Origin of the sequence: Streptosporangium sp. NPDC000509 (genome assembly GCF_042898365.1) — a bacterium.
Taxonomy (GTDB): Bacteria; Actinomycetota; Actinomycetes; order Streptosporangiales; family Streptosporangiaceae; genus Streptosporangium.
This window is the reverse complement of the sequence record NZ_JBIAYX010000027.1, coordinates 57,672-114,850: the sequence shown is the minus strand read 5'-3', so window position 1 is coordinate 114,850 and position 57,179 is coordinate 57,672. Positions and strand designations below refer to the sequence as shown.

Here is a 57,179-nt window from a genome sequence, read left to right as displayed (position 1 = left end):
GCGCCTGGACTTCCTGAACCGGGCGGTCGCGATAGGCGCCGACCTGGGAGCCGAGGCGGTGTCGTTCTGGGCGGGTGTGCGCCCGGAGACGGTCGACGAGGCCACGGCCTGGGCCAGGCTCGTCGACGGCTGCGCCCGGCTCGCCGAGACGGCCTCCGCCGCCGGGGTGCCGCTGGGCTTCGAGCCCGAGCCCGGCATGCTCGTCGAGACGATCGCCGGATGGCGCAAGCTGCACGCCGAACTCGGCGAACCGCCGGGGTTCGGCATCACGCTGGACATCGGCCACTGCCGCTGCCTCGAACCGGATCCGGTCCCCGACTGTGTCACGGCCGTCGCCGCCCACCTGGTCAACGTGCAGATCGACGACATGCGCCGAGGGGTGCACGAGCACCTGGAGTTCGGCGAGGGGGAGATCGACTTCCCGCCCGTGCTGCGCGCCCTCGCCGGCTGCGGCTACCGGGGCCTGGTCGCGGTCGAGCTGCCCCGCCACTCGCACGCCGCCCCCCAGGTGGCCGCCCGATCCCTGAGCTTCCTGCGCACCGCCGCCGAAGGGACGAACGCATGACCTCCGAACCCAGTAACCAGACGGACAGCCTGCTGGCGGCGCTCGGCCAGGACTGGCTCGCCGACGCGCGCGCGAGCGTCGCCGCCAAACCGGGAAGTGTCACCCGGCACTTCGCCGCCGCGGGCCGTCGCGCCGGACGGGCACCGTTGCCGGACGCGCCCGGCTGGAGTGCCGACGAGGCGGCGAGGGCCGTCCTGCTCGCCGCGCTCCCAGCGGAGGAGGTGGCCGGGCAGGCCGCCGACCTCTACCGGTACGGCGACGCCGACGAGAAGCGCGCCGTCCTCAAGGCCCTGCCGATGCTGCCCGTCGGCGCGGAGGCGGTACCACTGCTGCTCGACGCGATCCGCACCAACGACACCCGCCTCGTGGCCGCCGCACTCGGCCCGTACGCCCGCCACCTCGACCAGACCATGTGGCGGCAGGCGGTACTCAAGTGCGTGTTCATGGGTGTGCCGCTCGCCGCCGTGGACCGGCTGGAGGAGCGGGCCGACGCCGAGCTGGCCGGGATGCTGGCCGCGTTCGCCGAGGAACGCACCGCCGCCGGACGCGACGTCCCCGCGGACGCGACCGCACTGCTCGACCGTCTGACCAGCGAGAAGGAGGCATGATGCGGATCTTCGACCCGCACATCCACATGACGTCACGCACCACCGACGACTACGCCAGAATGGCCGCCGCCGGGGTGCTCGCCATCGTGGAGCCCGCCTTCTGGCTGGGCCAGCCCCGTACCAACCCCGGCTCGTTCACCGACTACTTCGACTCGCTGATCGGCTGGGAGCCGTACCGCGCGGGGCAGTTCGGCATCGCGCACCACGCCACCATCGCGCTGAACCCCAAGGAGGCGGGGGACCCGCGCTGCCGGCCCGTGCTCGACCTGCTCCCGCGCTACCTGGAGAAGGACCGGGTCGTCGCGGTCGGCGAGATCGGCTACGACTCGATGACCCCCGAGGAGGACGACGCCTTCGAACGGCAGCTCGCGATGGCCGTCGACCACGAGCTGCCCGCCCTCGTGCACACCCCGCACCGCGACAAGGCCGCCGGCACCCGGCGTACCCTCGACGTCGTCGCCGCCTCGGGCATCGAGCCCGGACGGGTCGCCGTCGACCACCTCAACGAGGTCACCGCGGGAATCGTGCACGACTCGGGCTGCTGGATGGGCTTCTCCATCTACCCTGAGACCAAGATGTCGCCGCCCCGCATGGTGGAGATCCTGCGCGAGCACGGCCTGGAGCGGGTGCTGGTCAACTCCGCCGCCGACTGGGGCGTGTCCGACCCGCTGCTCACCCTGGAGACCGGAAGGGCGATGCTGGAGGCCGGGTTCAGCGAGGACGACGTCGACCGGGTGCTCTGGCGCAACCCCGTGGAGTTCTACGGCCAGTCGGGACGCCTGGACCTTTCCGAGGTCGCCGGGGCACGGGAGGCGACCTTCGAGGGCAGCTCCATCAAGCGCGGAGGGTCTTGATGCGGCTGCTTCACCCCGGTGGGCGGGCGTTGCACCTGAGTTACTGCACCAACGTGCACCCGGCGGAGGACCTCGGCGGCATCGTCGGGCAGCTCGACACCTACGCGGTGCCGATCCGTGCCCGCCTCGGCGCCGACGTGCTCGGGCTCGGGCTCTGGCTGGCCGCGCCCGTCGCCGCCGCGCTCGCCGCCGACCCCGGGCTGCTGGCCGGGTTCCGCCGTGAGCTGGACGCGCGGGGACTGGAGGTCGTGACGCTCAACGGCTTCCCCTACCGCTCGTTCCAGGACCCGGTGGTCAAGCATGCGGTCTACCACCCCGACTGGACCACTCCAGAACGGCTCACCTACACCCTCGACCTGGCACGCGTCCTGGCCGCCCTCCTGCCGGACGACGCCGCGAGGGGGTCGATCTCCACGCTCCCGCTCGCCTGGCGCGACCCGTGGGACGAGGACATGTCCCGCCTCGCCACGCGCAGGCTCGACGAGCTCGCCACCGGGCTCGCCGCCGTCGAGTCCGCCACCGGCCGTGTCATCCGGGTGGCGTTCGAACCCGAGCCCGGCTGCGTGGTGGAGACCACCGACCAGGCCGTACGCGCGCTGTCCGGTGTCGACACCGACCGGCTCGGCATCTGCCTGGACCTCGCCCACCTGGCGTGCGCCTGGGAGCGGCCCGCCGACGCGCTGCGCCGGTACGCCGAGGCCGGACTGCCCGTCGTCAAGGTCCAGGTCTCCGCGGCACTGGAGAGCGACGACCCGGAGACCCTGCGCGAGTACGTCGAGCCGCGCTTCCTGCACCAGACCCGCAACGCGGCCGGCGACGAGGCCGACGACCTCGACGAGGCGTTCGAGCGGAAGCTGCCAGGACCGTGGCGGGTCCACTACCACGTGCCCCTGCACGTCGCGCCGCAGGCACCGCTCGGCACCACCGTGCCGGTGCTCCGTGAGGCCCTCGCGGAGCTGGTCGGCGGTCCCGAGCCGCTCTGCGACCACTTCGACGTGGAAACCTACACCTGGGGGGTACTGCCGCCCGCGCTGCGCCCGCAGACCCCCGACCGGCTCGCCGCGGGCATCGCCGACGAGCTTGACTTCGCCCGCGCCGCGATGCGCGATCTGGGAGTGAAAGCATGACATCGTTGCTCGTCCTCGACGTGGTGGGACTGACCCCGAGGCTGCTGGCGCACATGCCGAGGCTGCGCGCCGTCGCCGACGGCGGCTTCCAGGCCGAACTCGGCACCGTACTTCCCGCCGTCACCTGCTCGGCCCAGTCGACCTTCCTCACCGGCGTCGCGCCCACCGAGCACGGCGTCGTCGGCAACGGCTGGTACTTCCGCGAGCTCGGCGAGGTGTTCCTGTGGCGCCAGCACAACGCGCTGGTCGGCGGGGACAAGCTGTGGCACGCCGCCCGCCGCGAGCGGCCGGGCTTCACCGTGGCCAACGTGTGCTGGTGGTACGCGATGGGCGCCGACGTCGACTGGACGGTCACCCCCCGGCCCATCTACCGTGCCGACGGGCGCAAGGACCCCGACTGCTACACCTACCCGCCGGGCCTGCACGAGGAGCTCACCGGCAAGCTGGGCACCTTCCCGCTGTTCACCTACTGGGGGCCGGGCGCGGGGATCGCCTCCTCCACCTGGATCTGCCGCGCCACCGAGCAGATCATGAAGGACCACAACCCCGACCTGACCCTGGCGTACGTGCCGCACCTGGACTACGACCTGCAGAGGTTCGGCCCGTCCGACCCGCGCTCGGCCGCCGCCGCCTCCGAGCTCGACACCGTGCTCGCTCCTCTGCTGGACGCCGCCGCCGCGCGCGGGACCACCGTGGTGGCACTGTCGGAGTACGGCATCACCGACGTCTCCCGCCCGGTCGACATCAACCGGATGCTGCGGACCGAGGGCCTGCTCGAGGTCTACACCCAGGACGGCATGGAGTATCTCGACCCCTGGACCTCCCGGGCGTTCGCCGTCGCCGACCACCAGGTGGCCCACGTCTACGTGGCCGACCCCGCCGACATCCCGGCCGTGGCCAAGCTCTGCGCGGGCCTGCCCGGAGTCGCCGAGGTGCTCGACGAGGAGGGCAAGGCGAGGAACGGGCTGGCGCACCCCCGGGCGGGGGAGCTCGTCCTCGTCTCCGAGCCCGACGCGTGGTTCACCTACTACTACTGGCTCGACGACACCCGCGCCCCCGACTTCGCCAACCTGGTCGAGATCCACCGCAAGCCCGGTTACGACCCGGCGGAGCTGTTCTTCGATCCCGCGGATCCCGGAGCCGCCAAGCGCCGCGCCGCCATGGCGCTGCTGCGCAAGAAGACCGGCATGCGCTACACGATGAACGTCGTCGGCCTCGACGCGGGCGCCCGTGCCATCCGAGGCTCGCACGGTCGTCTGCCCGACAACCCCCTCGACGGCCCGGTGCTGCTCTGCTCGGATCCGTCCGTGGCCAGCGACCGGATCGCCGCCACCGAGGTCAAGGACCTGCTGCTCCAGCTCTCCCTGCGCTGAGCGGCACCTAGACGGCGCCGCCCGCCTGTGCCTTACACCCCCCGGGCGGGCGGCGCTTTCCACTTTCCCGTCTTTCCCGTCAGCTCTCGGGACGGCGGTCACGGCGGGTGCGGAGCTTGTGGCGGTTGCCGCAGCGGTCCATCGAGCACCAGCGTCGCGCCCCCGGACGGGAGGTGTCGAGAAACAGCAGCGGGCAGCGCTCGCCGTCGCACACCCTGATCCGGTCGAGGGCCGGCCCGCCGAACACCTCGACGGCGTCACGGGCCGCGGCGGAGAGGAACTGCGTCCCGGTGACGGGCAGGGCCCAGGAACGCTTCAGGCCGGGGCCGATGACCGGGATGGGCGGCGGCGCCGCGGCGGCCTCGTTCAGCGTGGCGAGGTCGGCCTCCGCGAAGGCGCGCGAACCCGAGGCGGCGGTCGCGGCGAGCCGCTGGAGGGCGGCGCGCAGGCGGAGGACCGCGGCGAGGTCGTCGGCGGAGACCTGGACGAGGTCGCCGAGACCCGCCCTGGAGAGCGGTATCCAGGCGGCGAGGTCGTCGGGTGTGTGCAACCGCTCCCACTTCGCGAGCCCGCCCTCGCCTCCGGTGACGAGAAGCTCCAGGCACAGCGTGCCGGCGTCGAACCTGAAGCGCTGCCCGCCGAGGGAGCCGAGCTCCATCACGTTTGCCAGGTTCATGGGTCGAGTGTAACACTGACACCGGTTAAACAGGTGTCAGTGGGAGGGAGTGCGGCGATGAGCCCCGAGCGTGAGCAGGCCGAACGTGGGTCGATCGAGCGTGAGCTGATCGAACTGTCCGAGCGGGCCTGGGAGGCGAACAGGAACGGCGACGCGGAGTTCTACGACCGCCTCCTCACCGAGGCGCCGCTGAGCGTGTCGCAGTGGGGGATCGTCGACGACCGGGAGGCGATCCTGAAGGGGTTCGCCGAGAACCGCAACCCGTACACGCGTACGGATCTGAGCGACCACCGGGTGATCGTCCTGGGTGACGGCAGCGCGACGCACACCGTCACCGTGGAGATCGACGTGCTCGTCGGCGGCACGGAAAAGCAGACCATGAGGGTCTTCGCCACCACCGCGCTGACCCGCCGCGACGGCGAGTGGCGGGCCGCCCTGTTCCAGATCAGCCCGGCCCCCACCGGCTGAGACCCGTTCCTGTCCGGAGATGCCGACGAGCGGCGTCTTCGTGTGGGGCGCGGTCCACGCGGAGACGCCGCTCGGAGGCGGTCAGCCGACGCCGCAGTCCCTTCCGTCGAGGCTGAAGCGCACGGGGGTGGGCGCGGGACCGCTGTGGGAGGCGACGAATCCGACCTGTGCCGCCGAGCCCGCGGGGATGACCCTGTTCCAGTTCTCGCTCGTGGCGGTGAGCCGCGAGCCGGTCTGGGTCCAGCCCGCGGACCAGCCGGAGACGAGGCGTACGGCCGATGTCGGGTAGTCGATCGTCAGCCTCCAGCCGTCGAAGGCGGTCGTGCCGACGTTGCGCACGGTGATCTGCGCGCTCAGCCCGGAACCCCACGTCGTCGCGTGGTACGACACCGTGCACGACGGAGGCAACGGGCTGGGGGTGGGGGTGGGGAGACCGCCCCTGGCGAGGGCCGACAGCGGATCCGACGGAACGCTGAGGTTGCCGGCCGCGTCCCTGGCGACCACGACGTAGGTGTAGCGCTCCCCGATGACCAGGCCGGATTCGCCGGAGCTCTGGTACGAGGGATGGGTGGTCGTGCCGACCTTGACGTATCCCGTCGCGGTCTCGCGGTAGACGTCGTACGCCGTCACCGCCACGTTGTCGCTCGACGGCTGCCAGCAGAACGCGACGCCCCGGTAGTCCCACGGACAGGGTTCGTTCAGGCCGGTCGGCTTGGACGGGGGCACGCGGTCGCCCGGCGGGGGGCTCGGCGAGGCGCTCGGCGTCATGCCGACCGTCGCGGACACCGTGATCAGAGCGGAGGGCGGGCTGATGTTTCCCGCCGAGTCCCTGGCCACGACGTACATCGTGTACGAGCGGTTCAGTTCGCCCGAGAAGCCGCCGACCGTGCCGGTCGTGGTGGCGACGAGGACGAAGCCGTCGACCCCCAGGCGGTACAGGTCGTAGCCGGCGATCCCCGTGTCGTCCGTCGAGGGATTCCAGCAGATGGAGGCGTAACCGGTCGAGGTGGGGATGCCCGGAACCGGGCAGGGCCGCGTTCCGGTGGGACGTGTCGGTGGCGTGGTGTCGTCGGCCGCCCCTGCCGGGACGGCGAAATGAGGGGCGTTTCTCGCCGGGGCGGCGGCCAGCGCCGTCTCTCCGGCTGGGCCGATCGTCGGTGCCGCGATGAGTAAGGCCAGGGTGAGAAGTCCGAGGGTGAGGAGGACCGCCCCCAGGGATCGCCTGCCGGATTGCATGATGCCCCTATCGGATCGCGTCGGCGTGTGACCCCCCGCAGGGATTGTGAACCACTTCCGGCATCCCGTAAAGCGGGCCGGTCCGGTGCGCCTCGGTCTTCGGCCCGGTCTGTCGGACGAACCGAGGTGAGGGTATGGGGGACGAGGGCGGCTAGTGGGCCGTCACACAACCTTGCTGGGGAAACCAGACCTGAAGAGAACCGGTCACCCGGCTGCGATACCCGGTCAACGTTCGGAGACAGGCCACTAGCGGCGGTTATCCGTCGTTCGTGGCCCCTGCCGGCCGTTCCGGCGAGTGTCGGCGGCGGTTTTGTCGGTGGGCTGTCGTAGCGTCGGTGCCCACGACCGTGGCGGGTGTGTCGCGAGCGGAGTCGACTCCGAGCCCGGCCGGACGATCGGGAGTGTGGCGCGGTGCCGGCACGGGTCGGCGCCGGGATCGGAAAGGAGCCCCGGTGAGTGGTGTACGAGTGCTGGTCGGCACGCGCAAGGGCGCGTTCATCCTGACGTCGGACGGCGGACGCGAGCGGTGGGACATCAGCGGCCCCCACTTCGGGGGCTGGGAGATCTACCACCTCACGGGATCCCCCGCCGACCCGTCCCGCCTCTACATGTCGCAGTCCGGCGGCTGGTTCGGGCAGCTGATCCAGCGGTCCGACGACGGCGGCGCGACCTGGGAGCCGGTCGGTAATCACTTCCGGTACGAAGGCGTCCTCGGCACCCACCAGTGGTACGACGGCACGCCGCACCCGTGGGAGTTCGCCCGGGTCTGGCACCTGGAGCCGTCGCTCACCGACCCGGACACGGTGTACGCGGGTGTCGAGGACGCCGCCCTGTTCCGCTCGGCCGACGGCGGGCAGAGCTGGCAGGAGCTGCCCGGGTTGCGCGAGCATCGCTCGGGGCCATCCTGGCAGCCGGGTGCCGGTGGGATGTGCCTGCACACGGTCGTCGCGGACCCGCGCGATCCCGGGCGCATCACCGTGGCGATCTCGGCGGCGGGCGTGTTCAGGACCGACGACGCCGGCAAGAGCTGGCAGCCGAAGAACCGGGGGCTGAGCTCGGAGGGCATCCCCGACCAGGACGCCGAGGTCGGCCACTGCGTCCACCACATCGCGATGCACCCTTCGCGTCCTGACGTGCTCTTCATGCAGAAGCACTGGGACGTGATGCGCAGCGACGACGCCGGTGAGTCGTGGCACGAGATCAGCGGCGACCTGCCCAGCGACTTCGGGTTCCCGATCGCCGTCCACGCGCACGAGCCGGACACCGTCTACGTCGTCCCGATCAAGAGCGACTCGGAGCACTACCCGCCCGAGGGAAGGCTGCGCGTCTACCGCAGCCGGACGGGCGGAAACGAGTGGGAGCCGCTCACCAGGGGCCTGCCGCAGAGCCACTGCTACGTCAACGTGCTGCGGGACGCGATGGCCGTCGACTCGCTGGACTCGTGCGGCGTCTACTTCGGCACCACCGGCGGGCAGGTGTACGCCTCGGCCGACTCCGGCGACAACTGGATGCCCATCGCCAGGGACCTGCCGGCCGTGCTGTCCGTCGAAGTCCAGACGCTGCCATGATCCGCGTCGTGCTCCCGGCGCATCTGCGCAACCTCGCGAGCACCGGAGGCGAGGTGGAGCTCCATGTTCAGGGGCAGGTGACGCAGCGTTCGGTCCTCGACGCGCTGGAGGCCCGCTACCCGATGTTGCGCGGGACGATCCGCGACCACGTCACGCAGCGGCGCCGCCCCTTCGTGCGGTTCTTCGCCTGCGAGCTGGACCTGTCCCACGAGCCGCCGGACACCCCGCTGCCCGAGCCGGTCGCGACGGGCGCCGAGCCGTTCATGGTCGTGGGGGCGATGGCGGGCGGGTAGGCGCGGGGGGAGGGGAGCGGTCCGCCTCCCTGCGGTCGCGGTGTATCGGGGGTGACCGCACGGAGGGGACGCTCGGCTCGACGTGCCGGAGGCCGAGGGACCCTCTGGTCCGGGGCAGGGGGACGCGGTCGTCCGGAGGTGGCCCGGGGCTCGCGTAGGGAAGGCGTCAAGTCTTGGCACCGGGGCGTATGGAACCCGTCAAGACGCGCAGGAAGCGCGGAAAACGGCGGTTTCCTTGCGTATGCCTCACCCGTCGGGTGATGGCGGACAAACCCCGGATGCGAGGAGTGGGGATGGCTGACGTCATCTTCGTCGCCCTGACGATCGCGGTCTTCGCGATCCTCGGGCTGGCCGTCAGAGCGGTGGAACGATTGTGAGCGCCGTCAACGCCGTGGGTCTGGTCGTGGTCGCCGCCCTGGTGGTCTTCATGGTCGCGGCCCTGCTCTTCCCGGAGCGCTTCTGATGAGGGAGCGCTCCTGATGTCCTCGACCACGGCGGGGATCTGGTTCATCGGATCCCTTGTCGCCGCCCTCGCGCTCGTCCACCGGCCGCTGGGCGACCACATGTACCGCGTCTACACCGGTACGAGACATCTCGCCGCCGAACGCGTGATCTACCGGCTCGTCGGTGTCCGGCCGGACGTCGAGCAGAGGTGGGGCGTCTACGCCCGAGCCCTGCTGGCGTTCTCGGTGACATCCGTCCTGTTCCTCTACGGTCTGCAGCGGCTGCAGGACAGGTTGTTCCTGTCGCTGGGGCTCGCCCCGGTGCCCGACCACGTCGCCTGGAACACCGCCGTCAGCTTCGTCACCAACACCAACTGGCAGGCCTACCCGGGTGAGTCGACGATGGGCTACCTGGTGCAGATGTCCGGCCTGGCGGTGCAGAACTTCGTGTCCGCCTCGGTGGGCATGGCGGTGGCGATCGCGCTGGTTCGCGGCTTCGCCCGCAGGAGGACCGAGGAGCTCGGCAACTTCTGGGTGGACCTGGTCCGCGGCGTCGTCCGCGTCCTGCTGCCGCTCGCCCTCGTCGGCGCGGTCGTGCTGCTGGCGGGTGGCCTGATCCAGAACTTCACCTCCCCACATGAGGTGACCACCCTGACCGGCGGCACCCAGACGATCACCGGTGGTCCGGTGGCCGGTCAGGAGATCATCAAGGAGCTGGGCAACAACGGCGGCGGGTTCTACAACACGAACTCGGCCCACCCGTTCGAGAACGCCACCGCCTGGACCAACTGGTTCGAGATCTTCGTGATCCTGCTGATCCCGTTCGCGCTGCCCCGCACGTTCGGCCGCATGGTCGGCGACCCCCGGCAGGGCCACGCGATCGTCGCGATCATGGGGACGCTCGCGCTGGCGAGCGTCGCGCTGCTGACCACGCTGGAGACCGCCCACGGCGGCACGGTCCCGCAGGCGGTGGGCGCGGCGATGGAGGGCAAGGAGGTGCGCTTCGGCGTGCCCGACTCCGCGACCTTCGCCGCGGCCACCACGCTCACCTCCACCGGAGCGGTCAACTCCTCCCACGACTCGTTCACCGCGCTCGGCGGCATGCTCACGATGTTCAACATGATGCTCGGCGAGGTCGCCCCCGGCGGCGCGGGCGCGGGCCTGTACGGCATGCTCGTCCTCGCGGTGATCACAGTCTTCGTGGCCGGCCTCATGGTCGGCCGCACCCCCGAATACCTGGGCAAGAGGATCGGCTCCCGCGAGATCAAGTTCGCCGCGATGTACTTCCTGGTCACGCCGCTGCTCGTGCTGACCGGCACGGCGCTGGCGATGGGCTCGGCCGAGCGGCGGGCGAGCATGCTCAACGGCGGCCCGCACGGTTTCTCCGAGGTGCTGTACGCCTTCACCAGCGCTTCCAACAACAACGGCTCCGCCTTCGGCGGCCTCAGCGCCAACACGCCGTGGTACGACGTCGCCCTCGGCCTGTGCATGGCCTTCGGCCGCTTCCTGCCGATCGTCTTCGTTCTCGCCCTGGCCGGATCCCTGGCGGGGCAGGCGCCGGTGCCCGTCTCCGCGGGCACGCTGCCCACGCACCGCCCGCAGTTCGTCGGCATGGCCGTCGGCGTGACGGTGATCCTCGTCGCGCTGACCTTCCTGCCGGCCCTGGCGCTCGGCCCGCTCGCGGAGGGAATACAGTGACGCCCCGGACGCTCGAAGTGCGGGGCCCCGCCCCCGCACCAGGGGAGGGAAAGGTGGGCGGCGGCCTCCTCGATCCCCGGCAACTGCTCACCTCGCTTCCCGAGGCGGTCAGGAAGCTCAACCCGGCCACGCTCTGGCGCAACCCGGTGATGCTGATCGTCGAGGCCGGCGCGGCCTTCACCACGGTGCTCGCCGTGCTCACCCCGTCGTTCTTCGCCTGGGCCACCGTGGTCTGGCTCTGGCTCACGGTGATCTTCGCCAACCTGGCCGAGGCGGTCGCCGAGGGGCGCGGCAAGGCCCAGGCGGCCACGCTGCGCGCCGCCAAGCGCGACACCACGGCGCGGCGGCTGCGCGGACGCGACTCCACCGGCTGGGACGTCGTCGGAGCCTCCGAACTGCTGCGGGGTGATTTCGTCGTCGTGGAGGCGGGGGAGATCATCCCCGGTGACGGCGACGTGGTCGACGGCATCGCCTCGGTGGACGAGTCGGCCATCACCGGTGAGTCCGCCCCGGTCATCCGCGAGTCCGGCGGCGACAGGTCGGCGGTGACCGGCGGCACGAAGGTGTTGAGCGACCGGATCGTCGTCCAGATCACCCAGCGGCCCGGTGAGAGCTTCATCGACCGGATGATTGCCCTGGTCGAGGGCGCCGACAGGCAGAAGACGCCCAACGAGATCGCCCTCAACATCCTGCTCGCGGCCCTGACGATCATCTTCCTGGTCGCGACCGCGACCATGCAGCCGTTGGCGATCTACGCCAAGGCCCAGAATCCTGGCGTACCTGACTCACTCGCCCTCACCGGGGACGGTGTCACCGGTGTCGTGCTGGTCGCGCTGCTGGTGTGCCTCATCCCGACCACCATCGGGGCGCTGCTCTCGGCGATCGGCATCGCCGGCATGGACCGGCTCGTCCAGCGCAACGTTCTCGCGATGAGCGGCCGCGCGGTCGAGGCCGCGGGAGACGTCAACACCCTGCTGCTGGACAAGACCGGCACCATCACGCTGGGCAACCGGCAGGCGTCGGAGTTCCTCACCGCCCCCGGGGTCTCCGCCGACGAGCTGGCCGCGGCCGCGCAGCTGGCCAGTCTCGCCGACGAGACCCCCGAGGGCCGTTCCATCGTGGTCTACGCCAAGCAGGCGTACGGCCTGAGGGAGCGCGGGCCGGGAGAGCTGGCGGGTGCGGAGTGGATCGGGTTCACCGCGCAGACCCGGATGAGCGGGGTCGACCTCGACCGCCGCCGGATCCGCAAGGGTTCCGCCACCGCCGTCATGAAATGGGTACGCGAGCACGGCGGCCATCCCACCGACGAGGTCGGCGGCATCGTCGACGCGGTCTCCGGCTCCGGCGGTACCCCGCTGGTCGTCGGGGAGGTCACGGGGGAGGCCGGGGGCACCGGGAACGTCGGGGGCACCGGGAACGCAGTGAGCAGGGCACGGGTCCTGGGGGTCGTCCACCTCAAGGACGTCGTCAAGCAGGGCATGCGCGAACGCTTCGACGAGATGCGCAGGATGGGCATCCGCACCGTCATGATCACGGGCGACAACCCGCTGACGGCGAGGGCCATCGCCGGCGAGGCGGGCGTGGACGACTTCCTCGCCGAGGCCACGCCCGAGGACAAGCTCGCCCTGATCAGATCGGAGCAGGAGGGCGGCAGGCTGGTCGCGATGACCGGAGACGGCACCAACGACGCGCCCGCGCTCGCTCAGGCCGACGTCGGGGTGGCGATGAACACCGGCACGTCGGCCGCGAAGGAGGCCGGCAACATGGTCGATCTCGACTCCAACCCGACCAAGCTCATCGAGATCGTCGAGATCGGCAAGCAGCTGCTCATCACCCGCGGCGCGCTGACGACCTTCTCGATCGCGAACGACGTCGCCAAGTACTTCGCGATCATTCCCGCGATGTTCGCGGCGGTCTACCCGGGCCTGGACGCGCTGAACGTCATGCGCCTGTCCAGTCCGCAGTCGGCGATCCTGTCCGCGGTCGTCTTCAACGCGGTCGTCATCGTGGCGCTGATACCGCTCGCCCTGCGCGGTGTGCGCTACCGCCCCTCCAGCGCGTCGAGGCTGCTCAGCCGCAACCTCTACGTCTACGGTCTGGGTGGGATCGTCGTGCCCTTCGTCGGCATCAAGTTGATAGATCTGATCGTCCAGTTTCTTCCGGGGATGTCTTAAATGGAGCGCCTGCCCAGCTGGATCCTCCGGCATCTCGCCGCGCTCCGCGCGCTGCTCGTCCTCACCCTCGTCACCGGGGCCGTCTACCCGCTCGTGGTCACCGGCATCGCTCAGACGGTGTTCCACGCCGGCGCCAACGGCTCCCTCGTCCAGAAGGACGGAAAGGACGTGGGAAGCGCGATCGTCGGCCAGAGCTTCACCGGCGCCGACGGCAGACCGGCCGGCCGCTACTTCCAGAGCAGGCCGTCGGTGGCCGGTGCCGGCTACGACATGCTCTCCACCGCCGCGAGCAACCTCGGGCCCGAGGATGTCGTGGACGTCCTGCCCGTCCCCGGGACGAACGGCGGGGAGGGCAGGCGGAGCCTGCTCACCCAGGTCTGCGCCCGCTCCAGGGCCGTCGGGGAGCTGGAGGGGGTCAGTGGCGCCCGGCCGTACTGCGCGCCCGACGGGGTGGGCGCCGTGCTGAAGGTCTTTCCCGTCGCGGGCATCCCCTCCCGGGTCGTGAGCGTGAACCAGGCATGTCCCGCGAGCCCGTTCGTCGCCGAGTATCGTGGTGTGAGGGTCGAGTGCGGCAGGCCGGGCGAGGACTACGCGGCCGGGCGCACCGTCCCGGTCCGCGGCACGGCGAGGGCCGTGGTGCCCGCCGACGCGGTCACCGCCAGTGGTTCCGGCCTCGACCCGCACATCTCCGTCGCGTACGCCGACCTTCAGGCACCCCGGGTGGCCAGGGAGCGCGGCCTGCCCGTGGAGACGGTGAGGGGGCTGATCATGGAGAACACCACCGGCCGTCCTCTCGGCTTCATGGGCGAACCGGCGGTGAACGTCCTCGAACTCAACCTGGCCCTCGACCGATGAGCAGGGGGCGAGGGCGGCTGCGTGTCTATCTCGGGGCGGCCCCGGGTGTCGGCAAGACGTACATGATGCTCTGCGAGGGGCACCGCCGCCTCGCGAGGGGCACCGACGTCGTCGTGGGCCTCGTCGAGACCCATGACCGTCCCCGCACCGCCGAGCTGCTCGACGGCCTGGAGGCGATCCCGCGCAAGAGCATGGTCCACCGCGACAGCGTGTTCACCGAGCTCGACGTGGACGCCGTCATCGCCAGGAGGCCCAGGGTGGCCCTGATCGACGAGCTGGCCCACACCAACGTGCCGGGCTCGCGCAACGCCAAACGCTGGCAGGACATCGAGGAGATCCTGGAGGCGGGCATCGACGTCATCTCCACCGTCAACATCCAGCATCTGGAGTCGCTCAACGACGTGGTCAAGGAGATCACCGGGGTGGCCCAGCGCGAGACGGTGCCCGACGAGGTGGTGCGCCGCGCCGACCAGGTGGAGCTGGTGGACATGGACCCGGAGGCGCTGCGGCGGCGGATGGCGCACGGCAACGTGTACGCCCCGGAGAAGGTCGACGCGGCACTGTCGAACTACTTCAGGGCCGGCAACCTGACCGCGTTGCGTGAGCTGGCGCTGCTGTGGGTGGCGGACAAGGTCGACGAGCAGCTCGACCGCTACCGCGCCGATCACGGCATCGCGGGCACCTGGGAGGCGCGCGAGCGCGTCGTGGTCGCGCTGACCGGTGGCCCGGAGGGCGACGCGCTGATACGGCGGGCCGCCAGGGTCGCGGGCAGGGGCCAGGGGGCCGACCTGCTGGCCGTGCACGTCACACGCTCCGACGGCCTGGCCGGAGCCGACCCCGCGAGCACGGCCCGTCAGCGCACCCTGGTGGAGGACCTGGGCGGCACCTACCACCAGGTCGTCGGCGACGACGTACCGACCGCACTGCTGGACTTCGCGCGCGGCGTGAACGCCACCCAGCTGGTGCTGGGGGCGTCCCGGCGTGGCCGGTTCGCCCAGATTCTCTCGCGGGGGGTCGGGGTGACCACGACCGCGCGCTCCGGGTCCATCGACGTTCATATGATCACTCACGACGAGGTGAAAAGGACACGTGCCCGCGCTCCGTCACGGGCCGCGCTGACCCGCACCCGCCGGGTGGCGGGCTGGCTCCTCGCGGTTCTCGGGCTGCCGCTCCTGACACTGGCGCTGCAGCCCTTCCGCGGCGCCGTGAACCTGCCGAGCGACATACTCCTCTTCCTGCTCATGGTGGTCGTGGTCGCCCTGGTCGGCGGCATGTGGCCGGCCGTCACCGCCGCCGTGCTCGGCTTCCTGCTGCTCAACTACTTCTTCACCGCGCCCGTCGATCGCCTCGCCGTCGCAGCCCCGGAGAACCTGTTCGCGCTGAGCGTCTACGTCCTGGTGGCCGTCATGGTGAGCGCGGTCGTGGACGTCGCCGCCCGCCGTACCCGGGATGCGGCCCGCGCCCGCGCCGAGGCGGAGGTCCTCTCCACCCTGGCCGGGCACGTGCTCCGCGGCGAGCACGCGCTCGCCTCGCTGCTCGCCCGCCTGAGGGAGACCTTCGCGCTGGCCTCGGTCACCATGCTGGAACGCGTCGGCGAGCAGGGACCCGACGACCAGTCCGACCCCGAGGCGTGGCGGATCGTGGCCACCGCCGGTGACGCGCCCTGCACCTGCCCGGGAGTCGCGGACACCGACGTCGTCGTCGACGAACGGCTCGTCCTGGCCATCCGGGGCAGGCTGCTGGAGGCGTCCGACCGGCGGCTGCTGGAGGCGTTCGCCGCAGAGGCGGGGGTGGCGCTGCGGCAGGACCGGCTGGCGCGGGAGGCGGAGCGGGTCAGGCCGCTCGCCGAGGCCGACAGGATGCGCACCGCGCTGCTCGCCGCGGTCAGCCACGACCTGCGCACCCCGCTCGCCTCGGCGAAGGCCGCCGTGGAGAGCCTGCGCAACACCGGCGTCGACTGGTCCGCCGAGGACAGGCGGGAGTTGCTCGCCACGGCGGACGAATCCCTGGTCAAGCTGGACCGCCTGGTCACCAACCTGCTTGACATGAGCCGCCTGCAGGCGGGAGTGCTCGGGCTGGCACTGGAGCCGACCGCGTTCGAGGACGTCGTGCCACGCGCCGTCGACGACCTCGGCCCGCTGTCCCAGCGGATCGAGGTGGACCTCTCCGACGATCTGCCCGAGGTCGTCGCCGACCAGGTGCTGCTGGAACGAATCCTGGTCAATCTCATGTCCAACGCCGTCCGCCACAGTCCCGAGGGCCGAAACGTCCTCGTCACGGCCGGCGAGTACGGCGACCACGTGGAGCTCCGCGTCGTCGACCGGGGTGCGGGCATCCCGCGTGACGCCTACGACCGGGTCTTCATGCCCTTCCAGCGGCTCGGGGACCGCGACAACCACACCGGCGTCGGCCTGGGGCTCGCGCTCTCCCGAGGGCTCGCCGAGGCGATGGCCGGCACCCTGCTGCCTGAGGAGACACCGGGCGGCGGTCTCACCATGATCCTGACACTTCCGGTTTCCTCCCCCTCGCGACCCCACCCCCCGGAGGAACGACGGTGACCCGTGTCCCACCGCGGTGGAACGAGGCTCGAGGGCTGTTTTCCGGCGTCTCCGCGTACTGGGCCGATAGGACTCGCACCCGAACTCCCCGCCGCGACCCGGTGACAGCCGGTAGGGGTCTGCGTGGAAGGCTGTCAATCATGACTGTTCTGGACATTCCAACGGTGAAACTGGTCAACGGCGCGGACATCCCGCAGGTCGGCCTGGGAACCTGGCCCATGTCGGACGCGGAGGCGGAGAGCGCGGTCGCCGCCGCCGTCGAGATGGGCTACCGGCTGGTGGACACCGCCCACGCTTACTACAACGAGACCGGGGTGGGGCGTGGGCTGCGGGCCTCCGGCGTGCCGAGGGAGGAGCTGTTCGTCACCACCAAGCTGCACGACGAGTGGCACGGATACGACGCCGCGCAGGAGGCCTACCAGGCCAGCCTGGACCGGCTCGGCCTCGACTACGCCGACCTCTACCTGATCCACTGGCCGCGGCCGCGCAAGGATCGCTATGTAGAGGCATGGAAAGGCATGGTCAAGCTGCTGAGGGACGGCCGCGTGCGGGCGATCGGCGTGTCGAACTTCAAACCGGCCCACATCGAGCGGCTGCTGGCCGAGACCGGCGTGGTGCCCGACGTGAACCAGATCCAGCTCAACCCGTTCCTCACCCGTGACGAGCCCCGGGCCTACAACGCCGAGCACGGGATCGTCACCCAGTCCTGGAGTCCCATCGGGCGAGGGGGCGACCTGCTGGAGCATCCGGTCGTCACGGCCGTCGCCGAGCGGCACGGCAGGACCCCCGCCCAGATCGTGCTGCGCTGGCACATCGAACTCGGGCTGATCACCGTGCCGAAGTCGTCCAGTGCCGAGCGGATAAGGGGCAACGCCGACATCTTCGACTTCGCCCTCACCTCGGAGGAGGTCGCCGAGCTGTCCTCCCTCGACCGAGGTGAGGCCGCCGCGATCGACTCGGACGCGGCCGATGGCTGACCTCGTCGGACTTCGGCGAACCTCACCGCCGCGCTGACCCCTCGCCCGCAGGTCAGGCGTCGCCGCCCCTGGTGGCCCGGTCTCGCACAGCCGCGAGAATATTTCACGGTTAACCTATAGAGATAGTAGATTTAACCGAGACCAGTCCACGCGAGGCCGAAGGCAGAGGCGCACTGTCGGGGGGACTTTCGGATGCACGTCACGGCTCGGAGCGACTACGCCATAAGAGCGATGCTGGTCATCGCGCTGAGCGATCCCGACCCGGTCAAGTCGGAGACGATGGCCCAGGCGCAGGAGATCCCGGCGAGTTTCCTGCGCGGCATTCTGACCGACCTGCGCCGCGCCGATCTCGTCTTCGCCCAGCGGGGTCACGAGGGCGGCTTCACGCTCGCCCGGCCGCCCGTCGACATCTCGGTCGGAGACGTCCTGCGCGCGGTCGGCGGCGAACTGACCTCGGTGAGGGGAGTGCCGGCCGGTGACGTGGCCTACTTCGGAGAGGCGGTGCGACTGCGCACCGTGTGGCTGAACATCGAAACCTCGATAAGCGCCATCGTCGACACCGTCAGCCTGGCGGCCCTCCTGACGCCGGCGACCCGGACCGGCAGGCGGCGCAGGGTCTGACCTCGTGTGTGGGACGAAGATTCCCATCCCTTGAGACGTCTTGCTTGAAACGTGACTTGACGTCGCCTTGGCCTTCATTCACCATAATTCCTATCAACAGAGTGGGAAAAATAGGAAGGGGGGCGTTGTGCGTGCGCTCATCCTCTTGGGCCTAGTCGGCTTCGCGGCGCAGCTCGTCGACGGAAGCCTCGGCATGGCCTACGGTGTCACCTCGACGACTCTGCTCCTGGCCATCGGTACCAACCCCGCCGCCGCCTCGGCCACCGTCCACCTCGCCGAGATCGGCACCACCCTCGCCTCAGGCATCTCCCACTGGCGCTTCAACAACATCGACTGGAAAGTCGTCGCCAAGATCGGTGTTCCCGGCGCGATCGGCGCGTTCGTGGGAGCGACCTTCCTGTCCGGCCTCTCCACCGAGGTCGCGGCCCCGATCATGTCGATCATCCTGCTCACGCTGGGTGTCTACGTCCTGATCCGCTTCACGGCCTTCGGTCTCCCGCGCGGCAACCTGGGCAAGCCGCTCCGCAAGCGCTTCCTCGCCCCCCTCGGTCTGGTCGCCGGATTCGTCGACGCCACCGGTGGTGGCGGCTGGGGGCCGGTCGGCACCCCGGCGATCCTCGCCAGCGGCCGCCTGGCGCCGCGCAAGGTGATCGGTTCCATCGACGCCAGCGAGTTCCTGGTCGCCATCGCCGCCAGCGTCGGCTTCTTCGTCGGTATCGGCTCCGAGAACATCGACTTCTCCTGGGTCGCCGTCCTGCTGATCGGCGGCGTCATCGCGGCTCCCATCGCCGCCTGGCTCGTCCGTCACATCCCGCCGCGCATCCTGGGCTCCGCCGTCGGCGGCATCATCGTCCTGACCAACATCAGGACCCTGCTGCGCAGCGACTGGATCGACGCCTCCGGCGGCGTCCAGACCGCCGCCTACATCACCATCGCCGTCCTGTGGGCCGCCGCCATCGCTTACTCGGTCCGTGAGTACCGCCGCGACCGCGACAACGAGACGGTCGAGGCGATCGAGGAGGAGGAGAAGCGCCGCGCCGCGGAGCAGGAGACCGCGGGCACCGCGAGCTGACCCCGGCGGCGTCCTCCGGCGCACCGCACGCGTGAAGGCCCCTCTCGCACGAAGCGAGAGGGGCCTTCACGCGTTTGCGCCCGCCCGGTCCTCGTCCTGAGTCGCGCGACGGTCAGGACTCCGAGAGGGGCGGGACGGCCGGTCGGTTCGTGGTACGCGTCCCCGGGATGCCGCCCGCCTTCACGGGCTCTTGGACATGGGCAGGCAGGGCGGCGTCTGGAACACCACGCCGTCCAGGAAGTTGCCGGCTGTCGGGGTGCCCCCTGCGGCCGACACCGACTCGAAGGCGAATCGTGTGGTGGTCTGTCCGGGAGGGACGACGTACGTCCCGGTGTACTGGCGCCAGGCGGTGTTGTCGTCGGAGATGTCCGGGGAGGAGGCCCCGGTGGGGACCTGGGCCACGGTCGCGCCCGGTGCGCCGATGAGCACCCGCATCACGTCGGTACCGAGACGGCCCCGGTGATAGAGCGACCAGGTCATCGGTGTTCCCGGAACGGTGGGCAGGTCCTGATAGAGGGTGGAGACCTGGTTGGCGTTGAGCTCGGCGAACTGCCGGCCCTCGGCGGCCGGGATCCCGCTCGCGCCGCCGGGCCAGAACTCCAGCTTGTTGTCGGTGGCGGTGGTGCGCCAGCCGACGGCAGGGTCGACGGAGGCGTCGGAGATGGACCAGTCGACCGTGGCCACGGGCGGTGCCTCGAAGCCGCCGTTGACCAGGTTGACCGGTGTGTAGGCACAGGTCACCGTGACCGTGACCGTGGCGGTGCTGGTTCCGCAGGCGGTGGTGATGGTGTAGGTGAAGGTGTCGGTGCCACCGAGGTTCGCCGCGGGTGTGTAGACCACGGTGCCACCGGAGATCGTCGCGGTGCCGTTGGCGGGCTGGGTGACGCCGCTGATCGTCGGTGAGGTCGCGGTGTCGTTGGCCAGGACGGGAACGCTGACGGCCGTGCCCTGGCCGGTGGTGGCGGTGTCGTCGGTGGCCCTGGTGGGTGAGATGGACTGCCCGGTGGCGATCTGGATCGGGGGGGCGGGTGTGTTGTTCCCGAGCTGGCCCGGCGCGGCGATGACGCTGCTGATCCCGGTCGGCCGGATGGTCATCGCTCCCCCCGCGGTGCCCTGCCTCACCTGGAAGGTGATCACCTTCGCGGGCGGGTCGGTCTTGGTCCCCGAGGAGGCGATCGTCAGGGTGGTGCCACTGATGGTGCCCGCCCCCGACTGGCCGATGACGTCGGCGTAAGCGAGCAGCGACGACAGGTCCCAGGTGGTGGTGTAGCGGCTGACCAGCAGCGGCCACTGGGCCGTGCGGTGCGTCAGCGTGAGGGTGAAGGTGCCGCCCGGTGCGATCTGTCCGCCCCACAGGGGCGGGGAGGTGACGACCGGGACCGACCCGCTGCCCAGCCTCATGCCGAGCGCGTTCTTCCAGTAGTAGTCCACGGGGTAGGTCGCCTGCCCCTGCCGGACGCACGGCGCGGCGGCTCGTTTGACGTCCTGGCGCGCGGTGGCGGTGGCGTGCGCACCGGTGTCGGCCGTCGCGGGTGTCCCCGGTACGGCCAGCAGTGCCAGCAGGGCGCAGGCCAACGCGGTGAGCGCGGATCTGGATCGTTGTGACACCAACGTCGAACTCCCGTTCTGTCGTGAGGGATGTCCTCGTAGATCAACTTCACAGCGCACACTACTCTCTGTGGTCGATCCACCGCGTTAGGTGTTCACGTGGCTTCCGTGTCGCGTCCGGCGTACGGCGTCGGTACCGCGGACCGGACCGTACCCCGGGCCGGAACGGCTACAGCGGGTGGGCCGGGGCGTCCGCCGGCGGACGCCCCGGAGGGCCGAAGTGCTCCGACACGCGCTCGGCGGGGTAGGCGCCGTTCTCGGTCACGATTCTCGTCACCAGGTGCGGCGGGGTGGCGTCGAAGGCGGGATAGTGGCCGGTCACGCCCTCGCCCGCGGTGCGCGTCCCCAGAACGTGCAGGACCTCGTCGCCGTTCCGCCGTTCGATGACGACGTCGCCGATACCCGGTGCCCGCGGATCGGGTGCCGGGATCACCACGTAGTACGGGACGTCGAAGGCGCGGGCGGCGAGCGCCACTCCGAGGGTGCCGACCTTGTTCACCACGTGCCCGTCCATCGTCACCCGGTCCGCCGCGGTCAGCGCCACGTCGGCGAGCCCGTCGGACAGTACCGAGGCGACCATCCCGTCGGTGATGAGGGTGGGCCGGTAGCCCATCTCCACGAGTGTCGGCGCGGTCAGCCGTGCCCCCTGCAGGTAGGGCCGGGTCTCGGTGCAGATGAACTCCAGTCGCTTGCCCGCCTCCTGAGCGGCCTCGACGGTGGCTATCAGGTAGGCGTCCGCCCAGCAGTGGGTGAGGACGCGGGCGCCGTCGTCGAGCAGCGCGGCCGCGTGCCTGCCCATGGCCGCGCTGCTCGACAGGTAGGCCGCGTCGTGCTCGGACGCCGCCCGGGTCACGGCCTCCACCAGCTCGTCCCCGCAGGCCTGCGGCAGTGGCCCGTTCACCGTGGCGGCGAGGACGGCCTCCACGGCGTCGCGGATGTGGTTGTTCGTGGGCCGGGTCGCGATCAGCCGGTCGCCCGCCTCGCGCAGCCGCACCGCGGCCCGGCCCGGCGGCTCGCCCCGCGCCTCGCGGGCGGCCAGTGTCATCCCGGCGGTCGCCGCGAACGAGGGGCCGGTGCTCTGGGTGACCATCCGCTCGATGGCCACCGCGACGTCCTCGCTGGTGGCACAGCGCACCCAGCGGTGCTCGAAGGGATAGACCCGGCGGTCGAGGATCTCCACGGCGTCCTCGGTGATCCGGACGGAGTCCGCGAGGACAGGGCGCCTTCGGGTCGTGCTCATGAGACCTCCAGCGGGGGATCAGGCGGTCTGCCGCCATTCTGCTCGCCACACCGGACGCCGCTCGGCGTCACCGCCACCACCGCGACCCGGTTGCGCCTCGCGCTTATGCCCTTTTTGGGAGGCTGTGTACCCACGGAGGGCGGGTCGTTCCCGGACAACCCGCCGCTTTGAAGGAACGAAGAGCCCGAGCGGACCCGGAGACGAGGTCAGAGGGACACCGAGTCGACCGGAAGTGGATTCGGCGGAAGCCGGAGACGGGTCAGGCGAGCTTCTCGCCGATCTCGGCGATCTGGGCGCGCTGCTCGGTGACCATCTTCTCCGCCAGGAGGGTGGTGGGCCGGTGCCTGCCCAGCGCGATCGCGACCTGGGCCATCTGGACACCGCTGTTGAGGTGCTTGCCCAGCACGCTCAGCCACAGCTTGTCGAAGGCGGCGCCGGACCGTTTCCTCAGGGAGGCGATCTGGGTGGCCGACAGCATGCCCGGCATGTCGTGCGCGGAGTGGTCGCCCTCCGCCGGTACCTCGACCTCCCACGACCGCAGCCAGCCGGACATCAGGTCGATGTCGGCCGCCTCTTTTTTCTTGATCTTCGCGGCGAGGTCGTTCACGTACGGGTTCTCGCTCCGGCCGGTCACCAGGTCGGCGAGCTGGATCGTCTGCCGGTGGTGGGGAATCATCTCCTGGGAGAAACGGACGTCCGCGTCGGCCCGATCGCCGGCGAGTCCCACCGCTTGGACGGGGGGTTCGGCGGTCATGGCCGCTGACGAGCACCCGGCGGCCAGCATGGCGGAGACCAGCAAGGAGGCGGTCAGAGACCGTCGCTTGCGCGACCGCCGGGTGCTCATCGAAATCACTGCCCCTTTCCTGCGGGTGGGAAGGATCATTCGTGCCGTTCCGCCCTGAGATACGCGGGTCCCCTTCCCACGGTTCAGGGTTCGCCGGAAATCGTGTGCCCGGAATTCCGGACGCCGGTTCTGCGGGCGGGGCACGGAATTCCGGGATCGGGGAGCGAGGGAGGGCGGTTCGGGAGTGTGAGCCCTCCCCGCCGCCGGTGGATCAGCCGGGGGCGTCGCGGTGGTCGGAGACGCTGTCGAGCCAGGCGCGGTGCAGGTCGGCGTAGCGGCCCGCCCGCTCGACGAGCTCGCCGGGCGGACCGTCCTCGGTGATCCTGCCGCCCTCCATCACCAGCACCCGGTCGGCGATCTCGACGGTCGACAGGCGGTGCGCGATGATCAGGGCCGTCCGGTCCGCCAGGATCGTCCGCATCGCCCGCTGCACCAGCCGCTCGCCGGCGACGTCCAGGCTGGACGTCGCCTCGTCGAGGATCAGCACCGCCGGGTCGGCGAGGAACGCCCTGGCGAACGCCACCAGCTGCCGCTGCCCGGCCGACAGCCGGCCGCCGTGCTTGCCGACCTGGGTGTCGTACCCGTCGGGGAGCGCGGAGACGAACGTGTCGGCGCCGATCGAGCGGGCCGCCGCCACGATGTCCGCCATGCTCGCGCCGGGTCGGCCGAACCTGATGTTGTCCGCCACCGACCCGCTGAACAGGAAGTTCTCCTGGGTGACCAGGACCACCGCGGCGTGCCGCGTCTGCTCGCCGAGGTCGCGCAGGTCGACCCCGTCCAGCAGCACCCGCCCCGCGACGGGGTCGTAGAACCTGGAGGCCAGCTTCGCCAGCGTGGTCTTGCCCGCCCCCGTGGTGCCGACGAGCGCCACGGTCTGCCCGGCGGGGACCACCAGATCCAGCCGGGGCAGCACGGGGGTGCCGTCCAGGTAGGAGAACTCCACGCCCTGGAACTCGATCCTCCCGCATGGCCGCTCCAGCGCCACCGGGTCAGCGGGCTCGGCCACCATGGGGTGCTCCTGCAGCACGCCGGAGAGCTTCTCCAGCCCCGCACCGGCCGACTGGAACGTGTTATAGAACTGCGAGATCTCCTGCATCGGCTCGTAGAACTGGCGCAGGTAGAGCAGGAAGGCGGCCAGCACTCCCACCGTGACCTCGCCCTGGATCGCGAGCGTGCCCCCGTAGAGCAGGACGGCCGCGATCGTCACGTTCCCGATGAGCTTGACGCCCGGAGAGAAGATCGCGACCAGGTGCATGCTGCGCCGGTTGGCGTCGCGGTAGTCGGCGTTCAGCTGGGAGAAGATCGCCTGGTTGCGCGGCTCCCCGCGGAACGCCTGGACCGCGCGCATGCCGGCCATCGACTCCACGAAGTGGACGATCACCAGCGCCACGGTCTCCCGCGTCCTGCGGTAGACGATGCTCGACTGCCGCCGGAACCAGCCGGTGAACAGCATCAGGACCGGCAGCGGCAGCAGCGCGACCACGCCGAGGTGGACGTCCAGGACGAGCAGCAGGACCGCCGTGCCGACCAGTGTCAGCACGGCGGTGACGAGGTCGTCGAAACCCGACTGCAGCATCTCGGAGATGGCGTCGATGTCGGAGGTGAGCCGGGAGACGACCCGGCCCGAGGTGTAGTCCTCGTGAAACGAGAGCGACAGCCTCTGGAAGTGGACGAACACCCGCCGCCGCAGTTCCAGCAGGATGCTCTGGCCGATGTGCCCGGCCATCCTGAGGAATATCCGCCGGGTCACCAGCTGGACGGCCGCCGCCGCCAGGATCGCCACGACGACCGTCACCAGCGTTCGCGGCCCCGCGCCCGCCAGCATCGGCGGGATGCCCGCGTCGATGCCCACCTTGACCAGGTAGGGGATGGAGAGCGAGGCGGCGTTGCAGGTCACGATGATGACGACGAGCAGGACGAGCCTCCTGCGGTACGGGCGCAGCAGGTCGCCCAGCAGCCGCCTGGACCTGTCACGCAGCAGGAACGACACCTGCGCCGACAGCTCCTCCTGGTTCTCGGCCGCGACGCCCCGCCACTCCCGGGACCCGTTCGCGTTCTCGGCACCGGAAGGCTTGGCCGAGGGATGGGTGGAGGGTTCGGTCACGCTCACAGCCGCGCCTCCTCGGTGTCCGGGGCGGCCGACAGCAGCGCGCGGTACTCGGGCACGCTCGCCATGAGTTCGTGGTGCTCGCCGACGTGCGCGATCGTGCCGTCGAGCAGCAGGGCCACCCTGTCGGCGAGGAGTACGGTGGAGGCCCGGTGGGCGACGACGATCCCGGTCGCCTCGCGCAGCACGTGCCGGAGCGCCTCCTCCACCAGGGCCTCGGTCTCGACGTCGAGGGCCGACAGCGTGTCGTCCAGCACGAGAATCCTGGGACGGCTGAGCACCGCGCGTGCCAGTGCGAGCCGCTGGCGCTGGCCGCCGGACAGGGACATGCCCTGCTCGCCGATCCTGGTCTCCAGCCCCCACGGCAGTGCGTGGACGAACCCGGCCTGGGCGATCCGCAGCGCCTGCTCGATCTCCTCCTCACTCGCGTCGTGCCGTCCCAGCGTGAGGTTCTCCCTGACGCTCATCGAGAACAGCGTCGGTTCCTCGAAGGCGGTGGCGACCATCGAGCGCAGTGTGGGCAGCGGCAGGTCGCGGACGTCGACCCCGTCGATCGTGACCCGGCCGGTGCCGACGTCGTGCAGCCGTGGCACCAGGGAGGTCAGCGTGGTCTTGCCCGACCCCGTCGCGCCCACGACCGCGAGCGTCTCTCCCGGACGCACCTCCAGCCAGACGTCGTGGAGCACGGGTTTCCCGTCACCGGGGAAGGTGAACCCCGCTCCCTCGAAGCGCAGGTGTCCTCGGGGCCGTTCGATCACGGCGGTGCCTCCGACGATCTCCGGTTCGGTGTCGAGCACCTCCATCACCCGGTCCGCCGCGGTCATCGCCTCCTGGCCCATCGTGAGGATGAAGCCGAGCGCGGAGACGGGCCAGACCAGTTGCAGCATCAGGGTGGCGAAGGCCACCAGCGTGCCCAGCGTCAGCGTGCCGGAGCCGACCGCCAGGGCACCGAGCAGCAGCACGAGCGCGAGGGTGATGTTCGGGATCACCTCAAGGAAGGTGAAGAACCTGGCCGACAGGCGGACCTTCTCCATCGAGGTCCCGTAGACCTTCAACGCCCCTTTCTCGAAGATTCCGGAGACGTACGGGCCGCGGCCGAACGCCTTGATCGTGCGGATGCCGGCCGCGGACTCCTCGACGACCGTGGCGAGGTCGCCCTGCTCGTCCTGGACCCGCCGGGAGATGGTGATGTACTCGCGTTCGAAGCGCAGGGTGGTGACCATGATCGGCACCGCCGAGGCGACGACCAGCAGCCCGAGCGGCCAGTACATGTGGAGCAGCAGCCCGGTCACCGTCGCGATCTGGACGGTGGTGAGGACGAGGAAGAGCAGGCCGAAGCCGAGGAAACGCCGGATCGTCGACAGGTCGGTCGTCACCCGGGAGAGCAGCTGGCCCGACTGCCAGGAGGAATGGAACCCCATCGGCAGCCGCTGGAGGTGGCGGTAGATGTCGTCGCGGAGGCTGGTCTCCAGGCCGAGGACGGCGGCGGCCAGCAGCCACCGCCTCAGGAAGACGAGCAGTGCCTCGATCGCGCCCAGCGCGCAGGCGAGCAGTGCGAGGGGTGGCACGGCCCCCGCCTCGCCGCGGGCGACGGGACCGTCGATGATCTCTCTGCCGATCAGCGGGATGGCGATGCCGATCGCGACCGCGGTGAGGGACAGCACCCAGATGGCGACAAGGCGGCCGACGTACGGGCGGAGGTAGGACTTCAGTCGCCACAGGGAGCCCGCCCCGGCGCGGCGCGAGGGGAGGGGGCGCGAAGTCAGGGATGCCGGGTTGGTGGCGGAGGCATGGGTGTTGTCGGTATTGTCGGTGTTGTTGGTACTGGCTGAGGTGTTTCCGGTGTCAGGGGGCATCGGCAGGCGGCACGCTCCTCACGGTGTTCTGACCAGGTGAGAGCCGTCCGGGGCAGGGCAGGCCGGAGCGCCATCCCTCCCAACCGGTCTCCCGTACCACCGCTCCAGGTGGTGCCCCGTCGGATCACCGCCACCCGCGTGACGCGGGCGACCATCCAGTTTCCGCACCCGGCAGCGGCGTCGGCAACTGATTTGACGGTCGGCATGGTGTAACCACCGGGCCAGAATGCCCATTGACCGCGAACCCCCTCCTCGGAGTGAACGGGCGGGTCCGACAGCCTTTTCGGTGCGCGAGGCAGCGTCACCGCGCCAAAATAGGGGGCTAAAATTCCCGGTGGTCTCGAGCGCGAGGAGGCGGCCCCCGATGGACCTGAAGACGCTGCACGACGTTTCCGGGCTGAGCGACCCCATCGAGCGCGCGCGGGTTCTGAGCCGCCTCATGGCCGAAGAGCAGGGACTCATCGCGGAGGCGGCGAAGATGCGCCGTCAGGCGATCGCCGAGGCCCGTGACTCCGGGATGAGCCTGGAGGAGATAGCGGCGCGCCTGGGCGTGTCCCCCGGCCGCATCTCCCAGATGAGGAAGGGGCCGGCGGCGCGGGTCCCCGAGGAGCCCACGGTCCGTGAGCCGAAGGTCGTGGTGCGGCGGGCGCTGCCCACCGACCCCGCCGATCGAGGCTCGGCGTCCCTGTTCCTCGCCGAGGCGGAAAGGCAGGGCGTCACGCCCGACCGCAGAATGCTCTACGTGGGACCGGAACCGGCCGGTGAACACGTGGCCGCGCGCCTGCGCGTCGAACCCGGTGCCGAGGTGATCGCCCGCAGGAAGATGATGACGGCCGACGGGATCCCGGTGCGCGTCGCCACCAGCTACTTCCGGACGGACCTGTTCGGGGGCACCCGCCTCGCCGAGCCGGGGTTCGTGAAGCCGTCACTGCAGGCGGCACTGATCGCCCTCGGCCACACCTTCGGCCGCGCCGAGGAGAGCCTGACGGCCCGCCCGCCGACCTCCTTCGAGTACGAGACCCTGGAGCTCGAACCGGGGGAGTGGGTCGTCCACATCCTTCGCACCGGCTACTCCGACGAGGACGTCCCCGTCCACGTCCTGGAGACCGTCTGCGCCGCGAGCAGGCACGTCTTCCCGATCGGCCAGGTCTCCGGGCACGACGAGTTCTGACCGGCCCCGCCGGGTTTCCCGCACACACCCGCGCACCCGAAAGGCGGAGGCGAGACGGACCCGCCCGCCGTGCTCGCGACGCCGCCTCCACGACCGAGTGACGCTTCGTCCTGAAGAGGAAAAAAAGGGGAGGCCACAGCGGGCTGGGCGACTGTATGGTCTGTGACATGACCTGGCGACATTGATCCTGAACGATCGGTCGGTCCGGCGCGAGCTGCCGTGGACCTCCGGAGATGCCGAGCATCCCGAAGTCCGCCAGCCCTCGCGAGAAGGACCTCATGACCACTTCTTCTTTTCTCCGTGCGCCCGAAGGACGTGCGAAGCGCCTCGCCGCGACGCTCTACGTCTACGCCTTCCTTGATGAGTTCGTCCTGTTCTACCCGTTCTACGCGTTGCTGTTCGTCGACACGGGTCTGTCGACCGCCGAGATCTCCTCGCTCCTGGCGATCTGGTCGGTCACCTCCGTCGTGCTGGAGGTCCCCTCGGGGGTGTGGGCCGACGCCGTCTCGCGGCGCGCGCTGCTCGCCCTGGCACCGTTGCTCGCCGCGGCCGGTTTCCTCCTGTGGGTCGCGGCCCCCTCCTACTGGGTGTTCGCCGCGGGCTTCGTGCTGTGGGGCGCCTCGGGAGCGCTGCAGTCGGGCGCGCTGGAGGCTCTGGTCTACACCGAACTCGACCGTCTGGGCGCGACCGGCCGTTACGCCGCGGTCATCGGCCGTGCCCGCGCGATCGGCACGGGCGCCGTCATGCTGTCCATGGCCGTGGCCGCCCCGGTGTTCGCCGTCGGCGGCTACCCGCTGGTCGCCGCGGGCAGTGTCCTGGCGTGCGTACTCGCCGCGGTGGCCGCGCTCGCCTTTCCCGAGCGTCGCGTACGCCCCGGGGAGGAACGCGAGGAGGCCGGCGGGGAGGAGACACCGGCCGGTGGCTACGCCGCGATCCTGCGCGAGGGGCTGCGGGCGGCGCGCGCCGACCGGCCGACGCGCCGGGCGCTGCTGCTGGTACCGGCGGTGACGGCCCTGTGGGGTTCGCTGGAGGAGTACACCCCGCTGCTCGCGGTCGGCACCGGCGTCACCACGCACGTCGTGCCGCTCCTGGTGCTTCTGGTCTCCGTGGGTGTCGCGGCCGGTGGCGTGCTCGCGGCGGCCGGACGGAGCTTCACCGACCGGGAGTTCGCCGCGCTTCTCGCGTTCGGGGCGCTCGCGCTCGGCGCGGGCGCGTTCAGCGGCGTCGCGGTGGGGTTCGTCGCCCTCGCGGTGGCCTTTTGCGTCTTCCAGATGGCGACCGTGCTGGCCGACGTGCGGCTTCAGGAGAGCATCACGGGCCCGGCACGCGCCACCGTGACCTCGCTGGCCGGGCTGGGTACGGAACTGGGCGCCGTCCTCGCCTACGGCGCGTACGCCGCGGCCTCGGCGCTCGTCGGCCATGCCGCGATCTTCACCGCCGCCGCGGTGCCGTACGCCGTCCTCGCCCTGCTCCTGTTCCTCGGCGGGTCTCGTTCGAGGAGGGCCGCGACCACCCGGTCCCCGCTCGGCGGTCCATGAGGATCGCCGCTCCTGGCGGATCGGCCGGGAGCGGCGTCCATGGGGCGGGCCGCTCCTGCAGGACCGGCGATCCTCGCCGGAGAGGATCGCCGGTCCGCGCCGGTGCCGCTCGGTGCGGACGGACCCGTCGGACCCCGGCCTGGCGAGTCGGGCAAAGGTCAGCGCTTGGTGAAGCGGGGCAGGCCCAGTTCGGCGAAGACCGGACGATGATCGGTGTTCGGGAGGTGGTGGACGCCGAAGGTCCTGATCGCCATGCGTGAGTCGGCGAGCACGTGGTCGATCGTCACACCGGGGACGTTCCAGCCCTGCCGCGGCCAGGTGGGCGTCAGGCCGTGCCCGGTGACGTCGGCCACGTCGCGGTAACCGCTGTCGAGCAGATCGCGTACCGGCCGGTGGTCGAGGGTGGCGTTGAAGTCTCCGGCGAGCACCCGCAGCTCGCCGCCCGCCCTGGGCAGCGCCCGCAGTCCCTGCTCCCAGCACGGCACCCTGCCGCCGTACCGGGGCGCGCAGGGGTGGACCGAGACGACCTCGATCTCGTGGCCGCTCGGGTGTTTGATCACCCCTCGCGCCTGCCGGAACCCGCCCAGCGCGAGCAGCGGTCTCTCGGTGATGGGGTGCCTGGAGTAGATGCCCGAGCCCCCCACCCCGTCGACCGCGCGGTCCACGACGTGGGGCATGCGACGGCGCAGCCCGGCCGCCTCCAGACGGTCGCGCGCGGCCGGGGTGACCTCCTGGAGGGCGAGTACGTCGGGGCCGAGGGAGCCCACCAGCCTCATCAGGGCCTCGGTGTCGCCCGCGCCGACGGCGAGGTTCGCGGCGAGCACCCGGAGCCGACCTCCGTCGGCTGCGGGCTGGTCGTCGTCGCCGAAGTGGCGGGGGAGCACGATCGTCGCCAGCGTCGCGCTCGTGACCAGCGCGAGGACCGCGGCCGCCCAGCGGCGCAGGCCCAGGGCGAGGAGCAGCGGGATCACCGAGGCCGCCGCCACGTACGGCGTGAACGCCACCAGGGCGACCCACTGCCAGACCGGGGTCCAGCCGCCGGCCCTGAGTAACGCCCAGGCCGCGAAGGGCAGCACCGCCGGCCAGACCAGCAGGCTCACCCATCTCGATCTGATCATGCCCGGAGCGTAACGGTCCTCTGTGCAGTTTCGGTGGAGATTGAGGTCTTTACCGGCGCATATACCCGAAATCCGGAGATGCGCATGCTCCGCGGCAGTCCGATCAGGAGCCGCCGGTGAGGTCGTACGCCTGCGCGATGAGCTCGTAGGAGCGGATCCGGGCGGCGGAGTCGTGGACCATCGTGGTGATCATCAACTCGTCGGCCTCGGTGCGCTTGCGAAGATCCTCCAGCCCCTGCCGTACTCCGGCGGCGTCCCCCAGCACCAGCTTGGACAGATAGTCGTCGAGGAAGTCGCGCTCCATCGGGCTGTACGGGTGGTTCTCCGCCTCCTCGGGCGTGGGGATCGGCTGCGGGGCGCCGCGCCGCAGCCGCAGCATGGACAGCCCGCCGGAGCGGGCCAGGCGCAGTGCCTGCTCGGGGGCGTCGGCGGCGACCGCGGAGACGCCGATCATCGCGTACGGCCGGTCGAGGACGGCGGAGGGTTCGAAGGACGACCGGTACAGGTCCAGGGCGGGGATGGTGTTCTCGCCGCTGAAGTGGTGCGCGAACGCGAACGGCAGGCCGAGCCTCCCGGCGAGCCGCGCGCTGAAGCCGCTGGAACCGAGCAGCCAGATCGGCGGGCGGCCCGACTCGGGGGAGCGGGGCACCGCGACGACCCGCTCCAGGGGGTGGCCGTGCGGGAACGCGCCGTCCAGGAAGGCCGTCAGCTCGGCCAGCTGCTCGGGGAAGTCGTCGGCGTCCAGACCGTGCCGCCCGCGCAGGGCCCTCGCCGTGGCGGGGTCGGTGCCGGGGGCCCGGCCGAGCCCGAGGTCGATGCGGCCCGGGTGCAGCGCGTGCAGGGTGCCGAACTGCTCGGCGACGACGAGCGGGGCGTGGTTGGGCAGCATGACGCCACCGGACCCCAGCCGGATGCTCCTGGTCGCGGCGGCGAGATGGGCGATCAACACGGCGGGCGAGGAACTGGCCACGGACGGCATGCCGTGGTGCTCGGCCACCCAGATCCGGTGATAGCCCCACTCCTCCGCACGCCTGGCCAGCTCGGTGCTCGCTCGCAGGGTCTCGGTGGGTGTCACGCCGGAACCGACGGTCGCCAGCTCCAGGATCGACAGGGGCACCTCGGAAGAGCCGCGGGCCGTCCCGCGGATGTCGTCATCAGCCATGTAGGCGGCAACCGGGCGAGGCAGAGGTTTATTTCTGCCGGTCATCCGGCATCGCCGCCGGGTTCCGCCGGTCGGCTCGTCGTGGCGTCGCCATTGGGCGAGCTGTCCGGCTCCGCGGGTGGTTCGTCGTGGCCTGCCGTTGGGTGAGCTGTCGGGGCCCGCGGGTCGGTTCGTCGTGGCGTCGCCGTTGGGCGAGCCGCCGGGCACTGCCGACCGGTTCGTCTCATCGCACCGCGGGATCGCCTACCGCACTCGGGATGATCGTCCCTCGGGCAGGCCCAGCGGGACCGATCGTCCGGGGGCGGGGGAGACGAGCAGGTGGCCGAGACCGGCCTCGGAGAAGGCGGCGAAGACGTCCGCCCGGTTCTCGGTGAAGTGGGTCCAGCCCTCGACGTGGAGCGGCACGACCTGCCGGGCTTCCAGCAGGCGCGCGGCGGTCACCATCTCGGTGGCGTTCAGGGTGAGCCGGTCGTCGATCATGGGCGTGCGAACGGCGCCGCCGAACAGCAGGGCGACGTCGACGGCGGGAAACCGTCCGGCGATGAGCTCCACGCACTCCAGCGAGGCGTTGTCCCCGCTGACGTAGACGGTGGGCAGCCCGTCGCCGGTGAGCACGAAGCCGGTGACCTGACCGACGAAGGGCTCGCATCCCGGCGGGCCGTGCAGGGCGGGAACGGCGGTGACGCGGAGGCGGCCGACCTCGTGGTGCTGCCAGGGGCGCAGCGGGGTGACCCCGGTGCGCTCGGCGGCCTCGGGCGTGCTCAGGGTCAGCGGCGCCGCGGACATCACCTGACGGCCCAGTCTGTCCAGGTTGTCGGGATGCTGGTCGTGACTGAGCAGCACCAGGTCCACCCGGCCGACGTCGGCGGGGGAGAGAGCCGGGCCGACGGTCTTGGTGAGCGTGAGCGGCCCGACGGGGTGGTCACCCGGCGGATCGAAGGTCGGATCGGTGAGAATGCGCAGCCCGCCGAGCTCCAGCAGGGCCGTGGGGCCGCCGATCACGGTGATGGTGGTCGTCATGGCGGCTCCGTTCGTCGCGCGGCCGGGCATCGTCTTGATCACAGCCTCGATCACGCGGGCCGAACGGGACACGGGACACGGGCCGATCTCCGATCGAGCGTATCTCCCCGGGGACGGCCTTCCCAGTAGGAAAGGCCGCGAGGATCTCGCGTGTCCCGCACCCGCCGGTCATGGCCGCCGTCCGGCGACCATGACCTCCCACCTGCGCTCGCCGGTGCTCTCACGGGCTCACGTCGCGCTCGCGACCCCGCGGGACGGTCAGACGGGCAGGACCCGCAGGGCGGGGTAGCGAGGCGAGTTCAGGTACAGCTTGTCGGTGCCGTGCTCCTTCTCCAGCTCCAGGACGAACCGGTAGCGGTAGAGGCCCGGCCGGGCTTCGCTCATCACCGCCCCGGCCCAGTAGTAGTAGACGGCGGTGTACTGGTCGCGCATCCGGTCGGGGGCGCCGTAGACTTTGAGCTCGGTCATGATCCGGCGTTCGGCGACGTCGTCCTCGTCACCCTTCTCGATGTCGAGGAAGACCAAGTTGTTGATCTTCGGCATCGGCGGCCAGGTGCCGTTCGCGCGGCGGTGCATGTCGATGGGGCGGATGATCCAGTTGACCACCTGCCCCTGCTTGCAGATGGTCTCCAGGTGGTCGGTGCCCTGCCCGACCCCGCCGACGCTGTTGTCCATCATGTAGAGGCAGCCGTCCAGGGACTTCGTCGCGGCGGCCCTCTCCATGTCGACGAGGGTCACCACGTTCAGCTGGACGGAGTTGAGCTGGCCACGATCGGTGAAGTCGGTGGCCGCGTACGCCTGGCTCATCGGCCCTCCTTTTCCTCGGTGACGGGACCGGCCAGGGCCGGTCGGGCGGTGGCGGTGAACGGCGTGCTGACGGTGCCGAGCAGGAACGAGAGCCGGTACGGGACCGGTTCGGTGAGGTCCTGCTTCACCTCGGCGGTCCAGAACACGATGTCGGTGCCGGGATACACCTTCTGCGTGGGTTCGGCGACCCGCGGGTCGATCTCGATGCCGGCGAGGGAGACGTAGGTCTCGCACTCCAGCGGGATCACGTTCCACAGCAGGGTGTCGCCCTTGCGTACCCGGCTGTGCAGCGCGGGGGTGCCGAAACCGGTGGATCCCGCGGTCTTGTTGGTGTCGTAGATGTAGAGGTTGTCGTCGAGGTTCTCCGACGCCAGCGCGGCCACGGGGTCGACCACCGCGGTGATCGTCACGGGCCGGGTGGGCTTGGCGGTCCGGCTTTCCGGCTGCTTGTTCCTCGGGGGCATGTGGTTCCTCCGCTCGAAGGTGTTCCGACTCGGACGGGTCAGCCGGCGGCGGGGACGGGCGGCAGGGGGAGCACGCCCAGTCCGGCACCGGTGAACCCGTTGCGCTTCGGATCGTTGATGATCTTGAGGCTGGACTCGCAGGTCAGGTCCACGGACTCCCAGACCATCTCGCCGCCCCGCTCGACCAGCTCGTGCAGCTGGATGTGCATCGTGTACGGATAGACCCCGGGCCGGCTCGTGTCCACGGTCGCGGCCCAGTACCAGCCGTCGTAGATCATGTCGGGGGACCCGTACTGGGCCGGATACATGATCTTCTCGCTCACGGCCTGGCCGGTGATGTCGGTGATCACCGGGGCCGGGTAGTTGTAGGCGCCGGAGCCGCTGGTGGTCTTGCCGGTGACGTCCAGCAGCTTGGCGTCGGTGAGACCGCGCCCGCCACCGCGCTTTTCCGCGTGCTTGCCGACCCGCCGCTGCAGCCGCTTGAGATCGCCCTCGCTCACGCCACCCTCGGCGTTGAGCGAGGCGAGCTCGTTCAGCGTGCGCTGGTCATCGGCGCGTTCCTGTTCGGCGAGGTAGTTGCGCGGCACCGTCGGCGGGATCGAACCCAGCGCCGCGGGCAACCAGTTGAGCACCTGCTCGGTCGCCTGCGACCCGTCGAGGAAATGGGTGCCGGGCACGATCGTCACCAGCCGCTCGGTGCCCACCCCGGTCGAGCCGAACAGCTTCATGTTGTCGAACCAGTACGTGTTGCCGTCGAGCGACCGCGTCTTGAGCGCGTTCTCGACGTCGAAGAGCACGATGATCCCGTGTTGCTGGGCCATGAGACCGCCTTTCGCGAAACGTGGCTCACACGCGCAGCAGCGCGGGCGAGTCGATGGACAACACGCTGTTGGGTCCTTCGTGGAGCCTGACGGAGAGCCGGTAGCGGTACGGGACACCGGGTGTCATGTCGTAGGGCACGACGCCCTCCCACACGAGCAGGTCGTGGTTCTCGTATCCGTTGGAGCCCATGGCGTCGACCGCCGCCCCGGACACGACACCGGGTGCCGGAACGGCGGAGTGGCCCACCGGGTGCGGTGACGCGGCCTGGCCGGCCGCGGGCGCGGCCGGGGCACCGGACAGGAACTCGATGGCCTGGATCTCGACCGGCGTCTGCACGTCCACGTGGATGGGCGTCCACTGGACGATCTGCCCCGGGGCGACCACCGTGACGAGGTCGGGGGTCCCCTTGTGCCTGCTTCCCGCCGCGCTGTCGTCGATGAGCGAGATATTGCCGTTGTGCAGCGTCCGGTCGGACAACGCCCCGACGGCGTCGACCATCACGACGATGCTGATCCTGTCTTGCATCGATCCTCCCTTGTCGGATGTCATTGGGGTCTGCGGGTCGCCACGTGCTCAGCCCCGGTCCCTGACCAGCGGCGTCTTGCCGACGGTGGTCCGCTCGATCTGTGGTGAGGAGCGGGGCACGAACACCAGCCGGAACCCGTATCCGGTCTGCTCGATCGCCGCCGCGGTCGCCTCCCGGTCGTTGAAGAGCGACAGGGAGCTCGGCAGAGCCTGGGTGAACAGCTGCCGCGTCCCGCTCGGGCCGAGGGCGTGCTCGACGGCGGCGGCCGTCCCCTCGGCGTCGTCCACCGCGACCAGCAGGGTGAGGGTCCGGTCCTCGCGGTGGTTGTGGAACTGGACCTCGTGCGCGACCAGGTCCAGGTCGACACCGGTCGTCGAGCGCAGCCGCGCGCGCAGGGCCGCGTACGCGAGCGTCGCCGAGTACTGGCTGTCGTTGAGGTGCAGCACGTCGGCGGTGCGCCCGGCGAACTCGAACCGCTCGGTGCGCAGCCCAGGTCCGTCCAGGGCGGGGCGGCGGATCATCCGGTCGCCGAGCTTGAGTCGGAGCAGCGGCGTCTCGTCGGAGTGCAGCCGGGTGACGACCAGCTCACCCTCCTCGCCCTCGGCGACGGCACGACCCTGCTCGTCCACGATCTCCACCAGGTGCAGTCCCGGCACGGCGGAGAGCGCCGGCGAGGCGTGGTCGAGCTGGAGCCCGACGCACTCGGCCTGGGTCGCGGCGAAGTAGCTGAGGATCGACACGTTGGGGAAGAACGCCTGCAACTCGTCGCGCTTGCGCTGGGGCAGGGAGCCGCTGCCGTACATCGCGACCCGGAAGCTCGCCCTGGCCTGCGGGGACAGACCCGCGCCCAGCTCGGGCAGGAGCGCGATGCCCGCGGTGATGCCCATCAGCGCCTTGTGGCCAGGGTAGGAGAACATGTGCTCCAGCACCGGCGCGCTCACCGGACCCGCACCGATGTAGTTGACCTCGGGGACGTGGGACAGGACGCCGCCGACCATGGTCCCGCTGCTCCACATCTGGTAGTCGGCCAGCGTGGTGAACAGCCAGCGCGGCGCGGGACCGCGCAGATAGCGGCCGAGCTGGTAGGCGCCCATGAACGCCCCGGAGATGCGGTAGGTGTCGCGCAGCTCCCGCAGGGAGTACACGATCTCCAGGGGCATGCCGTCACCGGTGCCGCCGCTGGCCACCACCTCGAACCCGCCGCGGTCGAGCGGCACGACCATCCCGGCCCGCGCGCCCATGAACATGTCGCGCTGCACGGTCTTGTCCGAGAGGGGGATCCGCTCCCACTCGGACATGTCGGCGGGGGCGTCGCGGATCCCGAAGTAGTGCAGCCGCTCGCGCCACAGCGGGTTGAGCAGGGCGATGCCGACGAGCTGCTGAAGCCGGCGGAACACCAGCGCGTTCTGCAGGTCGAGCGGGGACTCGCAGTACGGGGCTCCGGTGAGCCGCCCGCACTCCTCCAGCTTCCCCGCGAACGACGGCAGCCGGATGACGTCGTCCACCGAGCGGGGCCGCAGCTCCTCCTCGGGGATCAGTCGTGCCGCCAGCTCCGCCGAGGTGGCGAGGTCCACATCCGTCATGGTCATGAATGGCTCCTGTTCCGCTGGTCGTCGCGGGTCGTGGCGCTCGCACGCAGCACCCGTTGCCCGATGTCCCTGATCTCGTCGATGAGCATGGTCAGGTGGCCCGCGTCGATCAGGTGGTTCATCACCACCACGCGCAGCGCCGCCACCTTGTCGATGTCGACCTTGGAGATGAAGAAGCGCCCGCCGCCCCGGATCCGGTTGCGGATCTCCAGTTGCAGCCGATGCGCGATCGCCGGTTCCAGGTCGTCCGGCAGGTATCGGAAGCACAGGATGTTGGACTCCGGCTCGTGCGCCACGGCGAAGTCCGGTTCGGCGGCGAGCATCCGGTGCGCCTGCCGGGTCACCTCGCACAGCCGGTCGATCCGCTGTGCGAACAGCGCCGGGCCGTAGACCGACCAGACCGTCCAGAGCGGCATGATCATCGGGCGTTTCGTGCACTCGAGGTTCTTGTCCGCGCTGTCGTAGGCGCTGTAGACGTCGGGCTCCTCGTCGAAGACGTAGCTGGCCCGCTGCCGGAACGCGCCGCGCGCCGCCGCGCCGTCGCGGTAGAAGAGCAGCGTGCACGGCGACGGCATGAACAGCATCTTGTGGGCGTCCCAGGTCAGGGAGTCGGCCTGCTCGATGCCGCGCAGCCGGTGCCTGTGCCGGTCCGACAGCAACAGGCTCGCCCCGTGTGCCCCGTCCACGTGGAGCCAGAGCCTGTGACGACGCGCCACGGCGGCGAGCTCCTCCAGCGGGTCGAAGGCGCCCACCGAGGTGGTCCCGGCCGAGGCCACCAGGCAGAACGGCCGCAGACCGCGCCGGTAGGCCTCGTCCAGCGCCGGACCGGCCAGCTCCGGGCGGATCCGCCCGGCCTGATCGACGGGGAGACGGATGATCTGTCCTTCTCCGATGCCGAGAACTCCTGCCGCCCGGGTCACGCTGTAGTGGGCCTCCTCACTGACCGCGATGGCCGGGGGACCGGGCAGGGCGCCCGCGCCGCGGGTCCAGATCTGCGGGAAGGCGCGGTTGCGGGCGGCGAGCAGCGCGGTCAGGTTGGCGAGGGAACCCCCCGAGGTCGTCACCATGGCGAACCGGTCACGGTCCCAGCCGATGAACCCGTTGAGCTCCTCGGCCATGAGCCGCTCGGCGACGCTGGGGAGCTGCCCGGCCTCGTAGAAGGAGGAGGGCTGGTTGACCACCGAGCCGACCAGGTCGATGAGGCTGGCCAGCGGCACCACGCCGGAGAACTGCCGTCCCATGTAGCCGGGTGAGTAGACGGGGATGCCGGTCCCCGTGTACAGGTCGACGATCTGGTTCACCCGCTCGGCGTCGAAGTCGGCGATGCGCCGCCGTTCCCGGGTCATCAGCTCGCGCGCGGCCTTCAGCAGCACCGCGGGATCGAGGAGGTCGAGTCCCCGGACCGACCGGTCGCCCAGATACGTCGTCAGACGGCCGACGATGTCCATGGCGCCGTCGTGGAAACGCTCGGGGTCGAAGGCCGCGGTGAGGCCCGGTGTGGCTGAACGAGAACCTTCACCGGTCGCCGGCTCGGGAGCCGTCGGCTCGGGAAAGGAACTCTGGACATCGGAAAGCGAACTCGTCATGGAGGGGCCTCCAAATGACTCGAGGTCGAGAACTCCCAAATGTTCGTGCCTGAATGGGAGCTCGGAGACGGTGAATCGAACTCCCGGCGATCACGTGAGAGTTCTCGCGGATAAACGCGTGGTCTTCGGTGATGCGTCGATCGAGAAAGAGGTCCTCGACGTCGGGGGACGCTAGGCGGCATTCGTGCCGTCACCGGCCGTTCCCGGTGTATGGAACGGTCCAATATCGGGGGGTGTCGATGAGTGATGGTGGAAGATGTTACGAGAATGCCTCGTCACCCTTGATCAAGTGGTTGAGGTCGGTCTGGCGATCAGGGGCTGGAGGAGGGTCGTCGTGGACGAGTCACGGCTAATTCGCCCTGAATTTCAATCGCCGTATATGTTGGCACGCCCTTCATGTAAGTGACCTAATCATTGTTCACGGCAGGGGCGCAAGACCTCGGATGCAGGTGGAGTGGCAGATTGCGGCCACGGTTAACGCGTGGGGTGATCGGTGTGAGGAGATGGTCGGCGAGTCTCGGTTATTTTACTTCTTATGGATTTTTTCTCATTAACTTTCATTAAAATCGGCATTCGGGACATTCGCCCGCGTGGGCCGTGCCGTGCCGTGCCGCGTCGTGTTGTGCCGTGCCGGGTGGGCTCGTGCCGTACGGTCCCGGGGCCGTCACCTCGACGCCCCGCCGCGCACCCGTGACCCGGCGGAAAGACGCGGCAGGCGGGCGCGGGGAAACCCGGGAGGCGTTTCACGAGCCGCGAAAGGAGGCGTGCGGGGTGTTCACGAGCCGCTCGCGGAGGCGTGCGCGGGTGCGGGGACCTGGAGGTCGTGGCCGAAGGAGCCGAGTCGTCGGGCGGTGGCGGTGAGCCGGGCGGTCAGCTCCGGGAGCCGGTCGTCACCCAGCCGTACCGCCGGGCCCTGGATGGCGAGTGCGGCCAGCACGTTGCCGTGGCCGTCGCGGACCGGGACGGCCACGGCCCGGACCCCGGCGACGCGCTCCTCGAAGTTGACGGCCGCACCCCGGGCGCGTACGCGGTCGAGTTCGGTCTCCAGGCCGGCCCGGGTGGTGATCGTGGTGTCGGTGTAGCGGGCGAAGGGCTCCTCCATGCCCACCCTCGGATCCCCGAAGGCGAGCAGGGCCTTGCCCATCGCGCACACGTGGATCGGGTTGCGCTGGCCGGGCTCCTGCTCGTAGCGGAGCGGCTGTCTTGAGGGGACCTGGAGCAGCACGGCCACCTCGTCGCCGATGCGCACCCCCAGGTTGACGGCCTCCCCGGTCAGGTCGCGCAGGGCCTCGAGTTCGGGGAGCATCGTGGTCGCGCCGAGGCGTTCCAGGGCGAGGCGGCCCAGCGTGGCGGTGGTGATCCCGAGGTGGTAGCGCTCGGTCACCGGATCCTGGCCGAGCATGCCCGCCGCGTGCAGGGCGCGGACGATGCGATGGGCGGTGCTGACCGGCAGGTGAAGCCGCTGCGCCACCTCGGTGGGGGAGAGCGTCGTCGACCGCTCGAACGCGCGCAGCACCGCGATGGCGCGTTCGATCGCCTGGGTGCCCCTGCGGGCGGCGTCTTCAAGCTTCGGCTTCATCGGGTCCACCGTTCCAGCTTAGGGCGGAGAGCTATTTCCTACACTCTTGACGGGTTTTTAGGGAATTACTACTATGTGGAATGAAGATCTTGCCATGTGGGATCTGGCTCGTTCCCCTGAGAGGACCCCCGTCATGCCTGTCCGTCGGCTTCTGCGACCACTGGCCCTGCTCATCTCGGTCGTTCTCGCGTTGACCGCCTGTGGCGGCGGCACCCAGTCGGTGGGCACCGCCTCCGGCGCGGAGGGAGGCACCCTCAAATGGGGCTGGAGCCTTCCCACAACGTGGGATCCCGTCACCTCCAGCGCCGGTAACGACGTCAACGCCCTGTCCCTCGTCTACAGCGCCGTCACCCGCCTGGACGACAGGGGCGACGCCGTCCCCGGCCTGGCCACCGCCTGGAAGTACACCGACGGCGGCAAGAGGGTCACCTTCACCCTCAGGGCCGGGCTGACCTTCTCCGACGGCTCCCCGCTCGACGCCGAGGCCGTACGCGAGAACCTCCTGCGCGGCCGGGACCAGAAGGACTCGCTCATCGCCTCCCAGCTGCGCGGGGTGAAGGACGTCGAGGTCGTCTCACCGACCGAGTTCGGGATCCTGCTCGACCGGCCCGACCACCAGATCCCCAACCTGCTCGCGGGAAAGACCGGGATGATCGTCAACCCCCGGGCCTTCGAGGCGGACGCCAAGGCCGTCAGCGCCAAGCCCGCGGGCGCGGGACCCTTCACCCTCACCCAGCTCGTTCCCGGCTCGCACGCCAACCTGGACCGCAACCCGTCCTACTACGACGTCGCGAACATCCACCTGGCCAAGTTCGAGCTGAAGACCGTCTCCGAGCCCGCCACCGTCGTCGCCGGACTCCAGTCCGGCCAGTTCGACGTCGCGATACTGCCCGCCGCCCAGATCGACGCGGCCAAGGCGGCCGGGCTGAAGGTCGACCTCATCCCCTCGCTCATGGTCCGGGTCCTGGACGTCAACAACAAGATCGCGCCGTTCGACAACCCCAAGGTCACCGAGGCGCTGAAGTACGCGGTCGACCGTGAGGCGCTGCTGGAGACCTCGGGATTCGGCGTCGGCGAGGTGAACACGCAGCCGTTCCCCAAGGGCCACCTCGGCCACAACCCCGAGCTGGAGAACCTCTACCCGCACGACCCCGCCAAGGCCAGGAAGCTGCTCGCCGAGGCGGGGTTCCCCGACGGCATCGACGTCCCGCTGACCACCGCCGACCCCGAGGGCCTGCCCGAGCAGGTCCAGGAGCAGCTCAAGGCCGCGGGCATCAGGACCACGATCAAACTCATCGCCCCGGCGCAGCACACCCAGCTCGTCTACGTCCAGCACAACGTGGCCCTCGCCCCCGACGCCTTCGTCGGCCGAGAGTCGCCGCTGCAGGCGCTCGGCGTCGTCTACGGGCCGGAGGGCCTGATGAACCCCGGCCGCAACACTCCCAAGGCGCTGCTGGAGCAGTTCGACAGGGTCCGCGTCACGCCGCCGGACGATCCCGGCTACGCCAAGACCGTCCAGGACGCGGTCGCCATCGGGGTCAGGGAACTGCCCAACGTCTGGCTGTTCTCCACACCGCGCATCTTCGCCCGCAGCCCCAGGGTCTCCGAGCTTCCCACCAACCTCGCGGTGCAGCGCTTCGACGGCGTACGGGTGACGAACCCGTGACCGCGCTGGGATCACGCGCCCCCGCGTCCGCGCGGGGAGCGGGGGAAGACGGGGAAACCGGGGGAGCCAGGAGGGGCGGAGGGGACGAAGAGGTCGGCCGGCCCGTCGTGACCGTGCCCTCGGCAAGACCCTCCCGGGTCCGCCGGAGCGCGGGGACCGCCCGGTGGCGCGCGGTGGCGCGCGGATCGGTCGCCCTGGTGGTCGTGGCGCTCGTCTCCACCTTCATCACCTACGGGCTGGGCGCGCTGGGCGACGCCAATCCGGCGGCGGCGGTGCTGGGAGAGACCGCGACCCCCGAGGACATCGCCAGGATGAGCCACGAGTTCGGGCTCGACCGCCCCTTCCTGGAGCAGTACGTCACCTGGCTGGGCAACGCGCTCACCGGAGACCTGGGCCGCTCCTGGTTCACCCAGCTCCCGGTCGCCGAGAGCATCGCGCAGCGCCTGCCCGTCGACCTGTCGATCACCGGCCTCGCGGTGCTCATCGCGGTCCTCACCGGGGGCGCGGCCGGCGTCGGCGCGGCGGTGAGCAACGGCGGCAGGTTCGACCGGATCGTGACCGCCGTCTGCGCGGTCGCCTCCACCCTGCCCGCGTTCGTCGTCGGCATCGGACTGATCGTGGTCTTCGCCGTGATCGTCCCGGTGTTCCCCTCGGGCGGGTACGTGCCGCTCACCCAGGATCCCGTCCAGTGGCTGAGGCTGATAACCCTCCCGGCGATCGCGCTCAGCCTCGACGCCGCCGCCGACCTCGCCAGGCAGCTCCGTACCGGCCTGGTGGCCGCCCTGCGGGAGAACTACGTGACCGGCGCGGTGGTCCGCGGGCTCCCGGCGGGACGGGTGCTGTTCCGGCACGCGTTGCGCAACGCCGCGGGCCCGGCGCTCACCGTACTCGGGATGCACATCCCACGCCTGATCGGCGGCGCGGTGGTGACCGAGGCGGTCTTCGCCCTGCCGGGTCTCGGCCAGCTCACCGGCGAGGCGGCGCTCAAGCACGACGTCCCGGTGATCCAGGGCGCGCTGCTCACCACCATCGCGCTGGTGCTCGTCTCCAACGTCACCGTCAACGCGGCCGTCGCCAGGCTGCGGGGTGTGCGATGAGCTCCTTCCGCAGGGCGTGGCGGCTGCCCTCCGTCAAGCTGTCCGTGACGATCCTCACCGTCGTGCTCCTCGTCGCGGTGTTCGGCGACCTGCTCGCCCCGCACGACCCGCTCGCGCAGAACCCCCGGCTGCGCCTGCTCGGGCCGTCGGGAGAGCACCTCCTCGGCACCGACTACCTCGGCCGCGACGTGCTCAGCCGGCTGCTCGCCGGGACCGGTCTCTCGATCGCCGCGGCGGCGGAGGCGGTCGCCATCGGGCTGCTCCTGGGGGCGATCCCCGGCCTCGCCTCGGTGTTCTTCGGCAAGGTCTTCGAGTGGACGACGATGCGGCTGGTGGACGCGCTGCTCACGCTGCCGTTCGTCATCTTCGCCATCGCCGTCGCCGGGATCCTCGGCAACGGCCCGCACCAGGCGATGGCCGCCATCGGACTGCTGCTCGCGCCGGTGTTCTACCGGGTCACCCGTACGGCGGCGCTGGGTTTCACCCGCGCACAGTACGTCGAGGCGGCCGAACTGCTCGGCGCGTCCCGCTCCCGGATCCTGCGCACCCACATCGCGGGCAAGGTGCTGCCGACGGTCGCGGTGACCGCGGCGGGGGCGTCCGCCGCGGCGCTGCTGGTGGTCTCCTCCCTCGCCTTCCTCGGCATCGGTGTCGAACCCCCCGCCCCCACCTGGGGCGGGATGCTCGCCAGCGACCTGGGCTACCTCCACCAGCGGCCACTCGCCCCGCTCGCGCCCGCCGTCGTGATCATGCTGACCGTCGGCGCGCTCAACGCCCTGGCCGACGCCGTACGCGACACGACCGGCCTGCACACCGACAGTCACCGTATCGACGAGAGCGAGGAAGTCCATGCCCGCTGAAGCGCTGTTGAGCGTGCGCGACCTGCGCGTGACCGTCTCCGGAGGCCGGGCCGAGGCCGTGCGCGGGGTTTCCTTCGAGGTCGCCCCCGGCGAGGCCGTCGGCCTGGTCGGTGAGTCGGGCAGCGGCAAGACCCTCACCTGCCGCGCGGTCCTCGGCGCCCTCGCCCCCGGCTGCTCGGTGAGCTCCGGCGAGATCGAGTTCGGCGGCCACGACCTGACGGGGGCGAGCCGTAGGCAGTGGCTCGGGATCCGCGGGAGCAGGATCGGCGCGGTCTTCCAGGACCCCGCCTCCTACCTGAACCCGTCCCTGCCGGTCGGCGACCAGCTCGCCGAGGTACTACGGGTCAAACTCGGCCTGCGGCGGCGCGCCGCCCGCGAGCGCGCCGTGGAACTGCTGGGCGCGATGGGCCTGCACGATCCGGCCCGGGTCCACGGCCAGTACCCGCACGAGCTGTCCGGCGGCATGCTCCAGCGGGTCCTCATCGCCGTCGCCGTCTCCTGCGATCCCGAACTGCTGATCGCCGACGAGGCCACCACCGCCCTCGACGTGACCGTCCAGGCCGAGGTGCTCGAACTCCTCGCCCGGCTGCGCGCCGAGCGCGGCCTGTCGATCGTCTGCGTCTCCCACGACCTGGCGGTCATCGCGGCGCTCTGCGACCGGATCGTCGTCTTCTACGGCGGCGAGATCGTCGAGTCGGGACCGGCGAGAGAGGTCCTGGACAGTCCGGCGCACCCCTACACCGAGGCTCTGCTGCGGGTCGCCTCGGCCGGAGACTGGGGCAGACGGACGCTGGAGGTCATCCCCGGCCAGCCGCCGCCCGCGGGCGCCTCGCTGCCGGGCTGCCGCTTCGCCGGCCGCTGCTCCTTCGCCGAGGAGGCATGCTCGGCGGCTCCCGTTCCCCTCACCGCCCACCCCGGTGGGCGCGAGGTCCGCTGCCTGCTGCGCCAGGAGCCGGCGGGGCGCGACGCGGTGGGCGTCGGCGCCGGAGCGCGGGGGAACGACCTGTGAGCGGCCCCGAGAACACCCCGGTGACCGGTTCCGGGTGGACTTCCGCGACCGCGACCGGTCCCGCGAGCACCTCCGCGACGGGCAGGGCGACCGCGGGCGGCTCAGCGGCCACCTCCCGCACCGGCCCGGCGGGGGCGCCGCTGCTGGCCGTGCGGGGCCTGAACGTGTCACTGGGCAGACCCGCCGTGCGGATCCTCAGCGAGGTCGACCTCACCGTCAGGGCCGGGGAGATCCTCGGGATCGTGGGGGAGACCGGCTCGGGCAAGACGACCCTGGCCAGGACCGTCGTCGGCCTGGTCGGCCCCGACTCAGGTTCGGTCGAGGTGGAGGGGGTCGAGATCTCCTCGCTGAGAGGCAGGGCGTTGCGGGCGCATCGCCGTACGGGAAAGGTGCGGTTCGTCTTCCAGGACCCGCTCCGCTCGCTCGATCCCGACCACAGCGTGGGAACCGTCGTCGGCGAAGGGCTGGCCGTGCGGCGCGTGCCCCCGGCCGAACGCGCGGCCAGGGTGCGGGCGGCACTGGAGCTGGTCGGCCTGGATCCCGCCCTCGCGGCCAGGACGCCCGGCCAGATCTCCGGCGGGCAGCGGCAGCGCGTCTCGATCGCCCGCGCGATCGTCGCGGAGCCGTCGCTGCTGATCTGCGACGAGCCGGTCAGCGCGCTGGACGCCTCCAACCGCAACCACATCCTGCGCCTCCTGGACGACCTGCGCGGCAGGCTCGGCGCCGGTGTCGTCGTCATCTCCCACGACCTCAGCTCCCTGGCGGGCGTCGCCGACCGGGTCGCGGTCCTCTACCGGGGCCGGATCGTCGAGGAGGGCCCGATCGGCGAGGTCTTCGACGACCCTCGCCACCCCTACACCGCGCTGCTCGTCGCCTCGGCCCCACGCGTGGCCGGTGCCGCCCGCCACAGCCTGGAGCGGCTGCGGGCGGCGCCCACAGGCGTGGCCGGTGCCGTCGGCGCCACCGGCGGCTGCGTCTTCGCCCACCGCTGCCCGTTCGCCACCGAGACCTGCGCGGTCGTTCCCGAACCGGTCGTCAGGGGCGGGCGCGCGGTCGCCTGCCACCACACCGGCACCTGGCCCGCACGGGCCGCCGCGTCGACGCCCGCCCTCGATCCCGTCCCGGTGGCCGTGACCGTTCCCGGCCGCGGCTCCGCCCTCGAAAGCCCTCTTTCCGAAAGCCTTGTTCCAGAAAGCCCTGCTCCCGGCTCCGTTTCCTTCCGCGGGTCCGCGGGCGGTCCCGGTCCCGCACCGAACCTCGCCTCCGCTCCCGTCCCCGATCCGGCCTCCGGTTCCGTTCCCCGCTTCGTCGCCCGCTAAGGAGTACACGCATGTCCATCGAGATTCTCGGCATGGTCGGTACGAAGGACTTCTCAGAGACCCACGGTTCCTTCGTCGACGGCCCGCCCATCGACGTTCCCTACCTGGCCACGTTCGCCCGCGCCCACGAGGCCGCCGGGTTCGACCGGGTGCTGATCGGCTACGGCTCGTCCTCGCCCGACGGGTTCGCCGTCGCAGCGTCGGTGCTGCACGCCACCGAGCGGCTGCGCGTGCTGATCGCGCACCGGCCCGGCTTCGTCGCCCCGACGGTGGTGGCGAGGAAGCTCGCCACTCTCGACCAGCTCACCGGGGGAGGCAGGGTCGCCATCCACCACATCACCGGCGGCGACGAGGCCGACCAGCGTCGCGACGGCGACTTCCTCGACCACGGTGGCCGCTACCGGCGTACCGGCGAGTTCATGTCCGTGCTGCGCCGTACGCTCACCTCGGCCGAGCCGTTCGATCACGAGGGTGAGTTCTACCGGTTCGAGGGCGCCTACAGCTCGGTCAGGGCCGACATTCCGCTCTACTTCGGCGGGGCCTCCCCGGCGGCCGTCCAGACCGGGGCCGAGCACGCCGACGTCTACATGCTGTGGGGCGAGCCGCTGGCCGAGACCGCCGAGCGGATCCGGCGCGTCAGGCAGGAGGCGGCCAGGCACGGCCGGGAGATCACCTTCAGCCTGTCCACCCGGCCGATCGTCGCCGCGACCGAGGCCGAGGCGTGGGAGCGGGCCGAGCGGATCAGGGCCGCGACCGCCGCGCGCGTCTCCGGCGGCGGACTCGGCTGGAGCAAGGGGAAGAGCGAGTCGACCTCCGTCGGGGCCGCCAGGCTCCAGGAGCAGGGCGCCGAGCGGGAGGTGCACGACGAGCGGCTCTGGTACGGCGTGACCAACCTGATCGGTCCCGGCGGCAACTCCACGGCCGTGGTCGGCACCGCCGAGCAGGTCGCCGAGGCGCTGCTGAAGTACCACGACCTCGGCGTCACGACCTTCCTCATCCGCGGCTTCGACCCGGTGGACGACGTCGTGCGCTGGGGCGACGAGCTGGTGCCGCTGCTGCGGCAGGGGGCCGAGCGGCGCGAACCCGTGGGCGTGGGCGCGTGAGCGCGACACGCGCGGCCAGGGGAGCCGGCCCCGAGCAGCCCGGGCGCGTCCGGCCGGGCAGGACCGGACACTCACGGCGAACCGATCATCAGGGACACGGCACAGGAGGTGGCACGATGAGCGCCGAAGCGGTCGGCGGCGGGCAGCCGCGCGATGTCTTCCTGTCCGCCTTCCGCAGGCACGCCGCCGGGGTCGCCGTCGTCACCGCCCCGGGTCCCGCCGGTTTCACCGCGACCTCGCTGACCTCGATGTCGCTCGATCCGCCGCTGCTGTCCTTCGGCATCTCGGTCGGCTCGTCGAGCTGGCCGGCGATCCGGGACACGGACGCGTTCGTCGTCCACATCCTCGCCGGAGACCAGCGGGACGTGGCGGAGCTGTTCGCCAGGAAGGGCGCCGACAGGTTCGCCGACCGGGATCGCTGGGAACCCCTCCCCGGAGGGGAACCCCTGCTGTACGGGGTGGCCGCGTGGCTGCTCTGCCGCACCCAGGAGCGGTTCATCGCGGGGGACCACCGGCTGGTCGTCGGCCGGGTCGTGGAGGGGCACACCGACCCCGCCCACCCTCCGCTGCTGTACCACGATGGAGGTTTCGGCGCGCTCGCGCCGCACCCTTCCGACCGAGCCAGGAGTGACTGATGCCGATCGTCCTTCCCGAAGACCCCTTCCACCGCCGCCTGCACCACATCGCGCCCGGTGGTCTCACCTCCGAGACCGCCCAGACCGGTGGCATGCGCCGCCGCGCGGCCATCAGCGGAGCCACGGTCGGCTCCAGCCGCCTGTGGATGGGGCAGACCCACGTGGCGCCCGCCACCGCGTCGGCGAACCACCACCACGGCGAGTCCGAGACCGCCATCTACGTCGTCAGCGGCAACCCCTCGTTCGTCTTCGCCGACATCGAGGGGGAGGAGCCCGTCGAGGTGCGCATCGACACCGAACCCGGCGACTACATCTTCGTGCCGCCCTTCGTCCCCCACCGGGAGGAGAATCCCGACCCCGACCTGGAGGCGATCGTGGTCATCGCTCGCAGCACCCAGGACGCCATCGTGGTCAACCTGGACGATCTCACCTGGACGGGACCGGTTCTGACCTCACGGTGACGGCGGCCCGCCGCGGGCCACCGTCACCAAGAGGTCAACGCGAGGTCAATGGGAAGTCACCGGGAGATCATCGCGAGGTCATCGCGTGCCCGCCGCCCGGAACGCCGGGCGGCTCCCAGGCCGAGCGTCCCGGCCGGTCGCTTTCCGCCCACCGGCGCACCTCCGCGTCGGTGGTCAAGAGATCACAGGTGTGTCCGGGGCGCCGCCGGGCGGTGTCCGGCCGGTCGTTCACCCGCCGGCCTCCCCGGCCGCCAGGCCGCCGGCCGCGTCCCCGGCCAGCCGGTCATCCGCCACGACCCCGGCGTACACCAGGGCGGGAGGTACGTTGCGCCAGATCGGCCCCAGGGTGTCGACGGTGGCGAACGTGCTGTTCATGAGGCCGCGGAAGTGCCTGGAGCGCTGGAACGGCATCACGGTCAGCGTCGTGATCGTGCTGAAGGCGCCGCCGGGGGCGAGACAGGTCGCGATCTCCTCCAGAACGCGTTTCTGCTGGGCCTCCTCGAACAGGGTCCAGGGGAGTGAGGAGACGATCGCGTCGGCGTGGGACAGGCCGGCCTCCCGAAGTATCTTGCCGAGGTCACCCGCGTCCCCGGAGATCACTTCCAGCCAGGGCCTGCTGCGCCGCAGATGGTGCACCATGCCCTCGTTGAGCTCTATGGCAAGCTGCCGTCCTCCCACGGGGAGGCGGTCGCGGATCGCGTCGCTGATCACTCCGCCGCCCGCGCCGAGTTCGACGACCGTGGCTCCGGGGGTTGTGGGAACGATCGAGGCCGCCAGGCGTGCGACGGCCTTCGAACTGGGAGCGATCGCCCCCAGCTGGTGGGGATTACGCATGATCGCACCGAGGAATGTGAACGTGTCACTACCGGCAGGACGATTTTGAGAGAGCATCGACAGCTTATTCCCCCTGTTGAGGGGGTTATGCCAGATAACGGGCTTCGATGATCGGGGTTCCACCACCGTACGGTCGCCGTACAGGTGCCGGTCCGCCGGGCGAAGGAAACGGGCGTTCCAGCGGTGGTGCGGTTCACCGTCGGTGACGGTCGCGACCCTCCTCTGCCCCGGGGAGGCGGGGCGAGGTACCGTCGTCTTATCGGATCCCGGTCATGAGGGGAGCCGCCATGCCAGACGATTCCGATCACGTGCTCGACTCCATCGACGGTGCCGTCGACGAATGGCTCGCCATGAGCGACGACTCGATGCGCTGGACACCGCCGGAGAAGGCGCGGCCGAAGCCCCAGCTCGGCCTGCCGGTGCCGCCGCTGCCGCAGGTGCTGGAAGACTTCATTCAGGAGGTCGGCGCCCGCCTCGGCCCACCCGCCCAGGCCGTGGTCGACGCGTTCCGTCCCCTGGGGGAGGGGGTGGTCGACGCGGTCTCCACGTTCCTCGACAGCCCGCCCGTACGGCAGCTTCTCGATCCGCCCGACCCGTCGGGCGATCGGCCGGAGGCGCTCGGAGTTCACGCGTTTCCCGACACGTTCGGGACGCCGCCGGGGGGCGCGTCCAGGCCGCCGCGTATGATCGAGTCACGGCTGGAAGAGGTCGAGCCGCCCGCGGGCCCGTCCGATCACGAGGATCCGCTCGGGCCGCCGGATCGGTCCGGGGCGTCTCCCGTGCGGGAGCGGCCGGACGCCGAGCTGTCAGGAGACGGGGATTCTCCGGCCGGGTCACCGCCGGCGTAGGTCCGGGGACTTACCGGTCGTCTCCGGTCATCGAGCCGGGCCGGCCAGGGCCGCAACCGCTCGCGCAGGGGGCCCTTCGGACAGGGGCCCTTGGAAGGGACCCCTTGGGCGAAGCCTCTTGAAGGAGGCCCCATTGGACGGGTTGGACGGACTCTCACCGCGGCCGGTCGCCGACGGTGCTTTGTTTGAAACTCCGGTGAGATCTTTCCGCGGAAACAGGTGAGTCTTCCCGCCGGAAGGGAAGCGGGTCTGTCCCGATCGCGGGGAGCGGGCGCACAGTTTCACTTTCGCCCAAAGTGTGCGGTGAAGTGCGAAACTCCCTTTTTCGGGCAAAGAACAAAAAACGCATTAACCGGCGTAGTTCAGGGGTGATGAGGCAATGGCGGGTCTGGCGGGGCCGATCGCGGTCGGCGTCGAAGAGGAGTTCCACGTTGTCGATGTCGACACCCGGCACCTGGTCCCACGGGCCGGTGTCCTGCTGGAACAGCTGCCGGCGGAACGCTTCACCCATGAGCTGCAGCGTTCCGTGGTCGAGGCCAACAGCAGACCCTTCATGCACCTGGAGGACCTCGGGCACGACCTGACCGCGCTACGCCGCACGGTGATCCAGGCGGCGGACGGACTCGGCCTGGGAATCGTGGCGGCGGGCAGCGTACCGATGGTGGATCTGGAGGCGCTGAAGATCTCCCCTGATCCCCGCTACGAGCAGATGCTCGCCGACTACCAGCTGCTCACCCGCGAGCAGCTGATCTGCGGGACGCAGTTCCACGCCGACGTCGAGGACCGCGACCTGGCCGTGGCCGTCGCCCATCGCCTCGCCCCGTGGCTGCCCCCGTTGCTCGCCCTCAGCTCCAGCTCGCCGTACTGGCTGGGGTCCGATACCGGGTATGCCAGCTACCGCCCGCTGCTGTGGCAGCGCTGGCCCACCGCCGGCCCCGTCCCCAGGTTCGAGTCGGCCGCCGAGTACGACCAGGTGGTGCGCGACCTCGTCGCCTCCGGAGTGATCACCGACCCCGGCATGATCTACTTCGACATCCGGCCCTCGGCGCACCTGCCCACCATCGAACTGCGGGTCTGCGACGCCTGCCCCCGAGTGGGCGACATCGTGCTGATCGCCGGACTGTTCAGGGCCCTGGTGGCGAGAGAGCTGGACGCGGCGCAGAACGGCCCCGAGCGCACGGTCCGCCTGGAGATGGTCCGCGCCGCGTCGTGGCGGGCCTCGCGCTCCGGGCTGGAGGGCGACCTCGTCGACCCGGTCGAAGGCACCCCGCGACCGGCCGCCGAGGTGATCCGGCGGATGGTGAACAGCCTGCGCCCGCAGCTGGAGCAGTACGGCGACTGGGAGCTCGTCACCTCCCTGGCCACGGAGTCACTCGCCAGGGGGAGTTCGGCGGCCCGCCAGCGGCAGGCGTACGCCCGCGGCGGCCAGCTGTCCGACGTGGTCGACCTCGTCATCGCCGAGACGCGATCGGAGGAGTGGGAGACCGCCTTCGGCGGGCCGACGCCGAGGATGCACACCAATCTCCTCGACGGCTACGAGGCCCCCGGCGACGAGGCGATCATCGAGGGCACGGTGCGCGAGTCCTACCAGCCGGTGCTGCGGGTCCTCGACCGCCTGGGCGTCGAGGGACTGCGCGAGCGGGAGGAGAGGCGCGACGCCTACCAGCGCGACAACGGCATGACCTTCCAGGTCGAGGGAGGCGGCGAGAGCCGGATCTACCCGTTCGACATGGTTCCCCGGCTCGTCCCGCCCGGCGAGTGGACGGGGATCCAGCGGGCGCTGCCGCAGCGGGTGCGCGCGCTGGAGGCGTTCCTGCACGACATCTACGAGGGACGCGAGATCATCAGGGACGGCACGATCCCCGCGTGGGTGGTCGACGAGTCCCCCGGCTACCGCAGGCCGGGCCGCAGGGTGCCGCAGGGCACCGTACGCTGCGCCGTGGCCGGACTGGACCTGGTCCGCGACAACGTCGGCCGCTGGGCGGTGCTCGAGGACAACCTCCGGGTGCCCTCCGGGCTCGGATACGCCGTGACCAACAGGCGGCTGATCAACGAGCTGATGCCGGAACTCGCCCCCGGCGAGGAGGTCGCCGACCCGAGCGCGGGCCTGCGGATCCTGTGGGAGGCACTGCTCGCGGCGGGCTCCGGTGACCCGTCGGCCCTCGCCGTCGTCTCGGCGGGACCCGAGGACTCCGCCTACTACGAGCACAGGATGCTCGCCGAGGAACTGGGAGTGGTCCTCGCCGTACCGGCCGACCTGTCCTTCAAGAACGGTCATCTGGAGATCGACGGGCGCAGGATCGAGGTGCTCTACCGCAGGATCGAGGAGAGCGCGCTGCTCGGCGGGCGCCTCGGGCTGGAGATCATGGACGCCGTCGAGCGTTCCGCGCTCGTCCTGGCCAACGCGCCGGGCAACGGCGTGGCCGACGACAAGTGCCTGTACCGGTACGTGCCGCGCATCATCGAGTACTACCTCGGCGAGCGACCCCTCATCGACAACGTCCCCACCTACCTGTGCCGCGACGCCGCGGACCGCGAGCAGGTGCTCGACCGGCTGGCCGAGCTGGTCGTCAAGCCGGTGGACGGGTTCGGCGGGCAGGGCGTGGTCGTCGGCCCCGACGCCTCCGCCGACGAGCTCGAACAGGTCAGGAAGACGATCCTCGCCTCCCCCGAGGGCTGGGTCGCCCAGGAGACGGTCCGGCTGTCGACGCACCCGACCTTCGACGGAGACCGGTTGAGCCCGCGCGTCGTCGACCTTCGGGCCTTCGTCTGCTTCGGCGAGACCGCGAAGGTGCCGCCGACCGCGCTGACCCGCGTCGCCCCGGCCGGCAGCATGATCGTCAACTCCTCCCAGGGGGGTGGTTCCAAGGACACCTGGCTGCCGAGTGGGGACGTCGAGGTGGGGCTTGAGCGATGAGCTCAGGCGCGAGCCCGAGGCGTGAGATGTGCGATCTGAGCGGTGAGTTCCGGCGTGAGCCGGTCACCGGGGGGTTTCGATGTGTGGTTTGAGCGGTGAGCTCCGGTTCGACGGCCGCCCGGCGGACGTCGCCGCAGTGGCCCGGATGAACGATGTGATGCACGACAGGGGCCCCGACGGGGCCGGCCTGTGGTCGCTGGGGCCGGTCGCCCTCGGCCACCGGCGTCTGAGGATCATCGATCTGTCGGACCGGGGTGCCCAGCCGATGGTGGACAGCGACCTCGGCCTGACGGGAGTCTTCAACGGATGCCTGTACAACTACCGTGAGTTACGGCGCGAGCTGGAGGGCCTGGGCTACCGCTTCTTCTCCACCTCCGACACCGAGGTGCTGGTGAAGTCCTTCCACCGCTGGGGGAGTGGCTGCGTCGACCGCTTCAGGGGCATGTTCGCCTTCGCGGTCGCCGAGCGCGACACCGGCAGGCTCACCCTCGGCAGAGACCGGCTGGGGATAAAACCGCTGTACGTCACCCAGGACGCGAGGCGACTGCGTTTCGCCTCGTCGCTGCCCGCGCTGCTCGCCGGGGGTGGGGTGGACACCGGCATCGACCGGGTCGCCCTGCACCACTACATGACGTTCCACTCGGTGGTGCCCGCCGAGCGCACCGTCCTCGCCGGGGTGCGCAAGCTCCCCCCGGCCACGGTGCGCACCGTCGAGCCCGACGGCACCGTCACCGACCACCTCTACTGGCAGCCGCCGCACACCCGCTCGGCCCTGCCCGAGTACGCCGGGCTCACCCCGGACGAGTGGTGCGAGGCCGTGCTCGACCAACTGCGGACGGCCGTACGCAGGCGCATGGTCGCGGACGTGCCCGTGGGCGTGCTGCTGTCGGGGGGCCTGGACTCCAGCCTGATCGTCGCGCTGCTGGCCGAGGAGGGGCAGGCGGGCCTCGCGACCTTCAGCATCGGCTTCCCGTCGGCGGGAGGGGAGCGTGGGGACGAGTTCGCCTACTCCGACCTGGTCGCCAGGGAGTTCGGCACCGATCACCAGCGCATCCTCATCGACGACACCCGCATGCTGCCCGCCCTGGAGCACGCGGTGCTCGCCATGAGCGAGCCGATGGTGAGCCACGACTGCGTCGCCTTCCACCTGCTGTCGGAGGAGGTCTCCAAGCACGTCAAGGTCGTCCAGTCAGGCCAGGGCGCCGACGAGGTGTTCGCCGGCTACAGCTGGTACCCGCCGCTCGCCGGCGTGTCGCGCGAGGACGCCGCCGCCGTCTACGAGAGGGAGTTCTTCGACCGCTCGCACGCGGCGCTGGCCGAGATCCTGTCCCCCGAGTACATGCTGGACGAGGACGTCAGCGGCGACTTCGTCCGCCGTCACCTCGCCAGGCCAGGCGCGGACACCGCGCTCGACGCGGCGCTGCGCCTGGACACGAACGTCATGCTCGTCGACGACCCGGTCAAGCGCGTGGACAACATGACCATGGCCTTCGGGCTTGAGGCCAGGACCCCGTTCCTCGACCACGAACTCGTCGAACTGGCGGCGGCCTGCCCGCCCGAGCTCAAGCTCGCCTCCGGCGGCAAGGGCATCTTGAAGGGTGCCGCGCGCAAACTGCTGCCCGCCGAGATCATCGACCGGCCCAAGGGGTACTTTCCGGTCCCGGCCATCAGGCACATCCACGGTCCGTATCTGGAACTCGTCAGGGAGGCGCTGACCGGCCCCGCCGCGAGGGCCCGCGGCCTGTTCGACCAGCCATATGTCGACAAGTTGCTGGCGGCTCCGGACGAACACCGCACTACCCTGGGTGCGAACGCGTTGTGGCAACTCGGACTCCTGGAGCTGTGGTTGCAGGCACAAGGAGTTTGATGACCGAAATTCTCGGCGCCCGTTCCCGCCCCTCGATGGGCACAGGCCTGACCGCCTGGAGCTGCCGGGCGCCCGCCCTGGCGCCCGACTTGAGCGCCGTCGCCTTCATCGGCGACCGGGAGGGCTCGCCGAGGGTCTGGATCCAGCCCCTCGGAAGAGACCTGGAGGCGTGGCCTCCGGGAGAGCTCGAGGATCTCCTGGATCTCCAGGAGGAGGACCGAGGCGCCTGGCCGATCGACACGGGGGCCGAGCCCGTCGCCGACGTGAGCTGGTCCCCCGACGCCCGGCGGCTCGCCGTCCTCGTCGTGCCCGGCGGCGGGGAGCACACGCAGGTCTGGACGGTGAGGGCCGACGGCGGCGACCTGCGCCCGCTGGCCGCGCCCGAGGGCGGGTCGGCGTCGTTCGTGCGCTGGACGGGCCAGGGGGAGGTCCTCCTCGTCGCGGAGGTCTCCTCCTCTGGCCGTACGGACGCGGTGCTGATCGACGCGGGCTCGGGAAGCCGGGAGGTGATCGCGGCGGGGGCGCTCATGCACCCGGCCGCGGTGAGCCGTGACCACCGGCGGATGCTGCTGCGGCGCGGCCCGCGCGGCGTGCGCCGGATGTACGTGGCCGATCTCCCGCCCCTCCCCGGCGACCCCACGGGCCACCCTCCCGCCCTCGCCGGCGACCCCGCGGGTCCCGGCGCTCTCGTGCCCGGCCTGTCCCATCCCGGGGATCTCGCCGCGGACCCGCCCGGTGACCTTTCTGCCGACCTTCCCGTCGGCGTTTACCTCGGCCTGGCCGCCGGAGATCTCTCCGACGCCTCGCCCGGCCCTCCCGCCGAACCTCCGGCCGGGATTCGCGTCGACCTTCCCGCGGGCCATCTCGAAGATGTCCCGCCCGGCCTGCCCGCGAGCCTTCCCGACGAGGCCGCCGGTGACCTGCCAGGCTACGGGGAGCTGCCGCTGCTGGCCGGGCTGACCGGCACCACCGACTACGGCATCCTCTCTCCCGACGGGAGCACCGCCTACCTGCTGTCCGATGTCGGCCGCGACCGGGCCGCGCTGGTCGCGGTGGGCGAGGACGGGGTGGGCGTCGTGCTGGCCGAGCGCTCGGACGCCGAGCTGGACCAGTTCGCGCTGAGCTCCGACGGCCACCGCGTGGTGCTGGTGTGGAACGAATCCGGCCGCTCGGGGCTGGAGGTGATCGAGCTGGACACCGGCCGGACGCGTCCGCTCCCGCCCCTGCCCGCCGAGGTGGTGTCCTCGATCAGGGTGTCCCTGGACGGCAGTCTCGCCGTCCTGGCGGCCGAAGGACCCGGCCACCCCTCCCACGTGCTGCTCTGCGACCTGGAGGTGGGCGGCTACCGGCGGATCGCGGGATCGGATCGGATTCCCGAGGCGGCCGGCGCGGAGCTGATGCGCTTCCAGGCGAGGGACGGCATGGAGCTGACCGGCTGGCTCTACCGGGTCCCGGACGCCCCCGGCCCCGCCCCCTTCGTCGTCTACCTGCACGGTGGCCCCGAGAGCCAGGAGAGGCCCACCTTCAACCCGCTGTTCCAGAACCTGATGGCCGCGGGGATCGGGGTGTTCGCGGCGAACATCCGAGGCTCGACGGGTTTCGGCAGGGCCTTCCGCAACGCCGACAACCACGCCCTCCGCTTCGACGCGATCAACGACGTCGCCGACTGCGCCCTGGAACTGGCGCGGGCGGGCATCGCCGACCCGGCCAAGATCGCCTGCATGGGCCGCTCCTACGGCGGCTATCTCACGCTGGCCGCCCTCGTCACCCACCCGCGCCTCTTCCGCGCCGGAGTCGACGTCTGCGGCATGGCCGACTTCGAGACCTTCTACGAGCGGACCGAGCCGTGGATCGCCGCGGCGGCGGTCAGCGAGTACGGCCACCCCGTCACCGACCGCGAGCTGCTGCGGGCCCTGTCACCCCTGCACTCCTTCGACCGGCTCACCGCTCCGCTGCTGGTCGTGCACGGTGCCCAGGACACCAACGTCCCCCTGTACGAGGCCGAGCAGGTGCTCCAGGCGGCGCGGGCCCGTCAGGTGCCCTGCGAGCTGCTGCTGTTCGAGGACGAAGGGCACGAGATCCGGCAGATCCCGAACCGGGTGACCTTCGTCAAGAACGTCGTCGAATGGCTCAGATGGCATCTCGCGGTCCCCGACCCGGAGTGAGGCCGGGGTACCCCGGCACCTGGAGATCCTGACCCGGTGCGCGGCCGGTCGCTGTGGCGCGGAAGGCCGCCGGCATTTGGCGGCCCCGACCCGAAGTGAGGTCCGGTGCCGGCCTTACCTGCGCGTGAGACCGGTCACCGTGACGCGGGGGGCGCCGCCTCCGTCTCGATCCGGCCGGTCCTTGTGGCGAGCACC

Annotated in this window: 49 protein-coding genes (2 of these 49 cut by a window edge); 30 read left to right on the top strand and 19 right to left on the bottom strand. The window is 71.0% G+C overall.

Annotated elements, in window-relative coordinates:
* The 5 genes in view from ACFY3D_RS36175 to ACFY3D_RS36155 are tightly spaced (each overlapping or abutting the next) and all read left to right on the top strand, a layout consistent with a single transcriptional unit that may run on beyond the window.
* Positions 1-565: the 3' portion of a sugar phosphate isomerase/epimerase family protein gene (locus tag ACFY3D_RS36175; RefSeq protein WP_389988438.1), read on the top strand. It extends 353 nt beyond the left edge of the window; the window shows 565 of its 918 coding nt (coding positions 354-918); its start codon lies beyond the left edge, outside the window; its stop codon occupies positions 563-565.
* Positions 562-1,173, top strand: a complete 612-nt coding sequence (locus tag ACFY3D_RS36170) for an EboA domain-containing protein (RefSeq protein WP_389988435.1) — start codon at positions 562-564, stop codon at positions 1,171-1,173. The genes ACFY3D_RS36175 and ACFY3D_RS36170 overlap by 4 nt, the downstream gene beginning before the upstream one ends.
* Positions 1,173-2,027 (top strand): TatD family hydrolase, encoded by an 855-nt coding sequence (locus ACFY3D_RS36165; protein ID WP_389988452.1) that lies wholly within the window; start codon positions 1,173-1,175, stop codon positions 2,025-2,027. The genes ACFY3D_RS36170 and ACFY3D_RS36165 overlap by 1 nt, the downstream gene beginning before the upstream one ends.
* Positions 2,027-3,154: a metabolite traffic protein EboE gene (gene eboE, locus ACFY3D_RS36160; RefSeq protein ID WP_389988432.1), complete on the top strand. Its 1,128-nt coding sequence runs from the start codon at positions 2,027-2,029 to the stop codon at positions 3,152-3,154. The genes ACFY3D_RS36165 and eboE overlap by 1 nt, the downstream gene beginning before the upstream one ends.
* On the top strand, positions 3,151-4,527 hold the full coding sequence (locus ACFY3D_RS36155) for a nucleotide pyrophosphatase/phosphodiesterase family protein (protein WP_350948855.1): 1,377 nt from the start codon (positions 3,151-3,153) through the stop codon (positions 4,525-4,527). The genes eboE and ACFY3D_RS36155 overlap by 4 nt, the downstream gene beginning before the upstream one ends.
* A gap of 79 nt (positions 4,528-4,606) precedes the next feature.
* On the opposite strand, the gene ACFY3D_RS36150 is transcribed toward ACFY3D_RS36155, so the two are convergent.
* Positions 4,607-5,203, bottom strand: a complete 597-nt coding sequence (locus ACFY3D_RS36150; protein WP_389988429.1) for a CGNR zinc finger domain-containing protein — start codon at positions 5,201-5,203, stop codon at positions 4,607-4,609.
* 57 nt (positions 5,204-5,260) lie between these two features.
* On the opposite strand from ACFY3D_RS36150, the gene ACFY3D_RS36145 reads away from it, so the two are divergent.
* Positions 5,261-5,671 (top strand): YybH family protein, encoded by a 411-nt coding sequence (locus tag ACFY3D_RS36145; RefSeq protein ID WP_389779457.1) that lies wholly within the window; start codon positions 5,261-5,263, stop codon positions 5,669-5,671.
* Between the two features lie 81 nt (positions 5,672-5,752).
* Here ACFY3D_RS36145 and ACFY3D_RS36140 read toward each other — a convergent pair whose 3' ends face one another.
* Positions 5,753-6,907 carry a cellulose binding domain-containing protein gene (locus tag ACFY3D_RS36140; RefSeq protein ID WP_389988426.1) on the bottom strand — a complete coding sequence of 385 codons (1,155 nt, stop codon included), beginning with the start codon at positions 6,905-6,907 and terminating at the stop codon, positions 5,753-5,755.
* 452 nt (positions 6,908-7,359) lie between these two features.
* Between ACFY3D_RS36140 and ACFY3D_RS36135 the strand changes: the two genes are divergently transcribed.
* The 10 genes from ACFY3D_RS36135 (at position 7,360) to ACFY3D_RS36090 (ending at position 19,166) form a co-directional block, all read left to right on the top strand.
* Positions 7,360-8,475, top strand: coding sequence for a WD40/YVTN/BNR-like repeat-containing protein (locus ACFY3D_RS36135; RefSeq protein ID WP_389988423.1), 1,116 nt, complete (start codon positions 7,360-7,362; stop codon positions 8,473-8,475).
* 8 nt (positions 8,476-8,483) lie between these two features.
* Positions 8,484-8,768 carry a MoaD/ThiS family protein gene (locus ACFY3D_RS36130; protein WP_350948849.1) on the top strand — a complete coding sequence of 95 codons (285 nt, stop codon included), beginning with the start codon at positions 8,484-8,486 and terminating at the stop codon, positions 8,766-8,768.
* A 373-nt stretch (positions 8,769-9,141) separates the two neighbouring features.
* A complete protein-coding gene (gene kdpF, locus ACFY3D_RS36125) occupies positions 9,142-9,231 on the top strand; it encodes a K(+)-transporting ATPase subunit F (RefSeq protein WP_350948848.1) in 90 nt (29 codons plus the stop codon).
* A 16-nt stretch (positions 9,232-9,247) separates the two neighbouring features.
* Positions 9,248-10,909, top strand: a complete 1,662-nt coding sequence (kdpA, locus tag ACFY3D_RS36120) for a potassium-transporting ATPase subunit KdpA (RefSeq protein WP_389988419.1) — start codon at positions 9,248-9,250, stop codon at positions 10,907-10,909.
* A gap of 53 nt (positions 10,910-10,962) precedes the next feature.
* Entirely contained in the window at positions 10,963-13,083 is a 2,121-nt protein-coding gene (kdpB, locus tag ACFY3D_RS36115; protein WP_389988416.1) for a potassium-transporting ATPase subunit KdpB, read from the top strand.
* Positions 13,084-13,938 carry a potassium-transporting ATPase subunit C gene (locus ACFY3D_RS36110; protein ID WP_389988413.1) on the top strand — a complete coding sequence of 285 codons (855 nt, stop codon included), beginning with the start codon at positions 13,084-13,086 and terminating at the stop codon, positions 13,936-13,938.
* On the top strand, positions 13,935-16,496 hold the full coding sequence (locus ACFY3D_RS36105) for a DUF4118 domain-containing protein (protein WP_389988410.1): 2,562 nt from the start codon (positions 13,935-13,937) through the stop codon (positions 16,494-16,496). The genes ACFY3D_RS36110 and ACFY3D_RS36105 overlap by 4 nt, the downstream gene beginning before the upstream one ends.
* A gap of 140 nt (positions 16,497-16,636) precedes the next feature.
* Positions 16,637-17,473, top strand: coding sequence for an aldo/keto reductase (locus ACFY3D_RS36100; protein ID WP_389988407.1), 837 nt, complete (start codon positions 16,637-16,639; stop codon positions 17,471-17,473).
* A 192-nt stretch (positions 17,474-17,665) separates the two neighbouring features.
* Positions 17,666-18,094: an RrF2 family transcriptional regulator gene (locus tag ACFY3D_RS36095; RefSeq protein WP_389988405.1), complete on the top strand. Its 429-nt coding sequence runs from the start codon at positions 17,666-17,668 to the stop codon at positions 18,092-18,094.
* Positions 18,095-18,221: 127 nt separating this feature from the next.
* On the top strand, positions 18,222-19,166 hold the full coding sequence (locus tag ACFY3D_RS36090) for a sulfite exporter TauE/SafE family protein (RefSeq protein WP_350948840.1): 945 nt from the start codon (positions 18,222-18,224) through the stop codon (positions 19,164-19,166).
* A 180-nt stretch (positions 19,167-19,346) separates the two neighbouring features.
* Here the strand turns inward: ACFY3D_RS36090 and ACFY3D_RS36085 are convergent, their stop codons facing one another.
* From ACFY3D_RS36085 to ACFY3D_RS36065, 5 genes are all read right to left on the bottom strand, one after another.
* Positions 19,347-20,774 carry an Ig-like domain-containing protein gene (locus ACFY3D_RS36085; RefSeq protein ID WP_389988401.1) on the bottom strand — a complete coding sequence of 476 codons (1,428 nt, stop codon included), beginning with the start codon at positions 20,772-20,774 and terminating at the stop codon, positions 19,347-19,349.
* A 169-nt stretch (positions 20,775-20,943) separates the two neighbouring features.
* Positions 20,944-22,014, bottom strand: coding sequence for an S-methyl-5-thioribose-1-phosphate isomerase (locus ACFY3D_RS36080; RefSeq protein WP_389988398.1), 1,071 nt, complete (start codon positions 22,012-22,014; stop codon positions 20,944-20,946).
* A gap of 259 nt (positions 22,015-22,273) precedes the next feature.
* The gene (locus ACFY3D_RS36075; protein ID WP_389988395.1) at positions 22,274-22,858 is read right to left on the bottom strand and encodes a DUF305 domain-containing protein; all 585 of its coding nucleotides are present in this window, start codon (positions 22,856-22,858) and stop codon (positions 22,274-22,276) included.
* 211 nt (positions 22,859-23,069) lie between these two features.
* Positions 23,070-24,968, bottom strand: a complete 1,899-nt coding sequence (locus ACFY3D_RS36070) for an ABC transporter ATP-binding protein (protein WP_389988392.1) — start codon at positions 24,966-24,968, stop codon at positions 23,070-23,072.
* The gene (locus ACFY3D_RS36065) at positions 24,965-26,821 is read right to left on the bottom strand and encodes an ABC transporter ATP-binding protein (RefSeq protein ID WP_389988389.1); all 1,857 of its coding nucleotides are present in this window, start codon (positions 26,819-26,821) and stop codon (positions 24,965-24,967) included. Before ACFY3D_RS36065 ends, ACFY3D_RS36070 begins: the two co-directional genes overlap by 4 nt.
* Positions 26,822-27,185: 364 nt before the next feature.
* Between ACFY3D_RS36065 and ACFY3D_RS36060 the strand changes: the two genes are divergently transcribed.
* Together ACFY3D_RS36060 and ACFY3D_RS36055 are read left to right on the top strand one after the other, a co-directional pair.
* On the top strand, positions 27,186-27,992 hold the full coding sequence (locus ACFY3D_RS36060; RefSeq protein ID WP_389988386.1) for a UTRA domain-containing protein: 807 nt from the start codon (positions 27,186-27,188) through the stop codon (positions 27,990-27,992).
* 278 nt (positions 27,993-28,270) lie between these two features.
* Positions 28,271-29,530, top strand: coding sequence for an MFS transporter (locus tag ACFY3D_RS36055; protein WP_389988383.1), 1,260 nt, complete (start codon positions 28,271-28,273; stop codon positions 29,528-29,530).
* A gap of 158 nt (positions 29,531-29,688) precedes the next feature.
* Here the strand turns inward: ACFY3D_RS36055 and ACFY3D_RS36050 are convergent, their stop codons facing one another.
* From ACFY3D_RS36050 to ACFY3D_RS36005, 10 genes are all read right to left on the bottom strand, one after another.
* Positions 29,689-30,648: an endonuclease/exonuclease/phosphatase family protein gene (locus ACFY3D_RS36050; RefSeq protein ID WP_389988380.1), complete on the bottom strand. Its 960-nt coding sequence runs from the start codon at positions 30,646-30,648 to the stop codon at positions 29,689-29,691.
* 103 nt (positions 30,649-30,751) lie between these two features.
* A complete protein-coding gene (locus tag ACFY3D_RS36045; RefSeq protein ID WP_389988377.1) occupies positions 30,752-31,810 on the bottom strand; it encodes an LLM class flavin-dependent oxidoreductase in 1,059 nt (352 codons plus the stop codon).
* A gap of 243 nt (positions 31,811-32,053) precedes the next feature.
* Entirely contained in the window at positions 32,054-32,830 is a 777-nt protein-coding gene (locus ACFY3D_RS36040; RefSeq protein WP_389988374.1) for an MBL fold metallo-hydrolase, read from the bottom strand.
* 258 nt (positions 32,831-33,088) lie between these two features.
* On the bottom strand, positions 33,089-33,637 hold the full coding sequence (locus ACFY3D_RS36035) for a hypothetical protein (protein WP_389988371.1): 549 nt from the start codon (positions 33,635-33,637) through the stop codon (positions 33,089-33,091).
* Entirely contained in the window at positions 33,634-34,101 is a 468-nt protein-coding gene (locus ACFY3D_RS36030; RefSeq protein ID WP_389988368.1) for a hypothetical protein, read from the bottom strand. The genes ACFY3D_RS36035 and ACFY3D_RS36030 overlap by 4 nt, the downstream gene beginning before the upstream one ends.
* A gap of 38 nt (positions 34,102-34,139) precedes the next feature.
* Complete coding sequence (locus ACFY3D_RS36025; RefSeq protein WP_389988365.1) at positions 34,140-34,922, bottom strand: hypothetical protein; 783 nt, start codon at positions 34,920-34,922, stop codon at positions 34,140-34,142.
* Positions 34,923-34,947: 25 nt separating this feature from the next.
* Positions 34,948-35,448 (bottom strand): hypothetical protein, encoded by a 501-nt coding sequence (locus ACFY3D_RS36020; protein WP_389988362.1) that lies wholly within the window; start codon positions 35,446-35,448, stop codon positions 34,948-34,950.
* Positions 35,449-35,496: 48 nt separating this feature from the next.
* Entirely contained in the window at positions 35,497-37,038 is a 1,542-nt protein-coding gene (locus ACFY3D_RS36015) for a hypothetical protein (protein WP_389988359.1), read from the bottom strand.
* Positions 37,035-38,624, bottom strand: a complete 1,590-nt coding sequence (locus ACFY3D_RS36010; protein ID WP_389988356.1) for a pyridoxal phosphate-dependent decarboxylase family protein — start codon at positions 38,622-38,624, stop codon at positions 37,035-37,037. Before ACFY3D_RS36010 ends, ACFY3D_RS36015 begins: the two co-directional genes overlap by 4 nt.
* 775 nt (positions 38,625-39,399) lie before the next feature.
* A complete protein-coding gene (locus tag ACFY3D_RS36005) occupies positions 39,400-40,203 on the bottom strand; it encodes an IclR family transcriptional regulator (RefSeq protein WP_389988353.1) in 804 nt (267 codons plus the stop codon).
* 133 nt (positions 40,204-40,336) lie between these two features.
* Between ACFY3D_RS36005 and ACFY3D_RS36000 the strand changes: the two genes are divergently transcribed.
* From ACFY3D_RS36000 to ACFY3D_RS35965, 8 genes are all read left to right on the top strand, one after another.
* Positions 40,337-41,869, top strand: coding sequence for an ABC transporter substrate-binding protein (locus ACFY3D_RS36000; RefSeq protein ID WP_389988350.1), 1,533 nt, complete (start codon positions 40,337-40,339; stop codon positions 41,867-41,869).
* A 173-nt stretch (positions 41,870-42,042) separates the two neighbouring features.
* A complete protein-coding gene (locus ACFY3D_RS35995; RefSeq protein WP_389988347.1) occupies positions 42,043-42,966 on the top strand; it encodes an ABC transporter permease in 924 nt (307 codons plus the stop codon).
* Entirely contained in the window at positions 42,963-43,826 is an 864-nt protein-coding gene (locus ACFY3D_RS35990; protein WP_350948820.1) for an ABC transporter permease, read from the top strand. Before ACFY3D_RS35995 ends, ACFY3D_RS35990 begins: the two co-directional genes overlap by 4 nt.
* The gene (locus tag ACFY3D_RS35985; RefSeq protein ID WP_389988344.1) at positions 43,816-44,835 is read left to right on the top strand and encodes an ABC transporter ATP-binding protein; all 1,020 of its coding nucleotides are present in this window, start codon (positions 43,816-43,818) and stop codon (positions 44,833-44,835) included. The genes ACFY3D_RS35990 and ACFY3D_RS35985 overlap by 11 nt, the downstream gene beginning before the upstream one ends.
* Positions 44,832-46,154, top strand: coding sequence for an oligopeptide/dipeptide ABC transporter ATP-binding protein (locus ACFY3D_RS35980; protein WP_389988342.1), 1,323 nt, complete (start codon positions 44,832-44,834; stop codon positions 46,152-46,154). The genes ACFY3D_RS35985 and ACFY3D_RS35980 overlap by 4 nt, the downstream gene beginning before the upstream one ends.
* 11 nt (positions 46,155-46,165) lie before the next feature.
* Positions 46,166-47,257 carry an LLM class flavin-dependent oxidoreductase gene (locus tag ACFY3D_RS35975; RefSeq protein ID WP_389988339.1) on the top strand — a complete coding sequence of 364 codons (1,092 nt, stop codon included), beginning with the start codon at positions 46,166-46,168 and terminating at the stop codon, positions 47,255-47,257.
* 116 nt (positions 47,258-47,373) lie between these two features.
* Positions 47,374-47,892: a flavin reductase family protein gene (locus ACFY3D_RS35970; protein WP_389988336.1), complete on the top strand. Its 519-nt coding sequence runs from the start codon at positions 47,374-47,376 to the stop codon at positions 47,890-47,892.
* The gene (locus ACFY3D_RS35965) at positions 47,892-48,353 is read left to right on the top strand and encodes a cupin domain-containing protein (RefSeq protein WP_362517181.1); all 462 of its coding nucleotides are present in this window, start codon (positions 47,892-47,894) and stop codon (positions 48,351-48,353) included. The genes ACFY3D_RS35970 and ACFY3D_RS35965 overlap by 1 nt, the downstream gene beginning before the upstream one ends.
* A 228-nt stretch (positions 48,354-48,581) precedes the next feature.
* Here the strand turns inward: ACFY3D_RS35965 and ACFY3D_RS35960 are convergent, their stop codons facing one another.
* Positions 48,582-49,187, bottom strand: coding sequence for a class I SAM-dependent methyltransferase (locus ACFY3D_RS35960; RefSeq protein WP_389988333.1), 606 nt, complete (start codon positions 49,185-49,187; stop codon positions 48,582-48,584).
* Between the two features lie 287 nt (positions 49,188-49,474).
* Between ACFY3D_RS35960 and ACFY3D_RS35955 the strand changes: the two genes are divergently transcribed.
* The 4 genes from ACFY3D_RS35955 (at position 49,475) to ACFY3D_RS35940 (ending at position 56,984) form a co-directional block, all read left to right on the top strand.
* Positions 49,475-50,035, top strand: coding sequence for a hypothetical protein (locus tag ACFY3D_RS35955; protein WP_389988330.1), 561 nt, complete (start codon positions 49,475-49,477; stop codon positions 50,033-50,035).
* Positions 50,036-50,414: 379 nt separating this feature from the next.
* Entirely contained in the window at positions 50,415-52,952 is a 2,538-nt protein-coding gene (locus ACFY3D_RS35950) for a glutamate--cysteine ligase (RefSeq protein ID WP_389988327.1), read from the top strand.
* Between the two features lie 79 nt (positions 52,953-53,031).
* Entirely contained in the window at positions 53,032-54,819 is a 1,788-nt protein-coding gene (locus ACFY3D_RS35945) for an N-acetylglutaminylglutamine amidotransferase (RefSeq protein WP_389988324.1), read from the top strand.
* Entirely contained in the window at positions 54,819-56,984 is a 2,166-nt protein-coding gene (locus ACFY3D_RS35940; protein WP_389988321.1) for a S9 family peptidase, read from the top strand. The genes ACFY3D_RS35945 and ACFY3D_RS35940 overlap by 1 nt, the downstream gene beginning before the upstream one ends.
* Before the next feature lie 134 nt (positions 56,985-57,118).
* Here ACFY3D_RS35940 and ACFY3D_RS35935 read toward each other — a convergent pair whose 3' ends face one another.
* Positions 57,119-57,179: the 3' end of an ROK family protein gene (locus ACFY3D_RS35935; RefSeq protein WP_389988318.1), read on the bottom strand. 1,184 nt of this gene lie beyond the right edge of the window; 61 of the gene's 1,245 nt are visible here — the last part of the coding sequence; the start codon falls outside the window, past its right edge; it ends in the stop codon at positions 57,119-57,121.

Coding starts and splice junctions, on each gene's coding strand:
- ACFY3D_RS36170 (WP_389988435.1), top strand. CDS start 562: ATGACCTCCGAACCCAGTAACCAGACGGACAGCCTGCTGGCGGCGCTC.
- ACFY3D_RS36165 (WP_389988452.1), top strand. CDS start 1,173: ATGCGGATCTTCGACCCGCACATCCACATGACGTCACGCACCACCGAC.
- eboE (WP_389988432.1), top strand. CDS start 2,027: ATGCGGCTGCTTCACCCCGGTGGGCGGGCGTTGCACCTGAGTTACTGC.
- ACFY3D_RS36155 (WP_350948855.1), top strand. CDS start 3,151: ATGACATCGTTGCTCGTCCTCGACGTGGTGGGACTGACCCCGAGGCTG.
- ACFY3D_RS36150 (WP_389988429.1), bottom strand. CDS start 5,203: ATGAACCTGGCAAACGTGATGGAGCTCGGCTCCCTCGGCGGGCAGCGC.
- ACFY3D_RS36145 (WP_389779457.1), top strand. CDS start 5,261: ATGAGCCCCGAGCGTGAGCAGGCCGAACGTGGGTCGATCGAGCGTGAG.
- ACFY3D_RS36140 (WP_389988426.1), bottom strand. CDS start 6,907: ATGCAATCCGGCAGGCGATCCCTGGGGGCGGTCCTCCTCACCCTCGGA.
- kdpA (WP_389988419.1), top strand. CDS start 9,248: ATGTCCTCGACCACGGCGGGGATCTGGTTCATCGGATCCCTTGTCGCC.
- ACFY3D_RS36110 (WP_389988413.1), top strand. CDS start 13,084: ATGGAGCGCCTGCCCAGCTGGATCCTCCGGCATCTCGCCGCGCTCCGC.
- ACFY3D_RS36105 (WP_389988410.1), top strand. CDS start 13,935: ATGAGCAGGGGGCGAGGGCGGCTGCGTGTCTATCTCGGGGCGGCCCCG.
- ACFY3D_RS36100 (WP_389988407.1), top strand. CDS start 16,637: ATGACTGTTCTGGACATTCCAACGGTGAAACTGGTCAACGGCGCGGAC.
- ACFY3D_RS36095 (WP_389988405.1), top strand. CDS start 17,666: ATGCACGTCACGGCTCGGAGCGACTACGCCATAAGAGCGATGCTGGTC.
- ACFY3D_RS36080 (WP_389988398.1), bottom strand. CDS start 22,014: ATGAGCACGACCCGAAGGCGCCCTGTCCTCGCGGACTCCGTCCGGATC.
- ACFY3D_RS36075 (WP_389988395.1), bottom strand. CDS start 22,858: ATGAGCACCCGGCGGTCGCGCAAGCGACGGTCTCTGACCGCCTCCTTG.
- ACFY3D_RS36065 (WP_389988389.1), bottom strand. CDS start 26,821: ATGCCCCCTGACACCGGAAACACCTCAGCCAGTACCAACAACACCGAC.
- ACFY3D_RS36060 (WP_389988386.1), top strand. CDS start 27,186: ATGGACCTGAAGACGCTGCACGACGTTTCCGGGCTGAGCGACCCCATC.
- ACFY3D_RS36055 (WP_389988383.1), top strand. CDS start 28,271: ATGACCACTTCTTCTTTTCTCCGTGCGCCCGAAGGACGTGCGAAGCGC.
- ACFY3D_RS36050 (WP_389988380.1), bottom strand. CDS start 30,648: ATGATCAGATCGAGATGGGTGAGCCTGCTGGTCTGGCCGGCGGTGCTG.
- ACFY3D_RS36045 (WP_389988377.1), bottom strand. CDS start 31,810: ATGGCTGATGACGACATCCGCGGGACGGCCCGCGGCTCTTCCGAGGTG.
- ACFY3D_RS36040 (WP_389988374.1), bottom strand. CDS start 32,830: ATGACGACCACCATCACCGTGATCGGCGGCCCCACGGCCCTGCTGGAG.
- ACFY3D_RS36035 (WP_389988371.1), bottom strand. CDS start 33,637: ATGAGCCAGGCGTACGCGGCCACCGACTTCACCGATCGTGGCCAGCTC.
- ACFY3D_RS36030 (WP_389988368.1), bottom strand. CDS start 34,101: ATGCCCCCGAGGAACAAGCAGCCGGAAAGCCGGACCGCCAAGCCCACC.
- ACFY3D_RS36025 (WP_389988365.1), bottom strand. CDS start 34,922: ATGGCCCAGCAACACGGGATCATCGTGCTCTTCGACGTCGAGAACGCG.
- ACFY3D_RS36020 (WP_389988362.1), bottom strand. CDS start 35,448: ATGCAAGACAGGATCAGCATCGTCGTGATGGTCGACGCCGTCGGGGCG.
- ACFY3D_RS36015 (WP_389988359.1), bottom strand. CDS start 37,038: ATGACCATGACGGATGTGGACCTCGCCACCTCGGCGGAGCTGGCGGCA.
- ACFY3D_RS36010 (WP_389988356.1), bottom strand. CDS start 38,624: ATGACGAGTTCGCTTTCCGATGTCCAGAGTTCCTTTCCCGAGCCGACG.
- ACFY3D_RS36005 (WP_389988353.1), bottom strand. CDS start 40,203: ATGAAGCCGAAGCTTGAAGACGCCGCCCGCAGGGGCACCCAGGCGATC.
- ACFY3D_RS36000 (WP_389988350.1), top strand. CDS start 40,337: ATGCCTGTCCGTCGGCTTCTGCGACCACTGGCCCTGCTCATCTCGGTC.
- ACFY3D_RS35990 (WP_350948820.1), top strand. CDS start 42,963: ATGAGCTCCTTCCGCAGGGCGTGGCGGCTGCCCTCCGTCAAGCTGTCC.
- ACFY3D_RS35985 (WP_389988344.1), top strand. CDS start 43,816: ATGCCCGCTGAAGCGCTGTTGAGCGTGCGCGACCTGCGCGTGACCGTC.
- ACFY3D_RS35975 (WP_389988339.1), top strand. CDS start 46,166: ATGTCCATCGAGATTCTCGGCATGGTCGGTACGAAGGACTTCTCAGAG.
- ACFY3D_RS35970 (WP_389988336.1), top strand. CDS start 47,374: ATGAGCGCCGAAGCGGTCGGCGGCGGGCAGCCGCGCGATGTCTTCCTG.
- ACFY3D_RS35965 (WP_362517181.1), top strand. CDS start 47,892: ATGCCGATCGTCCTTCCCGAAGACCCCTTCCACCGCCGCCTGCACCAC.
- ACFY3D_RS35960 (WP_389988333.1), bottom strand. CDS start 49,187: ATGCGTAATCCCCACCAGCTGGGGGCGATCGCTCCCAGTTCGAAGGCC.
- ACFY3D_RS35955 (WP_389988330.1), top strand. CDS start 49,475: ATGCCAGACGATTCCGATCACGTGCTCGACTCCATCGACGGTGCCGTC.
- ACFY3D_RS35950 (WP_389988327.1), top strand. CDS start 50,415: ATGGCGGGTCTGGCGGGGCCGATCGCGGTCGGCGTCGAAGAGGAGTTC.
- ACFY3D_RS35945 (WP_389988324.1), top strand. CDS start 53,032: ATGTGTGGTTTGAGCGGTGAGCTCCGGTTCGACGGCCGCCCGGCGGAC.
- ACFY3D_RS35940 (WP_389988321.1), top strand. CDS start 54,819: ATGACCGAAATTCTCGGCGCCCGTTCCCGCCCCTCGATGGGCACAGGC.